This window comes from Pseudomonas sp. OA65 (genome assembly GCF_017498305.1).
Classification (GTDB): Bacteria; Pseudomonadota; Gammaproteobacteria; order Pseudomonadales; family Pseudomonadaceae; genus Aquipseudomonas; species Aquipseudomonas zanjanensis.
The window spans coordinates 57672-107892 of record NZ_JAGDEZ010000021.1 but is presented as its reverse complement, the minus strand read 5'-3'; the positions used below and the strand labels follow the sequence as shown (position 1 = coordinate 107892).

43 protein-coding genes (1 of these 43 running past the window's edge) are annotated in these 50221 nt (G+C 60.6%); 29 read left to right on the top strand and 14 right to left on the bottom strand.

Features of this window, described 5'->3' with window-relative positions:
* Positions 1–488, top strand: a 488-nt coding sequence (locus J3361_RS18645; protein ID WP_207965813.1) for an amino acid ABC transporter ATP-binding protein, incomplete at its 5' end; no start/stop codon positions are given.
* Between the two features lie 31 nt (positions 489–519).
* Here J3361_RS18645 and J3361_RS18640 read toward each other — a convergent pair.
* The gene (locus J3361_RS18640; protein ID WP_207965812.1) at positions 520–1776 is read right to left on the bottom strand and encodes an MFS transporter; all 1257 of its coding nucleotides are present in this window, start codon (positions 1774–1776) and stop codon (positions 520–522) included.
* 174 nt (positions 1777–1950) lie between these two features.
* A complete protein-coding gene (locus J3361_RS18635; protein ID WP_207965811.1) occupies positions 1951–2343 on the bottom strand; it encodes an ester cyclase in 393 nt (130 codons plus the stop codon).
* Positions 2344–2710: 367 nt separating this feature from the next.
* Between J3361_RS18635 and J3361_RS18630 the strand changes: the two genes are divergently transcribed.
* The 4 genes from J3361_RS18630 to J3361_RS18615 all read left to right on the top strand — a co-directional run bounded on the left by J3361_RS18630 (position 2711) and on the right by J3361_RS18615 (position 6879).
* A complete protein-coding gene (locus J3361_RS18630) occupies positions 2711–3730 on the top strand; it encodes a substrate-binding domain-containing protein (RefSeq protein WP_207965820.1) in 1020 nt (339 codons plus the stop codon).
* Between the two features lie 132 nt (positions 3731–3862).
* Positions 3863–4288 carry a YciI family protein gene (locus tag J3361_RS18625; protein ID WP_207965810.1) on the top strand — a complete coding sequence of 142 codons (426 nt, stop codon included), beginning with the start codon at positions 3863–3865 and terminating at the stop codon, positions 4286–4288.
* 23 nt (positions 4289–4311) lie between these two features.
* Positions 4312–4719 carry a VOC family protein gene (locus J3361_RS18620; protein ID WP_207965809.1) on the top strand — a complete coding sequence of 136 codons (408 nt, stop codon included), beginning with the start codon at positions 4312–4314 and terminating at the stop codon, positions 4717–4719.
* A gap of 420 nt (positions 4720–5139) precedes the next feature.
* Entirely contained in the window at positions 5140–6879 is a 1740-nt protein-coding gene (locus J3361_RS18615; protein WP_207965808.1) for an OPT family oligopeptide transporter, read from the top strand.
* Between the two features lie 30 nt (positions 6880–6909).
* On the opposite strand, the gene J3361_RS18610 is transcribed toward J3361_RS18615, so the two are convergent.
* Positions 6910–7152 (bottom strand): hypothetical protein, encoded by a 243-nt coding sequence (locus J3361_RS18610; RefSeq protein WP_207965807.1) that lies wholly within the window; start codon positions 7150–7152, stop codon positions 6910–6912.
* Positions 7153–7926: 774 nt separating this feature from the next.
* A complete protein-coding gene (locus J3361_RS18605) occupies positions 7927–8829 on the bottom strand; it encodes a LysR substrate-binding domain-containing protein (RefSeq protein WP_207965806.1) in 903 nt (300 codons plus the stop codon).
* Positions 8830–8986: 157 nt separating this feature from the next.
* On the opposite strand from J3361_RS18605, the gene J3361_RS18600 reads away from it, so the two are divergent.
* From J3361_RS18600 to leuD, 3 genes are all read left to right on the top strand, one after another.
* Positions 8987–12049 carry an FAD-binding and (Fe-S)-binding domain-containing protein gene (locus J3361_RS18600; RefSeq protein WP_207965805.1) on the top strand — a complete coding sequence of 1021 codons (3063 nt, stop codon included), beginning with the start codon at positions 8987–8989 and terminating at the stop codon, positions 12047–12049.
* 297 nt (positions 12050–12346) lie between these two features.
* Positions 12347–13768 carry a 3-isopropylmalate dehydratase large subunit gene (gene leuC / locus J3361_RS18595; protein WP_207965804.1) on the top strand — a complete coding sequence of 474 codons (1422 nt, stop codon included), beginning with the start codon at positions 12347–12349 and terminating at the stop codon, positions 13766–13768.
* A 3-nt stretch (positions 13769–13771) separates the two neighbouring features.
* Complete coding sequence (gene leuD, locus J3361_RS18590; protein ID WP_207965803.1) at positions 13772–14380, top strand: 3-isopropylmalate dehydratase small subunit; 609 nt, start codon at positions 13772–13774, stop codon at positions 14378–14380.
* 38 nt (positions 14381–14418) lie between these two features.
* On the opposite strand, the gene J3361_RS18585 is transcribed toward leuD, so the two are convergent.
* On the bottom strand, positions 14419–15345 hold the full coding sequence (locus J3361_RS18585) for a LysR substrate-binding domain-containing protein (RefSeq protein ID WP_207965802.1): 927 nt from the start codon (positions 15343–15345) through the stop codon (positions 14419–14421).
* Between the two features lie 213 nt (positions 15346–15558).
* Between J3361_RS18585 and J3361_RS18580 the strand changes: the two genes are divergently transcribed.
* The 3 genes from J3361_RS18580 (at position 15559) to J3361_RS18570 (ending at position 18809) form a co-directional block, all read left to right on the top strand.
* The gene (locus J3361_RS18580; RefSeq protein ID WP_243458933.1) at positions 15559–17052 is read left to right on the top strand and encodes an acyclic terpene utilization AtuA family protein; all 1494 of its coding nucleotides are present in this window, start codon (positions 15559–15561) and stop codon (positions 17050–17052) included.
* Complete coding sequence (locus tag J3361_RS18575) at positions 17049–17357, top strand: DUF4387 domain-containing protein (protein WP_186706262.1); 309 nt, start codon at positions 17049–17051, stop codon at positions 17355–17357. The genes J3361_RS18580 and J3361_RS18575 overlap by 4 nt, the downstream gene beginning before the upstream one ends.
* Positions 17358–17435: 78 nt before the next feature.
* A complete protein-coding gene (locus J3361_RS18570) occupies positions 17436–18809 on the top strand; it encodes an MmgE/PrpD family protein (protein ID WP_207965801.1) in 1374 nt (457 codons plus the stop codon).
* A 50-nt stretch (positions 18810–18859) separates the two neighbouring features.
* Here the strand turns inward: J3361_RS18570 and J3361_RS18565 are convergent, their stop codons facing one another.
* On the bottom strand, positions 18860–20065 hold the full coding sequence (locus tag J3361_RS18565; RefSeq protein ID WP_207965800.1) for a citrate synthase: 1206 nt from the start codon (positions 20063–20065) through the stop codon (positions 18860–18862).
* A 262-nt stretch (positions 20066–20327) separates the two neighbouring features.
* Here J3361_RS18565 and J3361_RS18560 point away from each other — a divergent pair, with 262 nt between their 5' ends.
* The 7 genes from J3361_RS18560 to J3361_RS18530 all read left to right on the top strand — a co-directional run bounded on the left by J3361_RS18560 (position 20328) and on the right by J3361_RS18530 (position 28090).
* Entirely contained in the window at positions 20328–21617 is a 1290-nt protein-coding gene (locus J3361_RS18560; protein ID WP_207965799.1) for a citrate:proton symporter, read from the top strand.
* 84 nt (positions 21618–21701) lie between these two features.
* Positions 21702–23096, top strand: coding sequence for an OprD family outer membrane porin (locus tag J3361_RS18555; RefSeq protein WP_207965798.1), 1395 nt, complete (start codon positions 21702–21704; stop codon positions 23094–23096).
* Positions 23097–23124: 28 nt separating this feature from the next.
* Positions 23125–24153 (top strand): phosphoglycerate dehydrogenase, encoded by a 1029-nt coding sequence (locus J3361_RS18550; RefSeq protein ID WP_207965797.1) that lies wholly within the window; start codon positions 23125–23127, stop codon positions 24151–24153.
* Positions 24150–25517 (top strand): acyclic terpene utilization AtuA family protein, encoded by a 1368-nt coding sequence (locus tag J3361_RS18545; RefSeq protein ID WP_207965796.1) that lies wholly within the window; start codon positions 24150–24152, stop codon positions 25515–25517. Before J3361_RS18550 ends, J3361_RS18545 begins: the two co-directional genes overlap by 4 nt.
* A 1-nt stretch (position 25518) precedes the next feature.
* The gene (locus J3361_RS18540; RefSeq protein WP_207965795.1) at positions 25519–25845 is read left to right on the top strand and encodes a DUF4387 family protein; all 327 of its coding nucleotides are present in this window, start codon (positions 25519–25521) and stop codon (positions 25843–25845) included.
* The gene (locus J3361_RS18535; protein ID WP_207965794.1) at positions 25842–26825 is read left to right on the top strand and encodes an alpha/beta hydrolase fold domain-containing protein; all 984 of its coding nucleotides are present in this window, start codon (positions 25842–25844) and stop codon (positions 26823–26825) included. The genes J3361_RS18540 and J3361_RS18535 overlap by 4 nt, the downstream gene beginning before the upstream one ends.
* Positions 26822–28090: a lipase family protein gene (locus J3361_RS18530; RefSeq protein ID WP_207965793.1), complete on the top strand. Its 1269-nt coding sequence runs from the start codon at positions 26822–26824 to the stop codon at positions 28088–28090. The genes J3361_RS18535 and J3361_RS18530 overlap by 4 nt, the downstream gene beginning before the upstream one ends.
* Positions 28091–29156: 1066 nt before the next feature.
* On the opposite strand, the gene J3361_RS18525 is transcribed toward J3361_RS18530, so the two are convergent.
* Positions 29157–29450 carry a hypothetical protein gene (locus J3361_RS18525; RefSeq protein WP_243458932.1) on the bottom strand — a complete coding sequence of 98 codons (294 nt, stop codon included), beginning with the start codon at positions 29448–29450 and terminating at the stop codon, positions 29157–29159.
* Between the two features lie 155 nt (positions 29451–29605).
* Here J3361_RS18525 and J3361_RS18520 point away from each other — a divergent pair, with 155 nt between their 5' ends.
* A complete protein-coding gene (locus J3361_RS18520) occupies positions 29606–30832 on the top strand; it encodes a DSD1 family PLP-dependent enzyme (RefSeq protein WP_207965818.1) in 1227 nt (408 codons plus the stop codon).
* Positions 30833–30860: 28 nt separating this feature from the next.
* Here the strand turns inward: J3361_RS18520 and J3361_RS18515 are convergent, their stop codons facing one another.
* From J3361_RS18515 to J3361_RS18500, 4 genes are all read right to left on the bottom strand, one after another.
* Positions 30861–32078 carry a multidrug effflux MFS transporter gene (locus J3361_RS18515; protein ID WP_207965792.1) on the bottom strand — a complete coding sequence of 406 codons (1218 nt, stop codon included), beginning with the start codon at positions 32076–32078 and terminating at the stop codon, positions 30861–30863.
* A 235-nt stretch (positions 32079–32313) separates the two neighbouring features.
* Positions 32314–33240: a sugar ABC transporter substrate-binding protein gene (locus J3361_RS18510; RefSeq protein ID WP_186704758.1), complete on the bottom strand. Its 927-nt coding sequence runs from the start codon at positions 33238–33240 to the stop codon at positions 32314–32316.
* A 79-nt stretch (positions 33241–33319) separates the two neighbouring features.
* Positions 33320–34111: a TIM barrel protein gene (locus J3361_RS18505; RefSeq protein WP_207965791.1), complete on the bottom strand. Its 792-nt coding sequence runs from the start codon at positions 34109–34111 to the stop codon at positions 33320–33322.
* Positions 34108–35130 (bottom strand): Gfo/Idh/MocA family oxidoreductase, encoded by a 1023-nt coding sequence (locus J3361_RS18500; RefSeq protein ID WP_207965790.1) that lies wholly within the window; start codon positions 35128–35130, stop codon positions 34108–34110. The genes J3361_RS18505 and J3361_RS18500 overlap by 4 nt, the downstream gene beginning before the upstream one ends.
* A 183-nt stretch (positions 35131–35313) precedes the next feature.
* Here J3361_RS18500 and J3361_RS18495 point away from each other — a divergent pair, with 183 nt between their 5' ends.
* Both J3361_RS18495 and J3361_RS18490 read left to right on the top strand, forming a co-directional pair.
* A complete protein-coding gene (locus J3361_RS18495; RefSeq protein WP_207965789.1) occupies positions 35314–37314 on the top strand; it encodes a sigma 54-interacting transcriptional regulator in 2001 nt (666 codons plus the stop codon).
* A 97-nt stretch (positions 37315–37411) separates the two neighbouring features.
* Positions 37412–38464, top strand: coding sequence for a M28 family peptidase (locus J3361_RS18490; RefSeq protein ID WP_207965788.1), 1053 nt, complete (start codon positions 37412–37414; stop codon positions 38462–38464).
* A 428-nt stretch (positions 38465–38892) separates the two neighbouring features.
* Here the strand turns inward: J3361_RS18490 and J3361_RS18485 are convergent, their stop codons facing one another.
* Entirely contained in the window at positions 38893–39837 is a 945-nt protein-coding gene (locus J3361_RS18485) for a DMT family transporter (RefSeq protein WP_207965787.1), read from the bottom strand.
* Between the two features lie 74 nt (positions 39838–39911).
* Between J3361_RS18485 and J3361_RS18480 the strand changes: the two genes are divergently transcribed.
* Entirely contained in the window at positions 39912–40766 is an 855-nt protein-coding gene (locus J3361_RS18480) for a LysR family transcriptional regulator (protein WP_207965786.1), read from the top strand.
* A gap of 147 nt (positions 40767–40913) precedes the next feature.
* On the opposite strand, the gene J3361_RS18475 is transcribed toward J3361_RS18480, so the two are convergent.
* The gene (locus J3361_RS18475; RefSeq protein ID WP_207965817.1) at positions 40914–42620 is read right to left on the bottom strand and encodes an amidase; all 1707 of its coding nucleotides are present in this window, start codon (positions 42618–42620) and stop codon (positions 40914–40916) included.
* 385 nt (positions 42621–43005) lie between these two features.
* Here J3361_RS18475 and J3361_RS18470 point away from each other — a divergent pair, with 385 nt between their 5' ends.
* From J3361_RS18470 to J3361_RS18440, 7 genes are all read left to right on the top strand, one after another.
* On the top strand, positions 43006–43680 hold the full coding sequence (locus J3361_RS18470) for a phosphoribosyltransferase (RefSeq protein ID WP_207965785.1): 675 nt from the start codon (positions 43006–43008) through the stop codon (positions 43678–43680).
* Positions 43681–43830: 150 nt separating this feature from the next.
* Positions 43831–46014 carry a PAS domain S-box protein gene (locus J3361_RS18465; RefSeq protein ID WP_207965784.1) on the top strand — a complete coding sequence of 728 codons (2184 nt, stop codon included), beginning with the start codon at positions 43831–43833 and terminating at the stop codon, positions 46012–46014.
* Positions 46011–46412 (top strand): response regulator, encoded by a 402-nt coding sequence (locus tag J3361_RS18460; RefSeq protein WP_207965783.1) that lies wholly within the window; start codon positions 46011–46013, stop codon positions 46410–46412. Before J3361_RS18465 ends, J3361_RS18460 begins: the two co-directional genes overlap by 4 nt.
* Before the next feature lie 395 nt (positions 46413–46807).
* Positions 46808–47251, top strand: coding sequence for an HIT family protein (locus J3361_RS18455; protein WP_186728699.1), 444 nt, complete (start codon positions 46808–46810; stop codon positions 47249–47251).
* 382 nt (positions 47252–47633) lie between these two features.
* The gene (locus tag J3361_RS18450; protein WP_207965782.1) at positions 47634–48152 is read left to right on the top strand and encodes a hypothetical protein; all 519 of its coding nucleotides are present in this window, start codon (positions 47634–47636) and stop codon (positions 48150–48152) included.
* Between the two features lie 446 nt (positions 48153–48598).
* Complete coding sequence (locus tag J3361_RS18445) at positions 48599–48940, top strand: DUF6124 family protein (RefSeq protein WP_207965781.1); 342 nt, start codon at positions 48599–48601, stop codon at positions 48938–48940.
* 107 nt (positions 48941–49047) lie between these two features.
* Positions 49048–49257 (top strand): hypothetical protein, encoded by a 210-nt coding sequence (locus J3361_RS18440; RefSeq protein ID WP_207965780.1) that lies wholly within the window; start codon positions 49048–49050, stop codon positions 49255–49257.
* A gap of 422 nt (positions 49258–49679) precedes the next feature.
* On the opposite strand, the gene J3361_RS18435 is transcribed toward J3361_RS18440, so the two are convergent.
* On the bottom strand, positions 49680–50221 hold the 3' portion of the coding sequence (locus J3361_RS18435) for a hypothetical protein (RefSeq protein WP_207965779.1). The gene runs 121 nt beyond the window's last position; the window shows 542 of its 663 coding nt (coding positions 122–663); the start codon falls outside the window, past its right edge; its stop codon occupies positions 49680–49682.

Here is a 50221-nt window from a genome sequence, read left to right as displayed (position 1 = left end):
GCATGGTGTTCCAGCATTTCAACCTGTTCCCGCACCTGACCATCCTGCAGAACTGCACCCTGGCGCCGATGTGGGTGCGCAAGATGCCCAAGCGCAAGGCCGAGGAAATCGCCATGCATTACCTGGAGCGCGTACGCATTCCAGAGCAGGCGCACAAATACCCGGGCCAGCTCTCCGGCGGTCAGCAACAGCGTGTGGCCATCGCCCGCGCCCTGTGCATGAAGCCGAAAATCATGCTGTTCGATGAACCGACTTCGGCACTCGACCCCGAGATGGTGAAAGAGGTGCTGGACACCATGATCGGCCTGGCCGAAGACGGCATGACCATGCTCTGCGTGACCCACGAAATGGGCTTCGCCCGCACCGTGGCCAACCGCGTGATCTTCATGGACAAGGGTGAAATCGTCGAACAGGCTGCGCCGAACGACTTCTTCGACAACCCGCATAACGATCGCACCCGGTTGTTCCTGAGCCAGATCCTGCATTGACCGAGTTTGCGCCGCAGGCCAAGGGGAGGTGTCAGCAAGCGGCTTTCTTGAGGGGACGAGTGGGTACGCCCCGATAGAATGACACCATGGCGAGCACCTGCACGGTGACGGCGGCTGCCACGACGGCGACGATGGCGTGATTCGGATCGATGAAGATGGCGCGCAACAGGCCGAATAGGGCTGGGGCGAAGGCATAGGTGGCCTGGCTGATCGCAACCATCAGGGCGATCACCCTGGCGGTGTGTTCACGGCTGAATTCGACCTGGGCAATCAGGGGCGGCAAGGACGTCGCATTGCCAATGCCCGAACCGATCAGCACCACGGCTATCCAGGCCACCGTCGGGTGCAGGTCCAGGCCCAGAAGCATCAGTGTGCCCAGCATCTGGATGGCATACCCGAGACAGGCCAACTGCCGGCGGTTCATACCCTGGGTCATCAGGCGTGCGGCGACGTATCGCCCGCCCATCGCACTGGCGGTGGCCAGGCCCATGGCGAACGAGGCGTCATGGGCGCCCATGCGTCCCACCAGGATCGAATACAGGTGCGCGATCAAGCCGATCTGGGCGAATAGGCCCAGGGACATGCCGGCCGCCAGGCTGCGGAAACTGGCCGACCTAAGCGTCTGCAGGGCGGTCCATGGCGCGGCGCTGGCGCTGGCGCTGGCCGGCACCGGTTCCGGCTGGTCTGCGTGGTCGGGATGCTGTCCCAAGCCTTGTGGGCTTTTGTTGAAGACCAGGAAGGCGAAGGCGCCGATGAGCAGCACGGCGACGACACTGATCGCCAGCGCCGCCGCGGCAAAGCCGAAGCGCTCGATCAGCCACACCCACAGCGGCGAAAAGATCACGCCCCCCAGGCTGGCGCCGTTGTAGGCCTTGCCCAGCGCCTTGGGCCTTTCCTTGACGTACCACGGGGCGATCAGGGTGTTAACGGCCGCGGCTCCCAATGTCACCCAGCCGATACCCGAGCAGACGGCGCCGACATACAGCATCCAGAACTGGTTGGCTTGGGCCCAGAAGTTCACGCCAATGCCCAGGACGATGCTGCCCAGCAGGGTGATGGTGGGTATGCCGAAGCGTGCGTAAAGGCGTGGCAGGTTGGCGATGACTAGCGTGCCGCTGAGAAAGTGCACGGTCACGGCAGTCGAAACCTGGGCGATCGGCCAACCCGTGCGCTCCATGACCGCTTGCATGTAGATCGGCGGCCCATAGAAGCCGATTCCCCAACCGATCATCGCCAGGATGAACGTGCCGGCCAGTACGGTTTTTCCAAAAAATCGGGTGCGTGTCATCGCCATCTCCTCCAGAGTGGCTCACAGACTATGCGCTCGACAGGTTCCTCACTTCGGGGTGCGTCGAATAATGGATGTAGAGCGCGGTTGCTTCTTGGATTTGTTTTTCCGCGATGCCGTTGCCTACGGATAAGATGCGCGGGGCGTTGCAACTCGCAGCGCTGGAGCACTCCTCTACATGGATGGGAGCTGAGCCTCGATCGCTTGCTTGTCGATAATCGACCAGACCTCGCGGATCCTGCCGTCCTCGAACGCGTAGAAGACGTTTTCCGTAAAGGTGATCCGTTTGCCGTTGACGGCAAGCCCCAGGAACTCCCCAGCCGGTGTGCAATTGAATACCAGGCGAGCTGCCAACTTGGGTGGGTCGACGACCAGGCATTCGACTTCAAAGCGCAAGTCGGGGATGTCCCGATAATCTGCTTCCAGCATGCTTCGATAGCCATGCAATCCTAATGGTTTCGCGTTGTGAATCACTTGCTGATGCACAAAAAGGCCCAGGTTGTCCCAATCCTGTGCATTCAGGCAGGCGATGTAATCGGTATAAATATCGGCCAGATTTGAAGTCATGGGGACTGACGCTCCGTTACGTGACTGTTTCCAGAGCATAGTCATGCTGCAGCGTCGGGCTGCTCTTCGCGAGGCCCGGGGCTGGGGGGATGTTACAAACTTGCCGTTTCCCTTTCGGGCCTATGCCAACAGAAGCGACTATCCTTGCGGACATTGAATCTGAACACTGCCTCCACAAAAAAAAAGAGACGCCATGACCCATTATGATCGCGCCATCGGCTCCAGACCCGGCACCACACGCGGTGATCGAACCTGTTTGACCAGGTCCCGGTTGCTCAAGACAGTTTCAATGACGGTTTTCTGCCTTTTCGCGGCAACACCCGGATATGGCCAGAACGTGCCAGCGGCAACGGATGCTACCGTGACAGTGGCTCAAGCGCAGGAAGTGGTTGCCAAGGCCACCCTCGGCGCCGTGCCCTGGAGCGGTCCTGAAACCGGCCCGCGTGCCCAGCGCGGCAAAAGCATCGCCATTGTCGCAGAAGATATGCGCAACGGCGGTATTGTCGGTGTTGCCCAAGGTGCTCGCGAGGCCGCCAAGGCGATGGGCTGGACGCTGAGGGTATTCGATGGCGCCGGGTCCCCGGAAGGGCGTGCAAAGGCCTTTGCCGATGCCCTGGCGGCGAACCCCGACGGCCTCATTCTGTGCGGTGCCGATGCCCTTGAAAACAAGGCGGCGCTGGCCGTCTTCGCCAACAAGGGCGTGCCGGTGGTGGGCTGGCACGCCGGGGAAAAGCCCGGGGCGATTGACGGTACGCCGATGGCCATGAACGTCACCACCGATCCGCTCGAAGTGGCTCGCACCACGGCCATGGCGGCAGTGGCGCAGTCGAACGGAAAGGCCGGCGTGGTCATCCTGACCGACTCCAGGTACAGCATCGCCATGGCGAAAGCCAAGGCCATGGAAAACGTGATTCGGGCCTGTCGGGAATGTTCGTTGCTGGAAGTGCGCGATGTCGCGATCTCCCAAAGTCGCGAGAAGATGCCGGCGATCACTACGGAACTGCTCCAGCGCCATGGCAAGCGCTGGACCCACACGCTGGCCATCAACGATATCTATTTCGACTATGCGGTGGCCACCTTGGCCAGCGCCGCGATACCCCGTGATGGCATCAGCCTGTTGTCGGCCGGTGATGGCAGCGCTTCGGCGTTCCTGCGCATCCAGGAAAAGAACTACCAGACCGTTACCGTGGCCGAACCGCTCAACGTGCATGGCTGGCAGGTGATCGATGAATTGAACCGACTGATGGCCGGCCAGCCGGTGAGTGGCTTCGTGGCACCGGTTCACTTGGTCAATGCCGACAATATCGCCTTCGACGGCGGGAAGAAGCTGTTGTACGACCCAAGCAATGGATATCGAGACATCTATCGATTCCAATGGAATCCCTGAGCGTTGGGCGTGACTGCATGGCCTATCGAAAATTAATGGCGTCGACCTGTCGATTTCGACCATTGCCATTCGATTAGTCCGTAGAGCCGCCACACCGACGGCTTGAGCCATCCATTCTCAGGAGAAAAAAGCATGCGATTTATGGTGATCGTCAAGGCCAGTCCGGAGTCGGAAGCCGGAGAAATGCCCAGCGAAGAACTGCTGGCCGCCATGGGCGCCTACAACGAAGAACTGGTCAAGGCCGGGGTGATGCTCGCCGGTGAAGGCCTGCATCCCAGTGCCGAGGGCGTGCGTGTACAGTTTTCCGGCAAGAACCGGACGGTGATCGATGGGCCCTTTGCTGAAACCAAGGAGCTGATTGCCGGCTTCTGGATCTTCAAGGTCCAGTCGTTGCAGGAGGCCATCGATTGGGTCAAGCGCTGCCCGAATCCGATGGTCAGCGACAGTGAAATCGAAATCCGCCAGATCTTCGAACTCGAGGATTTCGGTGAAACCTTCACGCCTGAGTTGCGCGAGCAGGAAGCACGCTTGCGGGCGCAGCTGTCCGGTCAATCGTGAAGCCGTCTACAGGAGAACCCACCATGAGAATCATTCCTTACCTGACTTTCAACGGTTGCTGCAAGGAAGCCTTTGCGTTGTACAAGGACGTGCTTGGCGGCGAGCTGTTTTCCATGTCCTTTGCCGAGGCGCCCGAAGACGTCGGCATGCCCAAGGACCCGGACCTGATCATGCACGCCTGCCTCACCGTGGGTCATTTCAGCCTGATGGCCTCCGATTGCCCGCCGGGCCAGCCGTATAGCAAGCCGCAAGGCGTGTCGGTTTCCCTCAACGTCGACAGCGTGGAGGAGGCCGAGCGGCTGTTCAATGGCTTGAGCGCGGGCGGCCAAGTGCAGATGCCCTTGGCGAAGACCTTCTGGGCGGAGCGTTTTGGCATGTTCGAAGACCGTTTCGGGATTGCCTGGATGGTCAATTGCGAGGGCCAGCAATAACTCGAACACTGCCTTGGCTGCGATGCGTTGTCGGGTCGTTGGCAGCGCTCGCGACACGCCTCACTTCCTGCCCCTGGATGGACGATCCTGGCGAGCACGCTCGCCGGGGTTTGCCTCCGTCGTGTGAACCTTGCGCCGATCCTGCGTTCACTTATTAAGCTGCCGCTTCAAGTGATCCTGGCTGTGCCCGTTTGCTGAAGCGATCCGTATGGGCTGTTCAATTAAGGCTGTAGACAAACCGTGGCGAGGGAGCTTGCTCCCGCTGGGCTGCGCAGCGGCCCTTTTTTTTGTGAGCGCTTCGCACTCAAGCGGGAGCAAGCTCCCTCGCCACAGGTTCATCGTTTTCCCTAAGTAAAACCGCATCACTCAGGGAATCAGCCTGAATCTGGTGGCTGCCCCCAGTGCCGACAAGGACCTCGCATGCACTCAACCTCATCCACCTTCCCCTTGAACGCCGTCGTCGAACGCGAGCTCAGTCTGCGTGCGGTCAGTACGGGGATTGTCCTCGGTATTCTGCTGACACCGTCCAATGTCTACGCCGGGTTGAAGATCGGTTGGTCGTTCAACATGTCGATCATTGCCTTGCTGATCGGCTATGGAATCTGGCAGGGCTTGGCCAGTCGATCGGTGGCGCGTTTGCCCTGGACGCTGCACGAAAGCAACATCAACCAGACCGTGGCCTCTGCCGCCGCGTCGATCATTTCCGGTGGGCTGGTCGCGCCCATCCCGGCCTACACCTTGCTGACGGGCCAGCAGTTGGAGGCCATTCCCATGGTGGCCTGGGTCTTTTCGGTGAGTTTCCTGGGGATCTGGATCGCCTGGTACCTGCGACCCTCGCTGCTCAACGACAAGGCCCTGAAATTTCCCGAAGGCATGGCGACCCTGGAAACGTTGCTGCACATCTACAACCACGGCCACGAAGCCGCGACGCGATTGAAAGTGCTGCTCAGCGCCGCGATGCTGTCCGGGCTGGTCAAGGCGGTCGATACGTTTATGTGGGCTATTCCGCGCTGGTCCCCAACCGCTCAACTGGAACGCCTGACGTTCACCGCGGACCCTTCGCTGCTGTTGGTGGGGTTTGGCGGGATCATCGGTATTCGCGTGGGCCTGACCCTGCTGCACGGCGCCCTGATGGCGTGGGGTGGGTTGGCGCCTTGGCTGCTGGAGCAAGGCCTGGTGCAGTTGCCGAGCGGTAGCAGCGGCCCGCAATTCGCGGCGTTGGTGGAGTGGTTGTTATGGCCGGGAGTGAGCCTGATGGTCTGCTCGACCCTGGCCTCACTGGCGATTCGCTTGTGGGCATTGCACCGCTCGACCAAGGCGGGCGGCGGGGCGATCTGGACGATCCCCAAGCCTGGGCCGGCGGCCGGTTTCGCCCTGTCGATCATCCTGGTGGTCAGCCTGCAAGTGCTGTTGTTCGGCATTAACGCCTGGATGGCCTTGTTGACCATTCCCTTGGCAATCTGCCTGGCGGCGGTGGCAGCCCGGGTGGTCGGCGCCACGGGCATTCCGCCGATCGGGGCCATTGGGCAGTTGTCCCAGTTGAGCTTCGGCATCGTCGCCCCGGGCCAGGTGCCGATCAACCTGATGAGCGCCAACACCGCCGGCGGTTCGGCCGGGCAGTGCACCGATTTGATGAACGACTTCAAGGTCGGCCGGGCGATTGGCGCCACGCCGCGCAAGCAGGTGATCGCCCAGATCCTGGGGATTTTCATCGGCAGCATCGTCGGCGTGTTGGCCTACCTGGCGCTGATCCCGGATCCGCAAACCATGCTGCTCACCGAAGAGTGGCCGGCCCCGGCGGTCGCCACCTGGAAAGCCGTGGCGCAAACCTTGACCCTGGGCCTTGATTCATTGTCCGCGAGTATTCGCTGGGCGATTTTCATCGGTGGCCTGGTCGGTTTGTCGTTGGGGATCTTGGACAGCCTGTTGCCGACACATCGGGCCCGCTACCTGCCGAGCACGGCGGCCCTGGGCCTGGCCTTCGTCCTGCCGGCCTCGGTGTCCTTGATGATGGCCCTCGGTGCGGTGCTGACGTGGCTGGTGAGCTGTCGCTGGCCGAGCCTCACCGAGCGATTCGCCATTACCGCGGCGGCGGGGTTGATTGCCGGGGAGAGCATTACCGGGGTGGGGGCGTCGTTGTGGCAGATGCTTGGGGCCTGATGAGGGTTGTCGGCGAAAAGAGTCGTAACGCTAAGGCTGGCCGAGGCTCTTGGTGGTGACAATTTTGTCGTAACCTTCTACTGGCCGTGCCCCATCGGCCACCCATGTACGTTCTTTGCGACACTTGAACTTCACCCCTTTGCGCGGCGCCATGACTCTGGCCGTCTCCATGCACATTGCCTTGGAAGCAAAGGTTGGCCCTGGTTGTCGTTCATCGACACAGCCTTCGTAGCCACTGCAGATCGTCATCACAACAAAATAGACAGTCATCATCTCGGTGTTGCTCCATTGCGTGATGCGAGTGATACATCCTGTAGCCCAGGTCGGCGGCCCAAACGTTTAGCGGTGATTGCCTGCGGATGATGAGCTTCGGTTCAAGTCCCCAGCAATGGCACATCAGTACCGTGCGTCGGGAATCTGTCACTGTATTAATATATTTTTAATTGGTTGGATTTTGTGCCAATAAGTTGGCGTCATCCGGGGTGGGAGGGGTAGGCGGGAGAGGCATGTCGGCGGACAGGCCGTTTTCGCGAGCAGGCTCGCTCCCACAGTTGGATTGGGGTATGGCCGGAGAGATAGGTCGGCTGTCAGGCCGCCTCGCGAGCAAGCTTTGCTCCCACAGATCTGAAGGGTGTACGACCGTGAGAGCTAGGTCGGCTATAAGGCCGCCTCGTGGGGATGTTGATCTCGGGCGCCCCGTTAACCACGCTGGCCGAACGCAGGCATTGTGGAGTGGGCAACCCGGCATGGATGCCGGGTTAGCCGCGCTGGGCCATGGATGGCCCTTCGCGGCGGCCCACGGAGCAATGCCGGAGTGAGGGCACACCGAGCCTTAGCGAGGTGCCGAGTGGTGGGGCAGGAGCGCTTTGGTTACTTTCGACTGGGCCGGCTTCCGGGCTTTTCGAAAGTGACCCGCCGTCAGGGCGGAACCCTAAGTGGCCGTTACACAAATAATGGATATGTACCCAGTCAGCAAAACCCCGAGACCGCCATCGCGAGCAAGCTTTGCTCCCACAGGGGATCAGTCTGAACCCTGAAGGGCCGAACTCAGTTATCAGGAAACGGCAACGAGAGCAGCCAGGCACTGAAAGCCTTCAAGGCCGGCAGATGCTGGTATCGACTCGCATAGACCAGGTAATAGCTGCGCCCACTTTCCATCGGTTCGAACAACGCAACCAGATCACCGCTCTTCAGCTCATCCTGCACCAGGATTTGCGGAACCAACCCAATCCCGATTCCCGCCGACACGGCCTGGATAAGGTGGGCGGTGAGTTCGAAGCTCGGTCCGGAGCGCATGGTGCGGTGATCGACGTTGTGCCGGTCAAACCAATCCGACCAGACACCGGGCCTCGATACGACGTTCAACAAGGCATGCTCGGCAACGTTGGCCGGCGACATCGTCCGGTACTCGGGTAATGCGCTCGGGCTGGCAATCACCACCAGCTTTTCCGTGAGCAACGGATGGGCAATGTAGCCGGGCCACTCTCCCGAACCTGCGCAGATGATTGCGTTCATGTCGTGGGTGGAGGATTGCACGTCCTCGCGGATGATCCGCGAATGTATGTGCACCAACAGGTCCGGGTGCTTGGCATAAAACTCATGCATCCGCGGCAGCAGCCATTTGGAACCGAGGGTCGGCAGGACGGCCAGGTTCAAGGGGCCGCTGTCATGTTTGTACGAGATGGCTTGCAAGGTTGCGCTTCGAATACGCCCCAGCGCGGCCGCCAGCTCGTGCTGATACAGCGCGCCGGCGGCGGTCAATTCAATCTTTCGGCCTTCGCGGCGGAAGAGTTCGATTTCAAGTTGCGCCTCCAGGGTTTGTACCTGCCGGCTGACGGCGCTTTGGGTCAATGCCAGCTCTTCCGCTGCCTTGGTGAAACTGCAATGGCGCGCGGCGGCCTCAAAGGCAACCAGCAGCGACATCGAAGGCGTCAGGCGTCTAGGGTTCATTCGTAAAGCTCATGCAAAACCAACAGGAATTACGTTTGCTCCAACCGCACAGGAAGACAAGAATCATGAAAACCTTGTGCAGCTGCTCGATGCGTCTCGTGCCGAGCATACGTAATGTGAATGCATAGATTAGCTTTTCAGCCTGTAGGAAAACATCATGATTGCCCGGTTATCGTCTCCTGATCCCCAGAAAGCGACCTATGACGCTTTTCTGAATGCGCTCAAAGTGGCGGGGTTTCAAGGCGAGATTGCCCGCGACCATGGCGACCGGACGGTCTTGGCCACCGACAACTCCATCTACCAGCGCCTGCCCCAAGCGGCGGTCTTTCCCCTGGATGAACAGGACGTGATGATCCTGTCCCGCTTGGCCGCCGAGCCCGCTCACCGCGCGGTGGTGCTCACGCCGCGTGGTGGCGGCACGGGCACCAATGGGCAATCGCTCACCGATGGCGTGGTGGTCGACCTTTCCCGTCATCTGAATAACATCCTGGAGATCAATGTCGAGGAGCGCTGGGTCAGGGTGCAGAGCGGGGTGGTCAAGGATCAGTTGAACGCAGCGCTCAAGCCCTACGGCCTGTTCTTCGCACCAGAGCTCTCGACCTCGAATCGCGCCACCCTCGGCGGCATGATCAACACGGATGCGAGTGGCCAGGGCAGTTGCACCTACGGCAAGACCCGCGATCATGTTCTTGAACTCTCGACGGTTCTGCTTGGCGGTCATCGCCTCGACAGTTCAGCTATCGACGCGGCACTTTTGCCGGCCTTGGTCGAACGCCGGGATCGAGTGGGAGCGGTCTACAAATGCGCGGTGGATATCGCCGATACCCACGCCGAGCTGATCAGGGACACCTTTCCCAAACTCAACCGCTGCCTGACCGGTTATGACCTGGCTCATCTGCGCGAATCCGATGGGCGCTTCAATCTGAACAGCGTGCTTTGCGGCTCTGAAGGGTCCCTGGGCTTCATCGTCGAGGCCAAGCTGAACGTACTGCCCATCTCCCAATACTCCATCCTGGTCAATGTGCGTTATGCCGGGTTCATGGATGCCTTGCGTGATGCCAAGGCGTTGATGGCTAAGAAGCCGCTGTCGATCGAGACGGTGGATTCGAAAGTGCTGATGCTGGCGATGAAGGACATTGTCTGGCACGGCGTCGCCGAGTATTTCCCTGAAGATCCTGATACACCGACGCTGGGGATCAATCTCATTGAGTTCAGTGGCGACGACGAAGCGGCGGTCCAGCAGCAGGTCCATGAGTTCGTCCTGCACCTGCAGCGGGATACTTCGGTTGTCCGCTTGGGCCACACCTTGGCGATTGGCGCCGATGCGCTCAAGCGTGTCTATGCGATGCGCAAGCGCGCCGTGGGGTTGTTGGGCAACGTCAAGGGCGAGGCCAGGCCCCAGCCCTTTGTCGAAGACACCGCGGTTCCGCCTGAAAACCTGGCGGACTTCATCCAGGCGTTCCGCGCGCTGCTCGATAGCCATGACTTGCAGTACGGCATGTTCGGTCACGTCGACGCCGGCGTCCTGCATGTGCGCCCAATCCTCGACATGAAGGATCCCGCCCAGGCCGCCTTGATCCGGCCGATTTCCGATGCGGTCGCGGCCTTGACGCAACAGTATGGCGGACTGTTGTGGGGCGAACATGGCAAGGGCTTGAGGTCGCAATACGTGCCCGATTACTTCGGCGATTTGTACCCGGCGCTGCAAGCGCTGAAGGCGGCTTTCGATCCCTTCAACCAACTCAACCCAGGCAAGATCGCCACCCCGGACACGGTTCCAGACGCTCGACTGACCCGGGTCGACGAAGTGGAACTGCGCGGTGCCCTGGACCGCACCATTGATGAACGTGTCTGGCAAAGCTATGACACGGCGGTGCATTGCAATGGCAATGGCGCGTGCTACAACTTCGATCCGGATGACGCCATGTGCCCGTCCTGGAAAGCCACGCGCAATCGCATTCACTCGCCCAAGGGGCGCGCCTCGCTGATCCGCGAATGGCTGAGGTTGCAGGGCGAGCAGGGTGTCGATGTGCTGGCGGTCAGCGAACGGGTTCGAGGGGCTGGCAGGAAGCAGGGCGTTGCGCGTCGGGCCGTGAATAGCTTGGCCCGGAAGATGGGGCAGGCGGATTTTTCCCATGAGGTCTACGAAGCCATGACCGGTTGCCTGGCCTGCAAATCCTGCGCGGGCCAATGCCCTGTCAAAGTGAATGTGCCGGAGTTCCGCTCGCGTTTTCTGGAGCTTTATCACAGCCGCTACCTGCGTCCCCTCAAGGACTACCTGATTGGCTCGTTGGAATACACGGTTCCGTATCTCGCCAAGATGCCGCGCCTGTACAACGTCGTGATGAGTGCTCGACCGGTTCGCTGGGGGCTCGAGCGCGTGGCCGGGATGGTCGATAGCCCGCTGCTCAGCCTGGTGGATTTTGCCGTCGTATGCCGGCGCTGGGACGTGGAGGTGGCAACACCTGCACGCCTGGAAGCGCTTTGCGGCGAGCAGAGGGAGAAAAGCGTCATTCTCGTCCAGGACGCCTTTACCCGATTTTTTGAAACGCCTTTGCTCGTTGACTGGGTGGAGCTGATCTCGAGGCTGGGCTACAAAGTCTTGCTGGCCCCGTACGCGCCCAACGGCAAACCGCTTCAGGTGCAGGGGTTCTTGAAGGCGTTCGAGAAGGCCGCCCGCTTCAATGGCCAGACCTTGCTCAGCCTCCAGCAGTATGGCGTGCCATTGGTGGGGCTCGATCCGGCGATGACCCTGGTCTATCGACAGGAGTACGCCAAGACACTGGACACCGGCAACGCTCCCCAGGTGATGCTTGCCCAGGAATGGCTGATCGATGCGCTGCCGGAAGATGCTGGAGTGACAGTGGGCGAGGCTTATCACTTCCTGCCGCACTGCACGGAAAAAACCAACGAGCCGGGCAGCGTCGGGCAATGGCAGAAGATTTTCCAGCGCATGGGCCTGACACTCAACGTGCAAGCCAGCGGTTGCTGTGGGATGTCGGGCACCTACGGACATGAAACGCGAAACGCGGAGACATCCGACACGATCTACGGGCAATCCTGGAAGCCGCTCCTGCAAAAACTCAATCAGTCGGGCCGGGTGGTTGCCGACGGGTATTCCTGCCGCAGCCAGGTGAAGCGCCAAGAGGGTATTACCGTGCTGCATCCTCTGCAGGTTCTGTTGGCGCGCGTGAAAGAGGTGTCGGTCGAGCGCGGATAAGAGGCGATACCGCTCACTCAAAGGCTGGCGACAAACCCGTGGCGAGGGAGCTTGCTCCCGCTGGCGTGCGTAGCGCGCCCAAAAAGGCTCGACCTGACACTATGGCGGCGGACGTTATGGGGCTGCTACGCAGCCCAGCGGGAGCAAGCTCCCTCGCCACAGGCCGGAATGCACCTCATTGAATACTTCCATTGTTCACGAATCGTGTTCCATACCATCACCTAAAGGCTATTGATGGGTTTTTCATTGCGAATATGCTCTGTGCATCCGTGACCCGGCACCACAGAGCGCATCGCAATGAACAGCCCTCGTACCCTCTACCAGAAGCACATCGACAGTCACACCGTCGCGACCCTGGACGATCAAGGGCATGTATTGCTCTACATCGACCGCCAGGTGGCCAACGAATACACCAGCCCCCAAGCCTTCAGCGGGCTGCGCGAGGCGAAGCGTGGCGTCTGGCGTTCTCGCGCGACGTTAGCGGTCGTCGACCATGTCAACCCGACCAGCCCGAACCGTATCGCGGCCATGCCTGACGCCGGTGGCGCCTTGCAGGTCGCGTACTTCGAAGAAAACTGCCGGGACTTCGGCATCGAGCTGTTCGATGTGCTGGACAAGCGCCAGGGGATCGAGCACGTGGTCGCACCGGAGCAGGGGTTTATCCTGCCCGGCATGGTGGTGGCCGCAGGCGACAGCCATACCACGACCTACGGCGCCCTGGGCGCGTTTGGCTTTGGTATCGGCACTTCTGAAATCGAGCATCTGCTGGCGACGCAGACATTGGTCTACAAGCGGCTGAAAACCATGCGGGTCACGGTTACCGGCACGCTGGGCATGGGCGTCACCTCGAAGGACATCATCATGGCGCTGATCGAGAGGATTGGCGCGTCAGGCGCGACCGGGTACGCCATCGAATTCACCGGTCCGGCCATCAGCGCATTGAGCGTCGAGGCGCGCATGACGATCTGCAACATGGCGGTGGAGGCCGGGGCGCGGGGAGCCTTCATGGCGCCCGATGAAAAAGTGTTTAGCTACCTCAAGTCCAAGCCCCGTGCGCCTCAAGGCGAGCATTGGAATGCCGCGGAAAAAAACTGGCGCGAGCTCTTCACCGATGAAGGTGCGGTGTTCGACAGCGAAGTGCGGGTGGACGTGGATGGGTTGGCGCCGATGGTGACCTGGGGAACCAGCCCGGACCAGGCGTCGCCCGTCAGTGGCAGGGTTCCGGACCCGGCGACCATTGCCGATCCGATCCTGCGCCAGGGCATGCAGCGCGCCTTGACCTACATGGGGCTGGAAGCCGGCATGGCGTTGAGTGAGGTGCCGATCAGCCATGCGTTCATCGGCTCATGCACCAACGCGCGCATCGAAGACTTGCGTGACGTCGCACGGGTGGTGGAAGGCAGGAAAGTCGCCTCGACCGTACGGGCGATGATCGTTCCCGGATCAACCCAGGTGCGTGCCCAGGCTGAAGAGGAAGGCTTGGCCAGGATCTTCCTCGAAGCCGGTTTTGAATGGCGTCAGTCCGGATGCTCGATGTGCCTGGCCATGAACGACGACGTGCTTGCTGCGGGTGATCGTTGCGCGTCCAGCACCAACCGAAACTTTGAAGGTCGTCAGGGGGCGGGCGCCCGGACCCACCTCATGAGCCCGGCGATGGTTGCCGCAGCGGCCATCCGTGGTCGCCTGACGGACGTACGCCTATTGGCCGAGGAGATTTGAACCATGCAACCTTTTGAAATCGTGACTGGAAAAGCCGCGCCTTTGCTCGCTTCCAACATCGATACCGACGTCATCATGCCCAAGCAGTTCTTGAAAGGGATCGATCGAAGCGGGTTGGATAAAGGCGTGTTTTTTGACCTGCGTTTCCTTGAGTCCGGCGAACCCAATCCAGATTTCATCCTCAACCAACCGGCCTGGAGTGGGGCCAGTTTCCTGGTGACCGGGCCCAACTTTGGCTGTGGTTCCAGCCGCGAGCATGCGGTATGGGGGCTCAAGCAACTGGGGATTCGAGCACTGATCGGGACAAGCTTCGCCGGTATTTTCTATGACAACTGTCAGCGTAACGGCGTGCTTGCGATACAGCTGTGCGAATCGCAGTTACAGAGACTGGCTCGCGTCGTGAGCCATGGGGCTACCGCGACGATCAGCGTCGACCTGCCGAATCAGCGGATCTGGCTGAGTGAGGGCTCGGTCATCGAGTTCACCATCGATGCGCTACGCAAGCAATCGTTGCTGTCGGGGTTGGACGCCATCGGCGCGACCTTGCAGCGGGCGGCACAGATTCGTGATTTCGAAGCGCGTCACTACGCAGACAATCCGTGGCTGGACTGAGTGCCCAGGCGCGCCTGCCCGCCACCGCTGCCGGGCGCTCAAGCGAGAGCGAGGGCCTTGAAATGCGCTTCGAAGAATTCGATGCAGGCCCTTAGCTTGGCGGACTGGCTGAGCCGTGTCGGGTAGACGGCCCAGACATCGGCACTCTGGGCATGATCGGGCAGCACATGAACCAGTTGTCCACTTTCAAGCAGGGGCTTCACGTCCCACAACGAGCGCAGGATGATGCCTGCGCCACTCAAGGCCCAGCGCAACACAATCTCACCATTGTTCGATGAAAGTGGGCCGGTGACGCGGATGGATTCTTCAATGCCGTCTTTTGTCAGGTTCCAGATGCCAAAGGCGTTGTTATGCTCCTTGAGCACCAGGCAATCATGCCGGGCCAGATCCTCCAGGGAGGTCGGGATGCCGCGCTTTTCCAGGTACCCGGGGGTTGCACAGAGCACCCTGCGGTTACTCACGAGTTTTTTTCCCAGAAGTTGTTGGGGAAGGTCGTAGCCCACCCTGATTTCGAGATCGAAGCCTTCATTGACGATATCGACCATGCGATCAAATACGTCCAGGCGAATCTCCAGTCGAGGGTACCGCTGCGAAAGCGAGGCTATCGCGGGTGCGACGTGGTTACGACCAAAACCGAAAGAGCTGCAGATATGCAAACTCCCCTGCAATTGCTGGCGGGAGTCGGTCAACTCGCTGATGAAGTCATCCATATCCCCCAGCAGTCGCGTTGCGAAGACGCGGACACGTTCGCCGTCGTCGGTCAACGCGACACGCCGGGTCGTGCGATGCAACAGCTTCGCGCCCAACGCGGCCTCAAGGACGGAGATCCGCTTGCTGACATAGGCCGGGGAAAACCCCAAGGCCTCGGCAGCATTGCCAAAGCCATTTTTCCGGATCACGGCGAGGAATACACGGAGGTCCTCCGGCAACAGGGATTGTTCTCGAGGGTGAGGCTTGCGTCTCATGGTCTGGATTATTCCAATCATAATTGTCGGAGTCAGTTTGCGATGTAGGCGCCAAACGTTCATGCGCTGCAATGAAAATGCCCATCGATGGCGCCCCTCAGGCAAGTTTTTAACACACCCGCTTGAAAATAAAAAATGGGTCTGGCGCTCTGGCGCGATATTAATCGGGTTATGCCTGGAGTGCCCAAGTTACAGTGTGTTTGTTAATGATATATGGATAAATTCTGTCCACTTGTCAGCGCAATTGCAGCCATTACTATTGGCGCACTGAGTGATCTGAAAGAGGTTGTCATGGCGCGGTTATTTGAAGGTTGCGTAAAAGTGATCGTTCCCTGTGGTTCTTTGGGGGCGGGTGTTCGAGAAGAAGAAATTGCTTATGGATTGGCTGCTGGCGCGCAAGTAATCGCCACGGACGCAGGTTCAACGGATAGCGGCGCGGCCTATCTTGCACTTGGAAAGTCCAAGAACAACCGAGGCGCAGTAAAGCGTGACCTGACGATATTAATGAAAGCGCAGGCGCGATCCGGCGTACCGATCATTGTGGGGACCGCTGGGCAGGCGGGCGGCGACCTCAATCTGGACTGGACCCGTGATATCGCCTTGGAAATCGCCAAGGAGTTGGGCGTATCGCCGAAAATCGCACTTATCTACTGTGAGCAAGACAAGGACATCATCAAGAAGCTCAATGCCGAAGGTCGTATCAAACCGCTCCCGCCTCATGCCGAGCTGGAAGATACAACGGTGGACAGCTGTGAGCACATTGTCGCGGCATTGGGAGTAGAACCCTTTATCGCCGCCCTGGATGGCGGTGCCGATATCATATTGGCCGGCCGCGCGACCGACACCGCCGTCATCGCCTGTTATCCCATCTGGAAAGGCGCGCCGTGGGGGCCGTCCTGGCATGCCGGCAAGACGGGCGAATGCGGCGTGCAGTGCGCCGTCAACCCCACGCTTGGATCGGGGATCTTGCTGAGTATTGATGCCAATGGCTTCGAAGTGGAGCCGTTGAGCCAGGACAACCAGTGCACGCCCCATAGCGTCTCGGCCCATATGCTGTATGAGAACAGCGACCCATTCCGGTTGGTGGAGCCTGGCGGTATCTTGAATGTTGCCCAGGCGCGTTATGCCGATTTGAATGGGCGTGCCGTTCGGGTAGAAGGCTCGCGCTGGGAAACGATGCCCTACACGATGAAGTTGGAAGGGGCCGCCGCCGGTTTATATCAAACGATCATGTTGGTGGGCATCCAGGACCCGGATGTGCTCAACGATGTCGATGGGTTTCACGATCGGCTGCTGGAAGCGCTTTACACAAGAACCCGTCAGTCCATTCCGGCCGAAGAGTTGGGTGAGTTTCATATTTCCTTGCGGATGTATGGATGGAATGGTGTCACCGGGATAAAGCCGCCTGTCGGAACATTACCGCCATCTGAAATAGGCATGTTGTTTGTCGCCACTGCCGCGACTCAGGAAATGGCCAATACCATTGCCCATGCGTGCAATCCTTACTTCTTTCATTACCCCAGTGTCATGGGCAAGGAATTACCTTCGTATGGATTCGCCTTTACACCGGCGGATATACCCCGAGGCCAGATTTATGAGTTCAAGTTGAACCATGTGGTGCAACTTGAGAATCCCATGGCGTTGGTACGTCTTGAATGGATTGATTTGTCGGACAGGCCAATGGCGATGAAGGAGCTTGCACAATGATCAAGTTGCGTGATGTTTGCCGGCATGTCCGTTCCAAACAAGCGGGGCCGTTCTGGATTACGTTCGATATCTTTTTCAGTGGCCGCGAAAATTTCGAGCGTTATGCAGATTGTGCCGCACTTTCCCCGGCGCAATTTGCCAGGCTCTACGGCACCGATCCCGAACGGGTCAAGCGCATTGCAGTGCCGGACCTGGAAATGGTCAAGATTTCTTATCCCCGTGCAACGCCACAAGGCGGCATGGTCGAGCGTGACATGCATGCCGGCCAGCAATACGTCCGCTTGCTTGACGTGGTCATCGACTGAGACGGCGGCACCGCGTCGCGCCTTGATCTGTTCGCCTCATGGACGAGGACCGGTCCACCTATTCAACCCGAGGTACTTATGACGGACTCGACCGTAGCGATGCGGCTTGCACGCTATGCCCATGCATTCAGAAAACAGCACCTGCCCGAAGCGATCATCCACCTCGTACGCCAGCGCTTTATCGACAGCCTGGCGTGCGTGCTGGGTGCCTACGGAGCTGACCCGGTAAAGGCCGCGGTGTGTTACGCCGCCGCCAATCGCGCCAAATCTTCCAGCGTATTCGGCACGCACCTGCAAACGACCCCGGAAATCGCGGCGTTCACCAATGGCCTGATGGTTCGTTTCCTGGACTATAACGACGGTTATATGGGCCTGGAGCCCGGCCATCCCAGTGACAACATCCCAGCCTGCCTCGCCCTGGCGCAAGCTGAAAACGCAACCGGGGCGGAACTGATTTCGGCCATCGTCCTGGCCTATGAAATCCAGATGCGTTTGCAGGATGCGGCCAGTTTGAACAAGCGGGGCTGGGACCACGTCAATTACATCAACGTCGCAATGGCTGCGGCGGCTGCCAACCTGATGAAGCTGGACGTGGCGCAGACGGAGCAGGCGATCAACATTGCCGTGAGTGGTCACTTGGCCATGCGCCAGGTGCGCAGTGGAGCATTGTCCGACTGGAAGGGCTGCTCCGCCGCGAACGCCGCGCGCAACGCCATTTTCGCCGCCCAATTGGCGCGCCATGGCATGACGGGGCCGTCGCCGGTGTTTGAAGGTGAGATGGGGTTCTTCAAGCTGGTTTCGGGTTCGTTCGATCTGGATACCCGTCGTTTCGGTACGCCGGACAATGGCGACTACGCCATACGGCGCTCGTTGACCAAGACATTTCCCACCAATGGCGAGCTGCACACCGCCGTCTGGGCTGCGCTTGATATCCGCAAGCGCATCGATGGCGTAGAAGATATCGCTGCCATTACGATCGCAACGTCTGAATTCAACCGGCGGGTGTTGGCCGATACGCCTGAAAAATGGTTGCCGAAGACCCGGGAAACGGCAGATCACAGCCTGCCCTACAACGTGGCTCGGGCCTTGCTCGATGGCGACATCACGGTGGATTCGTATCGCCCTGAAAAGATTGCCGACCCGGCGGCGATTGCCTTGATGGACAAGGTCAGTGTTGTCGAGGATCCGGCGTTGACCGCACTGTTCCCACGGCATCTTGCCAACCGTGTCTGCGTGACCCTGGTGTCCGGCGAGCAAGTCGTGAGTGAGATGATCACCGGGCCCGGGTCAGTCGAAACGCCGATGACCGATGGCGATTTCGAACGTAAATTCCGGCGCATGGCCATGCCGCATATCGACGCATCGGCACAAGCCGAAGTGCTCGGCTTCGTTGCTGATCTCGAAAAGCAGACCGAATTCACCTCGCTGTTTGCGGCGATGGTCGTTTCATAGCCCGGCTGTCGCTCCAATGGGCGCTTCCCAGAGGCGCGACCGAGCGGGGATTAACGGCGGGCGGTCTCACTCGCCGTAGGCAACGTCCCTACGTAACGAGCGCGAGGACGGGCGTCGTGGTGCTGGTTGTATTGCTCGCTGGCATGGGCTATCCAGCCGATCAGGCGACCGATCCCCGCCAATGAAATTTCCTGTCCATGCAGCCCTAACTTCTGGCCGATGAAGCTCACCAGCAGGATGAATTCCGGTGGGTACGCCACGAGTTCCGAGGCCACCGCAAACGCTTTTTGCAGTTTTGCGAATTCGCTGTCGCCCTCAAAGACGGCAGTCAACGCCGCCATGAGATTGCTGGCGCGCGGATCGTTGATGGCATGCACATTGGGGCCAAAGCCGACGATGTGTCCGTCCTGGCTGTAGCGCTGCAATATAGGTCGCGCAGGGTCTACAGCGGTGCAGATTTCCTCGATCATCCTGCTGGCGGCTTCATTTCTCCCATAAGCGATTCTGTGGCCCCGGGCTGCGGCAAGTCCGGCAATGACCGCGTAATAGGGGGTGGCGCCGGTCGTGGCGGCGACACGTACGCTGTGGGCGGTGTGGTCCAACTCATGGTCGATACTGAGGATCAGCAGGCGGCGGATCAGGTCGGCGTACGCCGGTGGGGCGCCGCAGGCCTGGGTGATGAATTCATGCAAGGGTTGCGTGCTCGGTTCGGTCGCGCCCACCACCAAGGCGGCAAACCATCGGACGACGTCGGCGCCAGTACGCGCGTAGCTGTCCGTGGAAAGGTCGAAGGCCTTGGGGTTTTCTCTCTGGACCAATGGGAAAAGCGCGATGGCTTTTTCCTGGGCGGACATGTGTTCGTAGATGTTCAGCAGCTTGACACTGTCCCTCGGTACACGAGGCAGTGACGTGCCGAACGCCGACGGCACTTGCCAGATCAGCTCGGCGACGTCTTCAACCGTTGCGCGGTCAGCGAGCTCGACGACGTCTTGGCCCCGGTAAAACAGGCCATCATCGGTGATCAGCGTAATGGCGCTGTCCGACGGCGACGAGCGCTTGGGCGCGTGCTTCTCTCCCGCCGGACGCTTGACCAGGCGCTGGATGTCTTCGGCCCAATAACGGCGCTTGGGCGTACCCGGGATCTTGAGGGAGCGGATATTTTTGCGGCTGACGTAGGCGTACAGCGTCGGCAGGCTGATTCCGAGTAGGGCTGCCGCCTCTTCTGCCGAAAGGTAGAGGTCTTCTTGTTCTGGCATGACGAATCCCAGCAGGTTGATTGGAATGGCGTACATGTTTATTAGATATGCCGCCATTTCGTCAATGTCTACAAAGCAGTAATTTTTCCTCAATGCTGCCCTGGATTCCTTCGACGATAGCGACGCGCTTGATGGGGAATATTGACGAAAAAAATCAAGATTTACAGGCTTTCACCCCCTATGTAGATTTCGAGTGCGCAAAAGTTGTTCACATTGATTTTCGATGGCGTCGATAACAATAAAAACGAAAAGGTGAAAACGCATGGCTTGGTTAGGTTTCGCAATGGTCGTCACGTTTATGGCATTGATCATAAGCAAGCGACTGTCCGCTGTGACGGCACTCATCCTCATTCCGGTTGCTTTCGGGCTGGCCAGTGGGGCAGGGCCGGAACTGGGTGGGATGGTGATGGGCGGCGTCAAGCAAGTAGCGCCCACCGCACTGATGTTGATGTTTGCAATCCTGTATTTCGCAATCATGTTTGACGCCGGGCTCTTCGAGCCGGCGGTACGGCGGATTCTGCGGTTTGTCGGCAATGATCCTCTTCGCGTTGTGTTGGGCACCGCACTGTTGGCCACTGTGATCTCGTTCGATGGGGATGGCGCGACGACGGTCTTGATCGTCACCACAGCGTTCCTGCCGCTCTATCTGCGCCTTGGGATGAACCCGCTCATTCTGGCGTTGATGCTCCTGCTGACCAATACGGTGGTGAACCTGATTCCCTGGGGAGGGCCGGTCGCCCGCGCCGCCAGTGCCCTCCATCTCGATGTGGCGGACATGTTCCTGGGCCTGGTACCGGCCATGTTCGCGGGGCTTGCCTATGCATTCGTCGTCGCGTTCTGGATCGGCCGCAAGGAACGCCGCCGCTTGGGCTGGACGCCCGGTCACCAAGACGTTGCACCGCAGGAGGTCGCCTTGCCGACCGTGCAATCCGAAACGCAGCGGCCGAAGCTGTTCTGGGTCAACCTGGCGCTCACCGCCGGGCTCATGTACGCCATGGCGACAGGGCTGGCACCTTTGCCCATGTTGATGATGGTGGGCTTTTCCCTGGCGCTGTTGATCAACTATCCACGCCTGTCGGAGCAGAAGGCGCGGGTGGCGGCTCATTCTGAAAGTGTCCTGATGGTCATCGCCCTGATCTTCGCTTCAGGTGCGTTCACCGGGATTTTGTCAGGCACCGGAATGGTCGACGGCATGTCGGGGAAAATCGTCCAGCTGATTCCCGACGGCGGCGGACAATACTTCGGCATCATTACCGCACTGGTGGCTTTGCCGCTGAACTTCCTGTTGTCCAACGACGCGTTCTTCTTCGGCATCTTGCCGGTACTGGGGGCGGCGGGGGCCGAGTATGGTATCGACCCGATGCATATAGCCCGTGCGTCGGTGTTGGGGCAACCCGTCCATGCACTCAGCCCATTGGTTGCCGCGGTGTATCTCATCAGCGGGATCATCAAGCGCGACATGGGTGATATGCAACGCTATTGCCTGCTCTGGGCCATAGGCAGCAGCCTTGTCCTGATTGTCACGGCGGTTATTACCCGGGCGATTATTTGATCAGTTAGTTCTCTGTGCCGAAGTTTCAAGGACGCCAGCTCGCGTCTGCTCACGTCAAAATAAAAATAATAGATGAGGTGGTCGATGAAATCGATTAACGCCGTCGCTATGACGTTGCTGTCGACATTGTTTGTGTCTGATGTTTGTCTTGCGGCAACCATCAGTAACCCCGACAGGTTCCAGCATGAAGGCAAGTTGAATGCTTATCTTCGCTCGATGTATATCAATACGCGGATATCCAACGATTTGATCGAAGATCGTTTTGGTGGTTTTCCGGACGGCGCCGAGTTGGGCGGGACAGGGGTTGGTGCGATCCTCGACTATAACTCCAGTTATTGGGCCGGCGTTGTAGGGTTTGATGCCTCGTTGTATGGCGTGGCGATGATCGACTCCAAAGACAATGGGCGGGATTTATTTGACGACACCGATGGCACTAACGGTGGCTTTGCAAAAGTCGGCCAGGGTTATCTCAAGTTGCGTTACGAAGGCGACGGCTGGAACGCCGATTCGCAAATAGGCCGGGGCCGCTTCGATGCGGGGACGTTGGTCACGCTCGACACCCGGATTGTGCCGGGATCCTATCAAGGAGGCCGGGCCCACCTGAACTTCACCGAGATGGGCATCGGCCCGCTACCCGGTACGTTGGGGTTTGAAACCGCCTACATCAACCGCACGTCTCCTCGGGACCGGGAAGACTTCGAACACCTGCTGAGCCAGTCGGGTGAGGAAATAAAGGACCTCTACACCTACGGCATTAAATACGATTTGAAGGCCATCGAACTGGGTTACGACCATGGTGTATCGCGGGACTTCAATGAGAACACCCGTTATGGTCTGACCCTGAAGGCACCCCTCGGCGATAAAGCCGGCATTGTATTGGACACTCAATATTATGAGTTTGAAAAAGCTGGGCGAATCTGGGAGCGCGATTGGCAGGCCGGCGAGGCCGCTTATGACGATGACGCGACGTGGCTGAACATTAATGTGGGTTTATTACTCGATAAGCTTCGCTTGGGTGTTTCATTTTCCGAGACCAAAGCCGAGTTGACCAGCGGACTGGGCTACGCCTATTTCGATCATGGCGATAACGTCGACGGCAAGATGGATGCCTGGACACGTTCCGGAAACGACTTTAATAACGACGGCGAACGCACCTGGCAAATAGGCGCCGAATATGACTTGAGCGGACATTCGTTATTAGGCGCTTCGCTGGACGGTTTTAAAGTCATGACCATTTACAAGCAAGGTGAGTTTGACGCCACGGACCCTTTCAGTGGCCGACGCACCGACGTGCGCGAACGGCAGAACGAATACCGTCTTTATTATCGCTTCGACGAAAAGGAGTATTCCGGACTTTCCGTGGGTTTGATTTACATCGATTACCGAATCGACCAGGACTTTGTCGCCTTGGTGTCCGCCCAACCCGACAACGTGGTAACGGGCTCGGAAGCCCGGGTGTATCTGGATTATGCATTTTGATTGCCGGACATATATCGAGAGGCCAGTGATGTCTAAACCTCGCCACACCCTAGTGATTACACAGCGGTTCTTCGATGCAGAAACCGTGCACTTCCTGAAGAGCCACGGCTGTAACGTTGTCATTGCGCAACTGGCTCAGGGGCAAGCGGATGGCGACCTGAGCGAACGCCAGTTGATCGACATTCTGGAAGACGCCGACGGTTGGATCGTCGGCCACGCGAACGTCACGTCGAGCCTGCTGAGTGGGCTCCCGCGCCTGCAAGTCATCGCCCGTCGTGGCGTGGGCTACGAGCGAGTCGATACGGCGGCGGTGGCGGCGGCAGGGAAGGTGGCGACCATCGCCATCGGCGGCAACGACGCCAGCGTCGCTGACCACACCGTGGCGTTGATGCTCGCCGTGTGCCGCCAGCTCAAACGCTGCCAGTTGGGCTTATCGGCCAACGACTGGTCGATTCCCTTGGGAGGCGATCTCTATCGCAAGACCGTTGGCGTCGTCGGCTTGGGCCGGATTGGTCGGGGCGTACTGCAGCGCTTGTCCGGGTTCGAAGTCAAGCCGCTGATCTACACCCCTCATCCAGACAACGCAGAGGTCGACGGTATCCCCCGAAGCTGTTTTGTCGACCTGGAAACGCTGCTTGAGGAAAGCGATTTCATCACCCTCCATGCACCGCTCAACCCCCATACCCATGGGTTGATCGATAGCCGTGCGCTGAAGCGGATGAAACCTTCCGCGGTGCTGATCAATACCGCGAGGGGTGGGCTGGTGCGGGATGCGGATCTGCTGTGGGCCCTGCGGGAAAACCGGTTGGCCGGGGCAGGGCTCGACGTATTCGAAAGCGAGTCGGATCCGGTGCTTTCGGCCGTGACCGAACAACTCATCCAACTCCCCAACGTGATCGTGACGCCCCATGTCGGTGCCTCCACGGTCGAGGGGCTCAATCGTACCAATCTGATAGCCGCGCAATGTGCGGTGGCTGTACTGGAGGGGCGTAGCCCGCCTGGCCATTGCGTCATCGCTGACGGACGTCGTTCTACAGGCTTGAAGGAGAATCCATGAATACCCCGATTAAAGTGCTGACGCCAACGGGCGCCATTGGCACCGGTTTCCCACGGGCGGCGTTTGACCAGGCGCTGCTGGAACGACCGGACGTGATTGCAATGGACGCGGGGTCGACCGACTCCGGTCCCCATTACCTCGGCACCGGCACGACCAAGGCTTCGGCCTCGATACTGCGGGCCGAGTTGCGCGTGTTCATGCAGGCGCGGGCGGAACTGGACATCCCGTTGATCATCGGCAGTTGCGGCACCTGTGGTTCCGACGCAGGCGTCGACCTGATGCGCGGTCTGTGCGAGGAAATCGCCGCCGAACTCGGTCAGGCAGTGCGCATCGCGAGCGTCTACAGCGAGCAACCGGCAAGCGTGGTGAAACAAGCGTTGGCGCAGGGACGCATCAAGCCCTTGCAACTCGATCACATCGACGATGCCTTGGTCGAACGCTGCTCGCGCATTGTCGCGCTGATGGGCGTGGAGCCCTTCATTCATGCGCTTGAAGATGGCGCGGACATCATCCTGGCAGGACGTTCCACCGACACGGCGGTGATGGCTTCGCTGCCCATCCTGCGCGGGGCCCATCAGGGCGCCGCCTGGCATGCCGGAAAGATCCTGGAGTGCGGCGCGTCCTGCACGACCACGCCCGCCAACGCGGTGGTGATGGCCGCGATCGACGACACGGGATTCACCATCAAGGCCATTGGTGAGGGCGCCCGGCTCACCCCGCGTTCGGTCATGGCCCACATGCTGTATGAAAACAGCAACCCCCACGTACTCGTCGAGCCCGGCGGCGTACTGCACGTGGAGGGGGCGGTCTACACCGCGTTGGACGAACAGACCGTGCGAGTCGAAGGTTCGGTCTGGACGCCAAGCGAAGACTACACCGTCAAGTTGGAGGGGGCGGCGCCGTGCGGCTTCCAATCGGTGGTCATGAGCATTGTCCGGGATCCGGAATACGTCGAGCGTTTCGATGAGTGGCTGGCCTATCTGGATTCGGTCATGCGTCAGCGGATCGAAAAGCACCTGTGCATCGGTGCCGATGACTATGATTTGCAGTTCCGCGCCATCGGCAAGGATTCAGCCTTGGGAACGCTTGAGTCACGGGTGGGCACGCCCGTGGAAATCGGCGTCATGGCCATCGCGACGTCGGCGACCGCCGAGCGCACCCAGGACATGGTCGCGCTGCTCAATCCTTACCTGCTGCACTTTCCGTTACCCGGCGACAAAGACCTGCCTACCCACGCGTTTCCTTTCTCGCCGGCCTCGATGGACCGGGGCGTGGTGCATGAGTTCGTGCTCAGTCATGTGATGGTCGTGACGGATCCGCTGGCACCTTTCCGGTTTGCTATCAAGACAGTCGAGGGCGCGTGAGATGAACACACTGCAAACATTGGGTTATGAGATCCGCTCCAAGAACGCCGGGCCGTTTTCCCTGACCATCGATGTGTTCTGCAAGGACGCGGACACCTTCGCGCAACTGGCCGCGGAGCCAAAGTTGCAAGCACCCGCGATTGCCGAGCTGTTCCGCAGGCCTGCGCAGTCGATCAGCGTTTTTCCCATCGAGGCGTTGAACGTGATCAAGATCAGCCTGCCGCGTCCAGTGGTTCAGGGCGCCTTGCAGGACCGGGACATGCACGGGGCTCAATGGGCGTTCATTCTGCTGGACGCACTTGGAACCGGTGAGGCCCCCCGGCCATGAGTTGCGTTGCAAGCGGGGCGGCGGGTTCACCGTCGCTGGTTCACCCTGACCTGGTGGCCGTGGCCACGACGCTGCGCGAACAAGGGCTGCTACCGGTTGTCCAGGGGGACGTGCAACGTGTCCGGGCGCAGCTGGAGCGGATCGATGCCTGGGCGGCGCGCCGCAGCGTGCCGCTGTCCTATGAGCGCACCTTGGGTTTTGCTGTCGATGGCCGAACGGTGCCCTGCAAGCTCTATTGGCCGGAGGGCGATGAGACGCCTTGCTTGATGTTCTACTGCCATGGCGGAGGATTCCGTCACGGTTCGCTCGCCGGCTGGGATGCACCGCTGCGCCAACTGGTGCGTGACAGTGGCCTGGCGGTGCTGTCCATCGATTATGCGTTGTCGCCGGAATATCGTTTTCCGGTGGCGTTCAACGAAGTGGTGTCGATCGTCAGCCGGGTGATCAAGCTCGGGGCAATCACCGATTGCCCGGTGCGCGGTTATGCCTTGGGCGGGGATTCGGCAGGCGCCAACCTGGCCTTGGGCGCTGCACTTGCGCTACGGGATGCAGGGTGTGATGGGCTGCGGCAGTTGCTGCTGTTCTATGGCAGTTACTCGCGCGACCTGGGCTCCGATTCCTGGCGAAGGCTGGGTGGGTACGGGGGGCAGAATCTGTCGGTCGAGACCATGAGCGCCTACTGGGCGAGTTACCTGGTCGATGATGAGGATGACTGGCGGGTACAGCCGATCATCGCTGACTTGGCCGGCCTGCCACCCGTGCGATTGGTGGTGGGCGAACTGGACCCGTTGTTGGATGAAAACCGGGAGCTGGCGGGTCGGTTGGAACGCGCGGGCGTGGCGACACACCTGCAAGTGCTTGCGAACATGACCCACGGGTTTGTCCGATTCAATGAAGTGGCGCCGGTCGTGCGCGATGTGATCGGTGCGCAGGGCAGCGCTTTGCGCAGGGCACTTTGCGCTCAGGCGAACTTCCCATGAACCTGTTCAGTACCGCGAATCTTGCGCGGATCTGCCTCGGGATATTCAGCGTCATGACGGCCAACGCCTCGGCGGCAGGCACGCTCCCCGTCGGTCCTGACGCGGGAGACAGGGAGCTGTCGGCGTTTTATCGCTGGCCTGAAGCAATGCCCGCGCTGCCCGGTGTGCTGCTGCGAAGCGAGACGCTGGCGGTGCCGCCGCAGATGCCCGCCGCCGGGCAGGCTTTGCGCCTGCTCTACAGCTCCACCGACGAGCGCTGGCACTCCGGACTCGTTCCGGTCAGCGGGGCGTTGTACCTGCCGGCTGGAGAGCCACCGCCGCAAGGCTGGCCGTTGCTGGCCTGGGCCCACGGAACGCTGGGGATTGCCGACGCCTGCGCACCGTCCTGGGCTGGATGGCGCGAGCGTGATGGGGCGTATATCAATCGTTGGCTGGCGCGCGGGTTCGCGGTGGTCGCCACCGATTACCAGGGCCTGGGAGGGCCAGGGCCGCATCCCTACACGTTCTGGCAGGCCGAGGGGCGCTCTGTCCTGGATGCGATTCGCGCTGCGCGTACCATCAGGCCAGGCCTGATTGCCAATCGCATGTTTTTGGCCGGGCAATCCCAGGGAGGAGGGGCGGCGTTGGGTGCGGCGATCCTGGCCGGTGGTTATGCGCCGGAGCTGCCTATCCGCGGCGCAGTAGTCACGGCCCCGAACAGCACATTTCCCCATGGTCCCATTGCGTTGCCGCCGCGCCAGTCCAATACGCTGTTCCTGGCATTGGCGTCCGGCGGCTTGCGCGAGGACGGGCCACGGGTAGAGGACATCCTGACGACCCAAGGCCTTGAACTGCTAAGTGTTGCCCGGGAGGGCTGCAGCCGCGACATTGCCCGCAAATCCAAAGCGTTGCAGATCGATTCGTTTGCCGAGCTTTTGACCATTTCCCCCGAGGCATTGATGGCGGTGCGCATCCCCTCGACCGACATGCCACAGGCATCGATTGGATTCCCGTTATTCATCGCCACCGGCCTGGCTGATCAAACGATCACGCCCGTGCGCCAATATGCGGTCGCCACGGCGTTGTGTGACGCTGGCAACCCGGTCACCTGGCGGACGTATGAAGGCCTGGGGCATGACGGGGTGCTGCATGGTTCATTGGACGATGCATTTGCCTTCGTCGAGGCCCAACTCGACGGACCGGGCCATGGCTCGAACTGTTCCACACTGCAAAGGCCCGGTCCGCCGGGTGAAAGGGATGCAGCAGCGTTGTTTAACGACGACTGAATTTCCCCTGTGGGAGCTTGCTCGCGATGGCGGTGGGTCAGTTTGCAGCGATGTTGGATGTGCTGACACCTTCGCGAGCAAGCCCGCTCCCACAATGGTCCTGAGCCGAATGCAAAGCTCAGGAACACTCAATATCCCCTGTGGGAGCGAGCCTGCTCGCGATGGCGGTGGGTCAGTTTGCAGCGATGTTGGATGTGCTGACGCCTCCGCGAGCAAACCCGCTCCCACAATGGTCCTGAGCTGAATGCAAAGCTCAGGAACACTCAATATCCCCTGTGGGAGCGGGCTTGCTCGCGAAAGCGGAGGGTCAGTTTGCAGTGATGTTGGATGTGCTGACGCCTTCGCGAGCAAGCCCGCTCCCACAATGGTCCTGAGCTGGATGCAAAGCTCAGGAACACTCAATATCCCCTGTGGGAGCGAGCCTGCTCGCGATGGCGGTGGGTCAGTTTGCAGCGATGTTGGATGTGCTGACGCCTTCGCGAGCAAGCCCGCACATGGTTCTGAGCTGAATGCAAAGCTCAGGAACACTCAATATCCCCTGTGGGAGCGGGCTTGCTCGCGATGGCGGAGGGTCAGTTTGCAGTGATGTTGGATGTGCTGACGCCTTCGCGAGCAAGCCCGCTCCCACAATGGTCCTGAGCTGCATGCAAAGCTAAGGAACACTCAATATCCCCTGTGGGAGCGAGCCTGCTCGCGATGGCGGAGGGTCAGTTTGCAGTGATGTTGGATGTGCTGACGCCTTCGCGAGCAAGCCCCACATGGTCCTGAGCCGAATGCAAAGCTCAGGAACACTCAATATCCCCTGTGGGAGCGAGCCTGCTCGCGATGGCGGAGGGTCAGTTTGCAGTGATGTTGGATGTGCTGACGCCTTCGCGAGCAAGCCCGCACAAAGGTCCTGAGCTGAATGCAAAGCTCAGGAACACTCAATATCCCCTGTGGGAGCGAGCCTGCTCGCGATGGCGGTGGGTCAGTTTGCAGTGATGTTGGATGTGCTGACGCCTCGCGAGCAAGCTCCCACATTAGATCCGGGTTACGACAGGGAAGGCTTTGCCGAGGCCGCTTGGTCTCAGGAAGCGTCCTGCTGATAGGTGCAACCCACATAAAGGTCGCTGTCCTTGTTTTCGGTGGAGACCACCCGCAGGGTCGCGCCGTTGTCGAGGTTGCGCTGGTAGTCCACGTAGCCGTCGCTATCCAGGGTCTTTTCCAGTTTCAGGGCGCTGGCGAGTTTCTCCGCATCGGCCTTCGGGTTGCTGCTCTTGGCTTGAAGAAAGAAGCTGAAGCGGTCGGTCATCACCAGGGTGGTCGACGACACGCCGTGCACCGTCAGCCGCTCTCCAAGAAAGGCATATCTTTTGGGCATCGGCAAAGCATGGCCGCTAAAGCCCCCTTTCTGGCCCCGCATAACCTCAACGATGGCGCAGCGCTGCCGTAACGTGCATCTGATTGCGCACGTTGAGGAGCGTCCTGATGAACCGTAGAACCTTTATGCTCGGTACCGCGGGCGTGGGCGCGTTGATGGCCGGGGCGGGGGCGCTGTTACGGCCGGGCGACCGGGGCGGTCCCTACAACGATTACTTCCGCGCGTTGAATCAGGAACTGAAGACCCATGGGCCGATGCGGCCCGTGATGCTGATTGACCTCGACCTGCTCGATCACAACATCAATGTGGTCATGCAATCGGTCAAGCGTGGTGGGAAACAGTTGCGCCTGGTGGAAAAATCCCTGCCGTCACCGGGGCTCTTGGCATACATCGCCAAACGCACCGATACCCGGCGACTGATGTCGTTTCACCAGCCGTTCCTCAACCACGATGCGCTGACTTTCCCGGAGTCTGACATCTTGCTCGGTAAACCGCTGCCGGTACGCTCGGCCGAGTTGTTCTATCAAACCCACAAAGGCACCTTCGACCCTGCCAGGCAACTGCAATGGCTGCTCGACACTCCGCAGCGGCTGATGGATTACCGGGCATTGGCCCAGGGCCTGGGCATTCGGATGCGAGTCAATATCGAGCTGGATGTCGGCCTGCACCGCGGCGGAGTGCCTGATCAAGCAGTGATCGGCGAGATGCTGACGCTGATCAGTGCCCATGCGCAGCATCTCGAATTTGCAGGCTTCATGGGGTACGACCCGTTTGTCGGCATGGGCGTGCCCCGGGTGCTCGGTTCGTCCCAGGCCTTGTTCGACCAGGTGATGGTCATTTACAACGGTCATGTGAAGTACGTGCGGGAACACTTCCCGGCGCTTTGGCACGATGGGCTCACGCTCAATACCGCCGGCAGCCCCAGCTACCGCATGCATGAACAGGAACGCTTGAGCAGCGAAGTCTCGGTGGGAACGGCGTTCCTCAAGCCGACCCACTACGACCTGCCATCCCTGGCCGAGCATGTGCCGGCGGCCTTTATCGCAACGCCCGTGTTGAAGAGCACTGGCGCCGTGAATTTCCCCGCCCTGGATGGCAAGTCTCGATTGTTCTCCTGGTGGGACCCGAATCAGCGCGGGACATTCTTCATCTACGGCGGCAACTGGATGGCCGAGTTCGAATCTCCCCCAGGGCTGCAAAGCAACGAACTCTACGGTCGCAGTTCCAATCAGGAAATGGTCAACGGCTCGCCGACGGTGGGGCTGAATGTCGAAGACCAGGTATTTTTAAGGCCAACCCAGACCGAATCCGTGCTGCTGCAATTTGGCGATTTGCTGGCCGTGCGCGGGGGGAAGATTGTCGAAACCTGGCCCGTGTATTGATCGTTGCCTGTGACGTGTTTGGCCGTGATCAAATCTTGCCTCGCAGCAGGAACAACACCAGCGCGACCAGGCAGGCCGTCGCCTGGATCCCACCCAACGTGGTCATCGGCGCGAAGCTCAAGACCGAGGCCAGCCAGGTGGCCAGCGCAGCCGCCCCCATGGAAAGAAACCCCAGCAGGGCCGAGGCCATCCCGGCCTCCTTGCCGAAAGGGCCCATGGCAATGGCCGTGCCCAGTGGATTGGCCAGGCCCATGCCCCAAAGGAACGTGACCATCGAAAGGGCATACCACCACAGCCCGGGCTCGGTCGGACCTATCAGAACCAGGCCGCCTCCAATCATCGCGCAGGTTATGCCCAGCAGCGTGACGATCCGGGCGCCAAGACGATGGGCCAGGCGCGGCGCCGCCATGCCGGCGGCGAACACCACAAAGACCGTCGAGGCGAAGTACAAACCGGTCTGCACCGACGTCAGGCCGAAGCCTTGCATCAGGATGGCGGGCGCCGCCGCGAACGAGGCGAACAGGCCGCTCAGGAGCAGGCCCATGGACAGGGCCGGGAGGATGAAGCGCTTATCCGCTGCCAGTCGGCAATAGGCGAGTACCACGCTCCTGGCTGAGTGGGGGGCGCGGCGATCGGCGGGATGGGTTTCCCCCAGGTCGCGCACGTAGAAAAACGCCAGTGCAACAGCGGCCAGTCCCACCAGAATGAAGATGGCACGCCAGCCGAGCGTGACGGCCAGGACACTGCCGGCCAGCGGCGAAAAGCCCGGTGCCGCGGCCGTGGCGATCATGGTCAGCGACAGGGCGCGGGCGAGTGTCTCGCCTTCGAACAGATCCCGGGCAATGGCCCGCGACAGTACCGAGGCTGCGCACACCCCCAGCGCTTGCACGACGCGTCCGGCGATTAGGACGTCGAGCGTGTTGGCAAAGCCGGCGATGACGGTGCCGACGACGAACACCGACAGCCCGCCCAGCACCAGCTTCTGGCGCCCGTAGCGGTCGGCCAATGGCCCGACCACCAGTTGGCCCAAGGCGAAGGTGATGAAGAAGCTGGACAGCGTCAGGCCGAGCTCGCGAGCGGTCACGCCCAGGTCTTCACCGATCGCCGCGAACGCCGGAAGGATGATGTTGGTGGAGAGCATGCTGATCGCCGCCAGGCCGGCGAGCAGCGCGACGATTCTGCCGGTCAACGGTTGGCTGGAGGTGTGTTGCGTGCCGGCAATCGCCAATGAAGTTCGGGCTTGCATACGTCATTTCCTGCGCATGTGATTGACGTGGACAAAACGCTGATGCCCAACGCGCCGACTTCAGTTCGCGAAGCCGCCGTCGAGTTGATATCCACATGATGATCGTAATATTTTGCCTAAATATGATGATCGTCATCTCAATCGTCAAGCTAAATATCGGGAATGCGCAGGTGGGACTGATGAGGGGCAGTGTGTCGCCCCTCGCCAGCTTCATGGCGATGTATCAAGTCGCAGGTTATTTGTAATGTTGCTCGAACACTGCCAACTGCTCAGGCTTGATCAACTGGAAGGGCACCCAGACGTCCGTTTCCACTGGCTCGCCCTTGATCATCTTGAGGGCCGCCTGGACCGCGCTGGTCGCCTGGGCCTTGGGGTCCTGGAATACCGAGGCGACCAACATCCCGCGCTTGATCGCCGCCAGGCCGTCCGGCAAGCCGTCGATGCCGACAATCGCAACCTCGCCCTTGGCTTTGCCGGCCTGCTGCAAGGCCATGGCGGCACCGATGGCCATCTCGTCGTTGTTGGCGACGATGGCATCGAAACGACTCCCGGCCAGTAACCAGTTGCTGGTCAGGTCCATCCCTTTGTTGCGCTGCCACTCGGCACTTTGCTGCTCGACGATCTTGATCCCGGGATAATCCTTGAGCACCTGTTTGACGCCTTCGGTGCGGTCGTGGGTAGCGTTTTGCGCCAGGTCGCCCATGATGATCGCCAGGTTGCCCTTGCCGCCGAGTTTTTCGGCCAGGTAGCGCATTTGCAGTTGTCCGGCCTCGATGTCATTGGAGGCCACGGTGACGACGCCTTTGGGCAAGGTGCGCTCGTCCGGGTGACGGTTGACGTAGACCAGCGGCATCTTCGCGTCGACCGCGGCGCGGGTGATGTTGGCGGTGGCGGAGGTGTCCACCGGCAGGACAATGACCGCGTCCACTTGCTGGTTGATGAATCCCTGGACCTGGTTGAGTTGGCGCACCACATCGCCCTGGGCGTCTTCGAACTGGATTTGCACGTTTTCCTTTTTCGCGGCCTCGTCCAGGCCGTTACGTACGTAGGTCATGAAGTTGTCGTCGACCCTGGCGATGCTGACGCCGATGCGATAGTCGGCGGCGGCCCATTGGCTGAACAGCAACAGCAGGGTGGCGAAAAGCAGTGTGCAACGACGCATGATGGTTATCCTTTTTGTTATGGGTTGAAACGTCACCAAGAACTGAAAATCTGCCGCACATGTTGAGTGCGTCGGGGCTTTATCCATCAAGCGTGAAGGCCTGCCTGAAACGCTCGAGCGCGACCTCGCTGTCACCGCTGGCCCAGCCTTCCAGGCCGACGACACCGCTGTATCCCATGCCGAACAAGGCCTTGGCAATTGCGGGGTAGTGGATTTCACCGGTGCCGGGCTCCCTGCGCCCCGGGACGTCGGCCACTTGGATTTCGCCGATGGCGCTGCCGGCGCGCTGGATCAGTTCGATCAGGTTTCCTTCGCCGATCTGGGCATGATAGAGGTCCAGGTTCATCTTCAAGTGCGGGCTGCCCACGGTCTCGATCAGCGCCAGGGTATCGTCAGCGCGGGCGAAAGGCGTGCCCGGGTGGTCGACCTCGGTGTTGAGGTTTTCCAGCAGGAACACCCGGCCCGCGTCTTCACCCAGGCGAGCGATTTTTTCCAGCGTCTTGCAAGCGCTCAACCACATGCGGCCGGTGGTCTGGGCCACGGGTTTGACCGGCAAGCCCTGATCACCCAGGCCGGTGCCGTGCAGGTTCAGGCTTGGGCAACCCAATTGAGCGGCGACGGCCAGGGATTCCTGGGCGCTGTCGAGCAACTGTCGGATATCGTCGGGATCGGTCAGGTTGCCCGACAGGTAGCCGGTCATGGAGGTGAAATCCGCGCCCGTCGCCACGAGGGCCTGGATGTCCTTGGTCGCCCAGTTCCATATCTCGACGCTGAAGCCCAGCGCGTGGATGCGTCTGACCCGTTCGGTAAAAGGCAGGTCGAGGAAGACCATTTCGGCGCTGATCGCCAGTTTGAATGGGATGAAACTCATGACAGCGCTCCTTGCACGCGCACCGTCTTGCCCTGTTGGAAGGACTCGATACAGGCGCGGGCAATGGCCAGTGCTGCCCGGGCATCTTCACCGCTGGCCAGCGGTTTTTCGCCGCTGCGCACACAACTGGTGAAGTGATTGAGTTCGGCCACGTAGGCATCACGCAGCAAGTCGGTGTCCATGCGCTGGGTGTCGGCCTGGACCCCATTGGCCAGGTACCGCAGCAAGTCGGAATCATTGACATTGCCCATGGTCAGCATGCCGGCGCTGCCGAACACTTCGCCGCGGACATCGTAGCCATACACGGCCTGGAAATTGGCCTCGGCGGTGGCGATGGCGCCATTGTCGAAGCGGATCGTGACCACTGCGGTGTCGAGAAAACCTTTGTCCTTGTAGGCGGGGGCGATCAGGGCATCGGCCATCACAAAGACCTCAACCGCCTCGGCGCCCGGATTCAGGTAGCGCAGGGTGTCGAAATCATGGATCAGGGTTTCGAGGAAGATCACCCATTGCGGCGACGCGGCCGGGTTGTTCAGGGCCGGGTCCCGGGTCAGCGAGCGCAGCAGTTGCGGCGTACCGATCCGGCCGGCCATCACATCCAGATGAGCGGTGCGAAAGCTCTTGGCAAAACGTCGGTTGAAGCCGACTTGTAGCGTCACTTGTGCATCGGCAGCGGCGGCGATGGCGCGGTCCGCTTCATCCAGGGTGATGGCCATCGGTTTTTCACAGAACACGCTTTTGCCGGCCCGGGCCGCGCTGATCACCAGTTCGGCATGGCTACGCGCCGGCGCGGCAATCAGCACCGCGTCGATGTCCGGGTCATCCAGCAACTGCTGTGGGGCGGTATAGATCTTCTGCACGTCCAGTTCTGCCGCCAGGCGTGCGGCTTGGCCGGGGGTAGGGTCGGCGATGGCGGCGAGGCACGCGCCAGGGATGTGCCGGGCGGCGGTCAGGCCGTGAAAACTGCCCATGCGGCCGGCACCGATGAGGCCCAGGCGGAGGGTCTTGGATGTGCTCATAAATATGACTCCCTTTATTGTTTTACGACTCGGCGGCAAGAATGTCCTCGTCTGTTCATGCAGGGAGCAAGTGCTGTGCCAATAGTTAACCTATTGATATTTAATGGTTTTTATTTGAATCAGTGTTCATGTCGATGACATGTCTATACTGACATGTCGAAAATATGAACATGTGGCCGACCAATGGATCAGCAACCCCTGGCATTGAGTGACGAAGACCGCGATTACCTCACCACGCTTGGCCCCGCGTCGTTGAACGACGGGCCGGGCACGGCGCTGGAGGAGGCCTGGCGAGCGTGCTGGCAAGGGCAGACCGAGCGCCCAGTCGGGATCCGCCGGGTGATCTGGGAATCCTGGTTGCGCAGTGTCAGTGCCGGCCTCGATCCGGAAGACGGCGCGTACCGTTTTGTCGCGCCCGCCGACCTGACCGCGACACTGGTTGCCAACCGGGAACTGATCGCTGCGGCGGCGCAAGTCATGCGCGGTTTGCTCGCCTATAACCCCCGGGGCCATATCAACCTGACCGATGCCGAAGGCACCACGTTGTACTTCTGTGGCCTGGACCTCACTCCCATTGGCAGTCGACTGCTGGAGTCGGTGCAGGGCACCAACTGCACCGGGTTGGCAATCGTCGAAGACCGCTTGGTGTATGTGCTGGCCGAGGAGAATTTCGGGCTTGGCCTGCGCCAGCGCCGCATGCATTGCGCCGCCGCGCCCATCCGCGATGCCCAGGGCCGGACCCTGGGCATGTTGACCTTGACGGCCGAGCCAGGCTGGTTTCACTTTCATACGCTGGGCACCGTCCAGGCCGCGGCCGAGGCTGTCTCCAGGCAGATGACCCTGCAGGCCTTGCTGGAAGAACAACAGACCGTGCTTGAGGTGCTCAACGAGGGCTTGGTGGTATTGGATGAGCGCGGCTGCATCAAGGCCCTCAACCATTACGCCCGACAGTTGTTTCGCGTCGGCCATGACCTGCTCGGGAGTCCGTTCCAGAGCCTGGGGCAGAGCGAATTGACCGATGCGGTCCTGCTCGGGGGCGGTGACGGGGTACGTGACTTGGACTGCACCTTTGAACTGCACGATCGCAGCCATCTGGCTTGCCTGGTGTCGGTCTGCCCGCTGGCGCAAGGCGGGCGGATCGTTTCGTTGCGCGAGAACCGACGCATCCGGGAAATCACCCGGCGGATCATCGGCACCCAGGCCAGCTACACCTTTGAAACCATCCTGGGCCGCTCGCAGGCGATCCAGGATGCAATGCACTTGGCGCGGATTGCCAGTCGCAGTGATTCGACCACGCTGATCCTCGGCGAGAGCGGCACGGGCAAGGAGCTGTTCGCCCAGGCCATCCATAACGCCAGCGATCGTCGTGGCGGGCCTTTCGTGGCGGTCAATTGCGGCGCGATTCCGCGAGACCTGGTGCAGAGCGAGCTGTTCGGTCATGTCGAAGGCGCTTTCACCGGGTCGGCTCGCGGTGGGTCGGCCGGCAAGTTCGAACTGGCCGATGGTGGGACGATCTTCCTCGACGAAATCGGTGACATGTCCTTCGATGCGCAGGTCAGCCTGCTGCGTGTCCTGCAGGAGGGTGAGGTGACACGGGTGGGTGCGAAAAAATCGCTGCGGGTCAACGTGCGCATCATCGCCGCCACCCACCGCAACCTGAGCCAGGCGGTGGCCGAGGGGGCTTTTCGCGAGGATCTTTACTACCGGCTCAACGTGCTGAACCTGACGGTGCCGCCATTGCGGATGCGTCGCGAGGATGTGCCGTTGCTGGCGCGGCATTTTCTCGCGCGTTGTGCCCGGTCGCTGCGCAAGACGATGCAGGACGTTTCGCCAGCGGCGCTGGATTTGCTGGGCGCCTATCACTGGCCGGGCAATGTCCGTGAGCTGGAAAACGTCATTGAACGGGCGACGAACCTGGCAATGACCGAACTGATCCAGCCGAGTGACCTTGCGCTGGAAATCAGGCAGCGAGGGCGGCCCTCGATCTGGGCAAGTGTGCCAGAGTCGCGGACGGCTCCGGACCTGGGCAGCCATGAAATGAACGCAATCATCGCCGCCCTCAAGGAGACGCGCGGAAACATCCGCTTGGCAGCCCAACGGTTGAACGTGTCGCGTGGTGGCTTGTACAACAAGATGAATCGATTCGGACTCAAGATCGAAACGTTCCGTTCGGGGCTGGATTGACCGGTCATGACCGAGCGAATACCGATTTGAACGGACGGGAAACGGGTGGGGTCTACGCTGTTCAACGGTCGTGACGGGAACCTAGCTGATGCCTCCAATGAGTATCCAGCCTTTGCTCGAAGAATTGCTTCTGGCCCGCGGCCCCGGCGGGCAGGAAGATGAAGTCCGGGAAATATGCCTCAGGGAACTGGGCAAGCACTGTGATGAGGTCGTTGTCGACGAGGCCGGCAACATCCGGGGACTGATCAAGGCGTCGGATGAGTTTTCGAAAGCACAGCCCATCAGGGTCATGGCGCACCTCGATGAAATTGCCATGATCGTGAAGAAAACAAGGCCCGACGGTAACTTGGAAGTCGTGGCGCTGGGCGGTGCCCAGCCCATCTGTTTTGGCGTTTGTCCGGTCGACATACTCGGCGATAACCAATGCCTGCCCGGCGTACTGTCTTATGGTTCCATGCATAACACCGGTGGTTCCGCCCAGGGGCGGGATGTGCTGTCAGGGGCGGTGCAGTGGAGCGACGTCCATGTCATCACCCGCTGTTCCCAGGAGGAGCTGACCGCCGCCGGTATCCGGCCCGGCGTGCGCGTGGTGCTCAGTCGGCACTGGCGCCGGCCGTTCCAGGTGAAGGACACGGTCGCCGCCCACTTCCTCGATGACCGGGCGCCCTTGGCGGCCGTGATCACCACCGCGCAGCAGCTGAAAAACAAAAGGCACGCGCTCAAGCAAGACGTCTGGTTCGTCTGCACGACACTTGAGGAAGAGTCCAACGCCGGTGCGCTTTATGCCGCTGCCCGCGTGCCGGGCGACACCACCATCGCGGTCGAGGTGGGCCCGGTACTGGAGGAGTACGGAACGGTGTTATCGGCAGACCCGATTATCAACACCGGGGACCAAAAGGGTTATTACACCCGCTCTGTCGTGGATGCCCTGGTCAAGGCTGCACAGCGCTCGGGCTATCACCCACAAGTTGCGCTCCTGGTCGATTTCGCCTCCGATGCGAGTGCGATCATGAGTGCGGGCGTGGCCGCGCGAGCGGGGTGCATCGCTATTCCAACGGAAAATACCCATGGCTTTGAAATGGTCCTCCATGAAGGCATCGTTGCGTGCGCGGCAACACTCACCGAATACCTGATCCATCCCACGGCGTGAAGACGCGCGCCTGGCCGGCCATACCTACTTCGAACTGGCCGGTCGCAGCCTGCCGCGGCCCTTGCCGGACAGCCCCGAGCCGGCCCTGCTGACCCAGCGTCGGCTGCTTGGCGACCATTACCTCAACGGCGCTGCGTTGGCCGACGGGCAAGGTATTGGTTTGGCCGGGTGAAGGTCATGTTCGGCAGCGGAGGCAATGCTGTTCGCTTGAGGCTTGAAGCTTGAGGCTTGAGGCTTGAGGCTTAAGGTACGAGCCATTGTGGCGAGGGAGCTTGCTCCCGCTGGGCTGCGCAGCAGCCCCGATGCGGCCATCAAGGATGCCAGATTGATCGGGCCAGTTAATAACTGTTACCTATGTGCTTGAACTGATTTGTAACCCATGTGGGTGAGTCATACCCCAACCAGCACAATGCGCTCCACCGATCTTGCTATCTTGAGCTCGAAACCGCCTGCCGCGCTTCGGTACTCACGACCAGCCAGATACCGACCCCGGACACCGCCATCCCCACCGCCATCTGCCAGGAAAGTGGTTCGTTGAACATCGCCCAGGCCCAGAGCATGGTAATGGGCGGGCTCAGGTACAGGACGCTGGCGACGCGGGTGGCGGTCGTGCGGCGCAGGCACAGCCAGTAGAGCCCGTAGCCGCCCATTGTCGAAATGCCCGCTGTCCACAGGACGCTCAGTGCAAAGCCGGTGCTGGGTAGCGGGGCCAGGCTGCCATGGACGCCTTCCACCAGGGCGAAGGCCAGGCCCGACACGCAACACTGCAGCCACAGGTTGGGCAGCAGGCCCAGCGATTGTTCGGCGGGCAGGTATTTCTGCCACAGGGTCGCGACGGCGAGCGAGAGCATGCCAAGCAGCGGCAGGCCATAGGCCCACAAGGGGGCGTTGCCCCACGCCAATGCGCCCTGGGTCACCAGCATGACGCCGACCAGGCCGATCAATAGCCCCGCCCAGACCTGCCAGGCCAGCCGTTGCCGGAGTACGCCGGCGGCCAGCAGCGCCAGGCCCAGCGGCAGCAGGTCGGCGACCAGCGCGGCCAGGCCCGCCGGTACACCCAAGGCAATGCCTTGGGTGATGCCGCTCAGGTAGCCCGCCATCGCCAAGAGGCCGATGCCGGCGTTTTTCAACAGCGTGACAGGCGAGGTTCGGCATAGCTGCCTGGCGACGAAGGGCAGCAGCACGAGCGTCACCACGACGCATCGCCAGAACACCACCAGCAATGCCGGCGCGTAGTCGATGGAAAAGCGCGCGCCAATAAAGCCGGAGCTCCACGACACCAGCAAAGCCGCTTCGAGCAGGGGCAATGGAATCAGCCAATGCCAGGCGGGCCGGGGCTGGGACGTGCAGGTCATCGCTTTATTCGGGTTCATGACCACAGGCTACGGAACCCGGCTAATCTAATAAATCAAAATGAATTGCATCAGTCATTTACGAAGATTGAATCATGACGGCCATACTCGATATCGATTTGATACGTACTTTTCATGCGGTGGCGCGGATCGGGAAATTCAGTGGGGCGGCGGAACAACTGCACAAAAGCCCGGCGGCGGTCAGCGTGCATATCCAGCGGTTGGAAGCGGTGGCGGGTGGGCGGTTGCTCAACCGCGACAACCAATCGGTATCCCTCACCACGTTGGGCAAGCGTTTGCTGGTGGCGACGACTGAGTTGCTCAATACCCATGACCGGGTGCTGGCCGACCTGCACGGCACCCGTCTGGCGGGACGCATCACCTTGGGGGTGCCGGATGAATATGCAGATCATGTCATCCGCGACATCCTCCCAACTTTCGCCGCTGCGTGGCCCAACGTGGTACTGGAACTCAAAACCGCGCCAAGCTATGCGCTACGGGACCTGGTGCAGCGCGGCAAGCTCCAGGCAGCGGTCGTTACCCAACCGAAGGGCCAAGCGGACGCAGAAACGCAAGTGCTGGTGTCCACCACGCCGGTCTGGGTCGGGCCAATCCACGGGACGGCGGCCTCGCTGGAGCCGTTGCCGCTGGCGGTGCACGCGGCGCAATGCCCCTATCGGCAAGCGATGATGGAAGCCCTCAGGCACAGCGGGCGCAGGACGCGCATCGTCCTGGAGAGCCCCTCCAACCAGGCCGTCAAGGCCTGTGTGGAGGCCGGGTTGGCGATCAGCCTGATCGACCGTGCTCGGGTGACGGATGCGATGCGGATCCTTGAAGGCCTGCCGGTGATCGAGGAGCATGAGGTGGTGTTCGTGCGCGCCCTGGCGTCACAGGGCGATGAGGCCGTGAGCCTGCTTGCCCGTGCCATGCAGCAGTATTTCCGCCTGTAGAACCGGTCTTGGGACTGCTGCGCAGTCCAGCGGGAGCGAGCTCCCTCGCCACGGGGTTGCGCCCGTATTCAAAAATGAAGTCGTACGCAGCTTTTGTGGCGAGGGAGCTTGCTCCCGCTGGGTTGCGCAGCAACCCCAATGACCGGCTCAAGCCGACAACGGCGGGGTCCGAGGCGGAACCAGGCGCTTGGAGCCGATCGACTCGAACGCCGATGCCAGTCGCAACAGCTTCGAATCATCATAAGCGCGCCCGGCAAATGTCAGCCCGACGGGCATGCCGATGTCCGCCATGACGCCCATTGGCACGGTGACCGTGGGCACGCCCAGGTGACGAATGGCGAGGTTGCCGTTGGCGACCCAGACCCCATTGCTCCAAGCGATATCGGCTGATGCCGGGTTGATATCCGCATCCGCCGGCCCGACGTCGGCGACAGTCGGGAAGATCACCGCGTCCAGGCCCAGCCGTTCCATCCAGTCTTCCAGGTCGATCCGGCGTGTTTCTTCGAGCCCCCGCAACCCGTCGGGCAGTGTTGGAATCTGATCCCAGGGCGTGATGCCGCGCTGGGCCATCTTCACGTACTCATCCATGCCGGCGGCCAGATCGTCCTCGCGGTTGGGCAGGGTGCCCGGGTCGTGGGGAAATATCTTCGGTCCGTCGACGTCGGCCAGGCGATTCAACTGTGGATCACCGTTGGCTTGCAGGAAATCATCGAATGCCCAGGCCGACAGATCCCACAATTCATGGTGCAGGAACTCCTTGGAAACCAGGCCGCGGGTGAACACCGTCGGCGCGCCGGGACGATCGCCCTCGCAATTGGACACCAGCGGGAAATCCACCTCGACCACTTTGGCGCCATAGGCCTCCAGGGCCTTGCGGGCTCGCTCCCAAAGGTCGATCACCGAGGCGCGGGTGACGATTCGCTGCCCCGTCGGGCCACCAATGCCGGGGGCCTCGGCCGTGCCGGCTTCAGGGTCGGCATTGATGTACATCCGTGGCACGCCGAACCGAACGCCGGCCAGCGCTCCCGGCTTGCTGGCAAGGCTCGGGTACGAGGCGGGACGAACCGAGTCGACGCTCGGAATCGGCACCCAGGGCTGCAGGCGCCACAGGTCGCCACGGGTGTCCGGGTCTTCGGCGACCACCACGTCCAGCACTTCGAGCAGGTCGGCCATGGTCCTGGCGAAGGGCACGACGACGTCCATGGTCGGCGTCAATGGCCAGTTGCCCCGCACCGAAATCACCCCCCGCGACGGCGTGTAGGCGCACAAACCGTTGTTCGACGCCGGGCCGCGTCCGCTCGACCAGGTTTCTTCAGCCAGGCCGAACGCAGCGAAGCTGGCGGCAGTTGCCGTGCCCGCACCGTTCGAGGAACCGGAGGCAAAGGGCGCGGTGAGGTAGTCACCGTTGTACGGGCTTTCCGCCCGGCCATACACCCCGCGCTGCATGCCGCCGTTGGCCATGGGCGGCATGTTGGTCTTGCCCAAGCAGATGGCCCCGGCGCCGCGCAGCCGTTCGATGGTGAACGCATCGCGATAGGCCACAAGGTCCTTGAACGCCGGGCTTCCGGACGCTGCGGTGAGGCCCTTGACCAGATAACTGTCCTTGGCCGTATAGGGAATGCCATCGAGTGGACCGAGTGTGTGGCCGTTGGCCCGACGGGCATCGGAAGCCTGCGCTTCCTTCAGCGCATCCGGGTTGCGCACCACCACCGCGTTGAGGGCGGTGGGCGTGTCGGGGCCGTCGTAGGCATCAATCCTGGCGAGGTAGGCCTGGACAAGCGCTACCGCCGTGGTCTGGCCCGATTCCAGCGCGGCGCGCAGTTGGGCAATGGAAACTTCGGTGATGTCGATCATGCAGTTACCGCCGCGGTAGAAGGATGACGGGGTGTGCGGGTCCATTGACGTTGGGGCCTGGCACTTTAGGTCATCTAAAGGTGGATATTTATCGGGTTTTGCTTACTGTACTACGGAAGATCGAACAAGGGCAGTCCAGGTTTGACGGGATTTTTCTCGGGCATTCCAATATTTCCCACCTTCAGACCTCGTTAAGAAACGGCTTAGGCAGGCTCAAGACCCACCATTCCCAAGTCGCTGGCACCGGCGATGCGGTCACGCCCGACGATTGGTGTGGCGACGCAGGTAGTGTGGCTCACTCAGCCGTTGCCGGGCATCCCGTGCTGAGTATCCTGACAGGGTGACTGTGCGTGCGACGTGTCTGTTCTTGCAAGGAGACCTGAATATGAATCCCCTGTCTTTTGCATCGCCGCCTTATGCCGATCGAGCGGCGGCCGGCCAACGCTTGATAGAACCCTTGGCCCAATACCGTGGACGGGACGATGTGATTATCCTGGCGCTGCCCCGGGGCGGGGTGCCCGTCGCCTGGGAGGTGGCCGACGCCTTGGGGCTGCCCCTCGATCTGATGCTGGTGCGCAAGCTCGGCGTGCCGTCCCATCCGGAAGTGGCGATGGGGGCGATTGCCAGCGGCGCCATCCAGATTCGCAACGACGATGCGTTGCGTGCCCATCACGTCGACCAGGCTGCCTTCGATGCGGTGCTCCAGCGGGAAAGCCAGGAGCTGGCGCGCCGTGAAACGCTTTATCGCGGCAGCCGCCCGCTGGTAGACCTGAAAAACCAGGTGGTCCTGCTTGTCGATGATGGCCTGGCCACCGGTGCGTCAATGATGGCGGCGGTCCATGCGGTACGCCTGCAAAACCCTCTTGCCATCGTGGTTGCCGTTCCAGTGGCGCCGGTCGAAACCGCCGAAGCCTTGCGCAGTGAGGTCGATGAGTTTGTGTGTCCGTTGATGCCCGAGTGGATGCGCTCGGTCGGCGATTGGTACGAAGACTTCAGCCAGACCCCAGACGAAACAGTGGTCGCGCTATTGGACAGGGCCTGGAGCAGGCCTCGTTCATAACCGCTGCGCGAGCCTGTCGGTTATCGCCAGGGCTGACGTACGGCACAGGCGCCGCTGTCCTTGAAGAGTTTCCTGAACTCGCGCGCTCAATAGCGATCTAGAGTCCATTGAGACCCTGAGCGTTGCAGCCAGGGGGGTTGAGGATGACTGATGTCGAATATTGAAGAGCTCCCCTTGGAAGCCTGTACGCCAAGCGAATACGAAAGCTTGATCGCGATGGGGACAAGCGCGCTCGATGCCATTCCCGGTGCGGTGTACCTCTGCGATCGCCAGGGGTGGCTCGTCCGATATAACAGCGAGGCGGCCGAGCTGTGGGGAAGGGCGCCGACGCTTGGAGAGAACGGCGACCGCTTCTGCGGCGCCCATCGATTGTTCCTGACCGACGGAACGCCGCTGGCATTCGAGCACAGTCCGACGGCCTCGGCGCTCGATACCGGCATTGCGCCGCGCAACCAGGAAGTGATTATCCAGCGCCCGGATGGTTCGCGGTTCGTGGCGCTGATGAACATCCGCGCCCTCAGGGATCGGCGGGGTGTCATCCAAGGGGTGATCAACTGCTTCCAGGACGTTTCGGCGCACCATGCCGTGGCCGAGGAGCTCAGGCGCAAGAGCGCCGACCTGGAAGACTTCTTCGAAAACAGTGCGGTGGGCCTGCATATCGTCAGTGGCGAGGGCATCATCCTGCGCGCCAATAAGGCGGAGCTGGCACTGCTGGGTTATTCGGCGCAAGAATACATCGGTCGGCACATCACCGAATTCCATGTCGACGAGCCGGTTATTGACGACATTCTCACCAAGCTGGGCAGTGGCGCTCGCCTGGAAAGCTATCCGGCACGCCTGAGGGCCAAGGACGGCTCGATCAAGCATGTCACGATCACCTCGAACGGACGGTTCGAGAACGGAAAACTCTTCAACACCCGCTGCTTCACCCTCGACAGGAGCTGCGTCCATGCCGCCGAGGCGGCGCGTCAGGACAGTGATAACCGGCTCTCGGCGACTTACGAAGCGGCAACCATCGGGATTGCCGAGGCCGGCATCGACGGGCGCTTGCTCCGGGTGAACGACGCCCTGTGCAACATGCTGGGCCGCTCGCGGGAAGAACTGCTGTCGATGACCTTCCTGGACTACACCCACCCGGACTGCATTGCGCAGGATGCCGGGTTGTACGCCCGTCAGGTGGCCGGTGAACTGGATAACTATGTGCTGCGCAAGCGCGCCCTGAAGCCCGATGGCGAGGTGGTCTACCTCGACATCCACAGCTCGTCGGTGAGGGACGCTAACGGGACGTTTCGGTATGGCGTGCGGGTGCAGCAGGACGTCACGCTGGCGCGGCGGATGGAAAACCAGATCCGCGAAAGCGAACGGCACATGCGCAATCTCCTTGAAGCGTTGCCGGCCGCGGTGTACACCACCGACGCCGAGGGGCGTATCACGTTCTTCAATCGCGCCGCTGTCGAACTGTCGGGGCGCACGCCGCAATTGGACGAGATGTGGTGTGTGACCTGGAAGCTGTTCAATACCGACGGAACCGCGCTGCCCCACGATCAATGCCCGATGGCGGTGGCGCTGAAGGAAAACCGGCCGATACGTGGCGTCGAGGCGATTGCGGAGCGGCCGGATGGCAGCCGTGTACCGTTCACGCCGTTTCCCACGCCTTTGCATGACGCCGATGGAAACCTGGTGGGCGCCATCAACATGCTGGTGGACATTTCCGAGCGAAAGCAGGCGGAAAACCGGCAGAAGACATTGATTGATGAGCTCAATCACCGGGTCAAGAACACCCTGGCCACGGTGCAATCCCTGGCGGCCCAGACCGCGCGCAATGCCGAGGATGCGAAGGACGGCTACCGGCGTTTCGAGGCAAGGCTGTTGGCCTTGTCGCGAGCACACGATCTCTTGACCAAACGGCATTGGGGCCAGACGCCGCTCAGCACCCTGGCCCATGAGGTGCTGATGCCGGTCTTCGGGCATGAGCCTGGCCGTGTGATGATCGAGGGGGCTGCTGTGGACGTCGGCACCCGGGTGGCGCTCAACCTCACGATGACCCTCAATGAATTGGCGATCAACGCGCTTAAATACGGGGCCATGTCGGTCGAGACGGGCACGCTCGCCGTCACCTGGCATCTGCAAGCCCAAGCGGACGGAACACTGCTGACCCTTGACTGGCAGGAGCGAGGAGGCCCACCGGTAGCCCCGCCGGAACGGGAAGGGCTGGGTTCGCGCCTGATGAAGCGCTGCATCGAGCGCGACTTGGGTGGTACGTTTGATCTCACCTACGCCCCACTGGGCATTGGCTGTCGCTTTTCGTTCTTGATAGGGGCGACCGGGGCATGACCCCGTTGGCTGGAACCAGGGTGCTGGTCGTCGAGGACGAAGGCGCCATTGCCCTGTTGATCGAGGAGATGCTGGAGGAATTCGGATGCGAGGTCGTGGCGTCCGTCGCCCGGCTCGCTAAGGCCTGTGAAATCGCCCGCTCGGTGCAGGTTGACCTGGCGATCCTGGACGTCAACCTGGCAGGCGAACGCGTGTTCCCGGTGGCCGATATTCTTCGCAATCGGCAGATTCCCTTTCTGTTCAGCACCGGCTACGGCGCGAGCGGGCTGCCAGCCGAATACGCCGGGTGTCCGGTGTTGCACAAGCCGTTTTCGCAAAGCGAGTTACAGCAAAAAATGGCCGTAACGCTGAAGGAGGCCCGCGCAGGCGGCCTTGCATCCAGCACTGATGCCAACTGATCCAGCGCTATCGCGAGCAGGCTCGCTCCCACAATGGCCGGCGGTGGACTGTGACTGAGTGGCCGCCACAAATCCCCTGTGGGAGCGGGCTTGCTCGCGAAAGCGGTAGTTCAGCCAACCACGATATCGACAGGTACGCCACCTTCGCGAGCAAGCCCGCTCCCACAGAGATTTGGGCCAGGCACGACCTTTGCGGATCGCTCGAAAAACTGTGGGAGCGAGCCTGCTCGCGATGACGTTGGCACAGGCAATTCATCGCTGACTGACCCGCCGCCATCGCCAGCAAGCCCAACCCTTGGCTTTCAAGCAGGCTTCTACAAGAGAGACGTTGTCTTCGGACTGTGCTAAATCTCTTACCGGCAACCCACCGCCCTAACCCCATTCAAGGAGTGAACATGAGTCTCCACGGTCATTACGATCCAAAGAACATCTTTGCGCTGATCCTTCGCGGCGATGCGCCGTGCTACAAAATCTACGAAGACGCCGATGTGCTGGCCTTCCTGGATCTCTTTCCGCAATCGCGCGGCCATGTCCTGGTCATCCCCAAAAATTCCCAGGCGCGCAACATCCTCGAAGTCGAGCCCACAGTCCTGGGCGCAATGATGTCGGCCGTGCAGCGCCTGACGCGGATCATCGTGGACGAGTTGCAGCCGGACGGGGTCCAGATCGCACAGTTCAACGGCGCGGTGGCCGGGCAGACGGTCTACCACATTCACATGCACATCATTCCTCGCTGGGAAGGTGAGGAAGCAGGTGCGCATGGCCGGGGCAAGGCCGATCCCGAGGAACTGGAAAAACTCCAGGCTCGCTTGGTCGCGCGGATCCGCTCAGAGGCCTGACGCCGGGCAAAACCACTTCGCACGCGCTGCCGAATTGGAAGATTGATTTAGGGGCTGCGCAGCGCTAATCGGTGGCAGTTCGGGCAGGCGTGTGGCGATATATTCAGCATCGATGCATGCAGGCCCACCGCCATCGCGAGCAGGCTCGCTCCCACAGGGGATGTCGGGTTGATGGAAAAATTGCGGCTGTCCCGGGTGCAAGTGTGGGAGCGAGCCTGCTCGCGATGGGGGCAATACATTCAACAACAATGCACACAGACCCACCGCTTTCGCGAGCAAGGTTGTGCACCCCAGCACAAACCCCACCAACAATTCCCTACCCAATCCCTTGGCAACCGCTACCATTGCACGCTGACCTCCCGACACCCCGGACTCCACCTCCATGAAATTGCGCCTGCTGACCGCTGCCTTGTTTTTCACTGGCACCCTGGTTCAAGCCGCTGAATCGAAACCCGCTCCCAAAGCCCTGGAAGAACAGATTGGCCGCCTGGTCGCCCTCATCAAGGACAGCTACGCCACCGGCTACCCCGAAGCGACACTGGTGCAGACCCTGGACACCGGCGAGGACAGCCAGGTCACCCTCGCAGTCTTCACCATTGAAGGTTTCGGCATGGGCAACAACTACAGCCAATACCTGGCGGCCTTCACGCCCGAAGAGAACGAGGAGGGTGTGCCGCATTACAGCCTGTTGGACGTGATGCGCATCGGTGGCGACAGTTGGCGGGCCATCGACCAACTCGATGCCAAGTTGGTCAGCGACCCGACCGGTGAGCAGACCTTGATCGACATCCCCGTGATGGAGAATACCGATGAGGATGCGCCGAATTTTCCAAGTCGGGCTGCGGTGATTCACCTGTCCCTGGACGGGTCGCAGGCAGTGCGGTTGGTCGAGATCAAGTAAGCGGAATGTCCGATCGGATTGATGCGATCGCGATAGGCGTTGTGATCTCTCTGGAAAGGGCGTTAGAGCTGGATAAACGTTGCAACCTGTTTCGGTGGTGGAGCGGTTAAACGAGTTTGTAGGAATTGACGGAGCGAATATTGCCCATTGACTTGCAGGACATTTCCTAGAAAATTCCAGTCCCTTGCGCCTGCTGAATTCGGTGCCTAGTCTTTGCTCACCGCTACCAATTAGCGGTCGGGTTTAGCAGCTCGGAATCACGTTAGGCGCACGGCAACTGCCTTCAGTGCGGGCATTTTTTATTGCTCGAATTCTTATGGCGGCTGTGTGCAGGGCATCCTCGGGTGCGCCGGTTTCCTAACGTACCGGTCTGCTAACCTGCGCACGGCTGCCACCCACTCGTTTAGCAGCGAACGTGGCGGCTCCATTTACGTTAGGAGCATTCCATGGACAAACTCATCCCAGACCCACCCGTTCCACCGCTGCACCTGGACATCGCGGCCGACGCCAACGCCGAACGTGTCATCGATTCCTATCTGAACCCCAAATCCGCCCAGCCTGACAAGAAGCCACCTCCGGACCAGCTATTCACCGTCGTGGAGGACGTCGATGTTGAAAGCCTGTTGGCCAACCTCAGCGAAACGTTAGCCTCCGCCAACGCCATGGCCAGCGATTTGGCGTTCGATCTGGAGGATTCTCGACGGCATGTTGCACTAGGGCTGCAACAGTTGATTGAACTAGGTCTGCTATTGGCAAACCGGGCGCTGGATATCATCGACCCTAGGTAAGCGTTCGGTGGAATAGATTCCATTTTTTCCCAAGATGGATCGGGTCGGAAGCGAAGGGCAGCTTCCGACCCAAAGCGGACATTGCCTGTAGCTGAAGTTGACCGACCATGAAATCCGTATTGCAGCATGGAACTGACGTGTGGCAGCGCGGCCATTCTGTAAGCGCTATCGCACCTAACCGGAAGAAGCTCATGATCATGGCGATACCGAAGATCGAACTTAAGGAACTGTCGGTGAAAGCGGAAGCAGACGGTTTAACGCTGAGTGATCTTGTCCCATTTGCGAAAGGTTCGCCGTTGCATCGCATGATGTGCTGAACGAGCTGTCCGTCGCGGTTGCGGAAGGCTATCTACAAGGATCTCTGCTCTATGATTTTTGCAACGGCGTTATGAACGGGGGTCATAAATGCTGTGGTTGAAGTAGGTATGACTAACGACATGCCTCAGCCCGCTTTCTCGCTTTACCAGGCATTCGATCAAGGTGAATGGTTCCGCAGTAACGACCCACCGGAAACTGACCCCAGTGAGAAATACACGAAGCCGGTGGTCGAGGAAATAATGCGTACCCTTAGAGACTAGCTTTCACTGATCGAGAGGTTTTCGCTTTTCGGCTGCAAGGTAGTGGATCGAACGATGCTTTTGGTCGATTGCTGTCTATTGGGACGGGCAAAAACCCAAAGCGGATATTGGCAAGTGGTGAGCGTTGGCCGGCACTGGCTCGGTTCCTAGTGGAGACACATTCAGCGCATCCAAGCACGAAGAGCTTCGAACTCGGTTGGGTTCGGATGGCGTAGTCGGGCGGCTAACGATTCCTCTTCTTCTTGGGAGATGAAGGCTTTGACAATTCTCGAGATGCCTCGAGGGCCAGCCTGGTAATTCATGGCGACACACTGTCGACTAAACAGGGCCTCAAGAAGCGCATAGTCTGCGGGTAGTAAAGCCGTTTCGATCAATGCCACTTCACTTTTCAGTGCAATACTGAAGTCCGTTTGAGGCGGTATCCAAGATAAGTCCGTAGCGACGCGCACGTATTCCCTTGTCACGAACGACGAGATATCTGCATGGGCAAGTGGAGATGGCTGAGCAAAATGAAGTACCTGAGCGATCCCCGAAGTCCCGTTTTCCAATCGAACCAGGCAGTAGGGCTCACCGCCGCCTGTAGCCGCAAAGGGAAGAAAGGTTCGACCTTGCTGGTCATCAGGGTTAAGCCACTCATTGATTTCTCGTTCTGCTTCTTCGGCATCGAGCCAGTGAAAATCTACAAGGCTACTCAGTGCAGCCT

Bases quoted from the DNA above. Each gene is read 5' to 3' on its own strand.
- J3361_RS18605 (WP_207965806.1), bottom strand. From the start codon at position 8,829: ATGAACCCTAGACGCCTGACGCCTTCGATGTCGCTGCTGGTTGCCTTT.
- J3361_RS18555 (WP_207965798.1), top strand. From the start codon at position 21,702: ATGAAATCGATTAACGCCGTCGCTATGACGTTGCTGTCGACATTGTTT.
- J3361_RS18575 (WP_186706262.1), top strand. From the start codon at position 17,049: ATGATCAAGTTGCGTGATGTTTGCCGGCATGTCCGTTCCAAACAAGCG.
- J3361_RS18580 (WP_243458933.1), top strand. From the start codon at position 15,559: ATGGATAAATTCTGTCCACTTGTCAGCGCAATTGCAGCCATTACTATT.
- J3361_RS18620 (WP_207965809.1), top strand. From the start codon at position 4,312: ATGAGAATCATTCCTTACCTGACTTTCAACGGTTGCTGCAAGGAAGCC.
- leuC (WP_207965804.1), top strand. From the start codon at position 12,347: ATGAACAGCCCTCGTACCCTCTACCAGAAGCACATCGACAGTCACACC.
- J3361_RS18535 (WP_207965794.1), top strand. From the start codon at position 25,842: ATGAGTTGCGTTGCAAGCGGGGCGGCGGGTTCACCGTCGCTGGTTCAC.
- J3361_RS18615 (WP_207965808.1), top strand. From the start codon at position 5,140: ATGCACTCAACCTCATCCACCTTCCCCTTGAACGCCGTCGTCGAACGC.
- J3361_RS18530 (WP_207965793.1), top strand. From the start codon at position 26,822: ATGAACCTGTTCAGTACCGCGAATCTTGCGCGGATCTGCCTCGGGATA.
- leuD (WP_207965803.1), top strand. From the start codon at position 13,772: ATGCAACCTTTTGAAATCGTGACTGGAAAAGCCGCGCCTTTGCTCGCT.
- J3361_RS18550 (WP_207965797.1), top strand. From the start codon at position 23,125: ATGTCTAAACCTCGCCACACCCTAGTGATTACACAGCGGTTCTTCGAT.
- J3361_RS18545 (WP_207965796.1), top strand. From the start codon at position 24,150: ATGAATACCCCGATTAAAGTGCTGACGCCAACGGGCGCCATTGGCACC.
- J3361_RS18610 (WP_207965807.1), bottom strand. From the start codon at position 7,152: ATGATGACTGTCTATTTTGTTGTGATGACGATCTGCAGTGGCTACGAA.
- J3361_RS18450 (WP_207965782.1), top strand. From the start codon at position 47,634: ATGAAATTGCGCCTGCTGACCGCTGCCTTGTTTTTCACTGGCACCCTG.
- J3361_RS18640 (WP_207965812.1), bottom strand. From the start codon at position 1,776: ATGACACGCACCCGATTTTTTGGAAAAACCGTACTGGCCGGCACGTTC.
- J3361_RS18625 (WP_207965810.1), top strand. From the start codon at position 3,863: ATGCGATTTATGGTGATCGTCAAGGCCAGTCCGGAGTCGGAAGCCGGA.
- J3361_RS18540 (WP_207965795.1), top strand. From the start codon at position 25,519: ATGAACACACTGCAAACATTGGGTTATGAGATCCGCTCCAAGAACGCC.
- J3361_RS18560 (WP_207965799.1), top strand. From the start codon at position 20,328: ATGGCTTGGTTAGGTTTCGCAATGGTCGTCACGTTTATGGCATTGATC.
- J3361_RS18465 (WP_207965784.1), top strand. From the start codon at position 43,831: ATGTCGAATATTGAAGAGCTCCCCTTGGAAGCCTGTACGCCAAGCGAA.
- J3361_RS18585 (WP_207965802.1), bottom strand. From the start codon at position 15,345: ATGAGACGCAAGCCTCACCCTCGAGAACAATCCCTGTTGCCGGAGGAC.
- J3361_RS18485 (WP_207965787.1), bottom strand. From the start codon at position 39,837: ATGAACCCGAATAAAGCGATGACCTGCACGTCCCAGCCCCGGCCCGCC.
- J3361_RS18490 (WP_207965788.1), top strand. From the start codon at position 37,412: ATGAGTATCCAGCCTTTGCTCGAAGAATTGCTTCTGGCCCGCGGCCCC.
- J3361_RS18570 (WP_207965801.1), top strand. From the start codon at position 17,436: ATGACGGACTCGACCGTAGCGATGCGGCTTGCACGCTATGCCCATGCA.
- J3361_RS18475 (WP_207965817.1), bottom strand. From the start codon at position 42,620: ATGATCGACATCACCGAAGTTTCCATTGCCCAACTGCGCGCCGCGCTG.
- J3361_RS18455 (WP_186728699.1), top strand. From the start codon at position 46,808: ATGAGTCTCCACGGTCATTACGATCCAAAGAACATCTTTGCGCTGATC.
- J3361_RS18470 (WP_207965785.1), top strand. From the start codon at position 43,006: ATGAATCCCCTGTCTTTTGCATCGCCGCCTTATGCCGATCGAGCGGCG.
- J3361_RS18445 (WP_207965781.1), top strand. From the start codon at position 48,599: ATGGACAAACTCATCCCAGACCCACCCGTTCCACCGCTGCACCTGGAC.
- J3361_RS18515 (WP_207965792.1), bottom strand. From the start codon at position 32,078: ATGCAAGCCCGAACTTCATTGGCGATTGCCGGCACGCAACACACCTCC.
- J3361_RS18520 (WP_207965818.1), top strand. From the start codon at position 29,606: ATGGCCGGGGCGGGGGCGCTGTTACGGCCGGGCGACCGGGGCGGTCCC.
- J3361_RS18565 (WP_207965800.1), bottom strand. From the start codon at position 20,065: ATGCCAGAACAAGAAGACCTCTACCTTTCGGCAGAAGAGGCGGCAGCC.
- J3361_RS18510 (WP_186704758.1), bottom strand. From the start codon at position 33,240: ATGCGTCGTTGCACACTGCTTTTCGCCACCCTGCTGTTGCTGTTCAGC.
- J3361_RS18500 (WP_207965790.1), bottom strand. From the start codon at position 35,130: ATGAGCACATCCAAGACCCTCCGCCTGGGCCTCATCGGTGCCGGCCGC.
- J3361_RS18635 (WP_207965811.1), bottom strand. From the start codon at position 2,343: ATGACTTCAAATCTGGCCGATATTTATACCGATTACATCGCCTGCCTG.
- J3361_RS18525 (WP_243458932.1), bottom strand. From the start codon at position 29,450: ATGCCCAAAAGATATGCCTTTCTTGGAGAGCGGCTGACGGTGCACGGC.
- J3361_RS18480 (WP_207965786.1), top strand. From the start codon at position 39,912: ATGACGGCCATACTCGATATCGATTTGATACGTACTTTTCATGCGGTG.
- J3361_RS18460 (WP_207965783.1), top strand. From the start codon at position 46,011: ATGACCCCGTTGGCTGGAACCAGGGTGCTGGTCGTCGAGGACGAAGGC.
- J3361_RS18440 (WP_207965780.1), top strand. From the start codon at position 49,048: ATGAAATCCGTATTGCAGCATGGAACTGACGTGTGGCAGCGCGGCCAT.
- J3361_RS18600 (WP_207965805.1), top strand. From the start codon at position 8,987: ATGATTGCCCGGTTATCGTCTCCTGATCCCCAGAAAGCGACCTATGAC.
- J3361_RS18495 (WP_207965789.1), top strand. From the start codon at position 35,314: ATGGATCAGCAACCCCTGGCATTGAGTGACGAAGACCGCGATTACCTC.
- J3361_RS18505 (WP_207965791.1), bottom strand. From the start codon at position 34,111: ATGAGTTTCATCCCATTCAAACTGGCGATCAGCGCCGAAATGGTCTTC.